Source organism: Psychromonas ossibalaenae ATCC BAA-1528, from assembly GCF_000381745.1.
Lineage (GTDB): Bacteria > Pseudomonadota > Gammaproteobacteria > Enterobacterales > Psychromonadaceae > Psychromonas > Psychromonas ossibalaenae.
In genome coordinates this window covers 1-57,671 of record NZ_KB906978.1, presented here as the reverse complement: position 1 = coordinate 57,671, position 57,671 = coordinate 1, and the positions used below count along the sequence as shown (strand labels likewise).

Here is a 57,671-nt window from a genome sequence, read left to right as displayed (position 1 = left end):
TATCGTACTGCTTATTACTCTGTTATTAAGCAGCGTAAAAAGCGGTAACAATATAACCATTGTTATTGCCACTACACTTGCAGCCGGATCTGCAGCCGCAGGCTGGTGAACTGTGCGATGTTGATATTAAATTTATTTTAGTTCCCTGGAAGAGGGCGCTTCATCTTGTTGAGCACGGCGGTGCAGATGCCGCATTTTCTTCCAGTTATAATACAGAGCGGGCTGTTTATGGCGCTTATCCAATGAAGGACGGAAAACCCGATACCTATAGGGCTATTAGAGGTTACTTTTACCTGTTATTTACTCATAAGGTAAGCGATTTAAAATGGGATGGTAAAGAGATAACCGGGGCGAGTAAAAAAATAGCAGTAGAGCGGGGCTCGGCAGGTGTTGATATCGTGAAAAACCTCGGTTTGAAGCCTATTGAGTTTAATAATGAACATCAGATGCTGCAGATGTTATCCGCCAGGCGGGTGGACGGCATGGCAGCTATTGAAGGTAACGCTAAAGCAGTGATGAATCAGCACCCGCTGCTGGCACGTCAGATTGAAATACTGCAGCCGCCGCTGAAGTCAAAGCACGGTTATCTTATGTTCTCTAAAAAGTTCTATTTTAAGCACGCAGAGTTGACGGAGTGTATCTGGAATGCCGTTGGTAATATACGTGCTTCAGCAGAATATAAGGCACTGGTTAAATCCTACAGCGCTGCAGAATCAAGTGATTAGGATAGCCGAACTGTTGTAATCACGTCCGGCCTTCATATGGCTTAATATTTTTTATACTGACGTGATTCATTCTGGATCCTGTTAACCATCTTGCCGAAAGCTTTGTCTTTGGCGCGTTTTTCTGCAAGGGTAGCGCTGTTTAACGCCTGTTCACGCATCAGCTTTTGATAGCTGTTTAAACGGCGCGCTGTTAATGCCCCTTCTTCAATAGCCTGATGCACAGCACACCCTGGTTCACTGTTGTGGCTGCAGTTGCTAAATCGGCAGCGTTCTGCCAGTTCAGTGATTTCGCTGAAGGTATCACTGACACCTCTCTCACAGCTGCTTAGCTGCAGTTCACGCATGCCAGGCGTATCCAGCAGCAGACCCCCTTGAGGCAGCCATTTTAGTGCTCTGGAAGTGGTGGTGTGACGTCCTTTGCTGTCGTCTTCGCGAACAGCAAAGGTCAGCTGAGCTTCAAAGCCCATCAGGCCGTTAACCAGGGTTGATTTTCCTACACCTGATGAGCCTAGAAATGCCAGTGTTTTCCCTTGACTGCAGTAACCGGCCAATTCCTGATTCTGATCTGGATCTAAAGCATTAACGGCATGCACCATTATTAGCGGATCTAAAGCCTGAACCTGGCTGCGTTTAGTCTCTACATCGTCACATTGATCGGCTTTGCTGAGCACGATCACTGGTTCAACCTGCGCTTCTTTGGCTAAGGCGAGATAGCGCTCTATGCGGCTTAGATTGAAGTCGTGATTGAGCGAGCATACTACCAGCAGGGTATCGACGTTGGCAGCAATCAACTGAGTAGCAATTTTCGATCCCGGCGCTTTACGCTGAAACAGGGACTGACGTTCCAGACTGCGGTGCAGTTTGAGCAGATCATCGAACAATACCCAGTCACCCACACAGAGACGCTCGGCATTGGAGGACTGAATCAGGCTGAACTGTCCCTGTTCGCTGAGCACCACCACGCCGCTGCGGTGCTGTTCAACCACCCGGCCGATACGCAGCTCAGTGAGTTCATCTAAAGTCAGCTGCTGTTGAAAAAATGGGCGCCATCCCAGTTGAGCTAATGACGGTATTGAATTCATAATGCGATTCCTAGGAACGTTATAGATATTGTAAGGGCTGGTCGAAGCTGCTTTACGATATCAAATTTAGTAAGCTTATTTAGCAGTAAAAGCCATTCTTAACATTATATCTCCGCTGTCCGGCCATATTTTTTCATGTTTGAACTTAAAACCATAACGATCATAAAAACGACGGCCTATTGGATTTTCCTTAAAGACGTCAACTTCTAAATCGCCATGCAGTTCTTGAGCTTTATCCATTAATGCTCTGCCGATACCATTTCCATGGTGATTTGGATCAACAAAAAGGCCGCCGACTTCATTATTGATTAAAGCAATAAAGCCGACCATTTTTTGATCAATAACTGCGATCCATGTATCAGCATTAGGGATGTATATAGTAGGGATCTCACGGAGTCCTTGTTCAAAAAAACTCTCTGCCATAAAAGAGTGCGCTATTCTTGAAGCACTCTCCCATATAGTAAGTAAATCTGATAAATCTTGTTTCTGATACTGTCTTATTTCTGCTTTCATGGTTAATTGTTCTCTTTCATTTATACGTTTAACTGGCAGTTAAATACCTTAACTCTGAAGATAGATATTAATGATAGTTCTATAGAATTGATTGAAAAAAAACGACAGTTTTCAGAGCTTATTTGTTAGGGGCTGATTCTAGTTTTGTTCAAAATCGCCATAAATATCAATGACTAAATCGCGCTGCTTGGCATATTCTCCAGGTGTTGAACCAATGGTGCTTTTAAGATAACGAATTAAATGCGGCTGATCACTAAAGCCGAATTCGTAAGCGACATTTAGCCAGTCTATATCCTTTTTTTGATATAAAGACTCCAGCATCGCTTCCAGTTTATTCATGGACTGACACTGTTTTAAGGTAAGTCCGGTGACACGTAAAAAACTTCGTTCTAGAGTTCGTTGTGAGCAGTGCAGTAATTCGCCTAGATTGGAAATAGGTGTGTCCGCTAACAAGGAAAGCGCATTACGGCATAGTCTGCTGTGTTTATCTTGAGGCCTGTTCAGCAGCCAGGGCATTAATAGTTCATCCAGAGTATCACGACAGCTTTCAGGTTGAAGCTCTGCCTTAGCCAGTATCTCTGCCGTACTAAATAACTCGGAGTTAAGCAGGGCATTTATATCAACATCTGTTACCTGATCCACAACGGGCTGCTGCGGTGTGATATTTAATGAATACAGTGCACCGATGTGAAATTTGATGCCTAATATTAAAAACGGCCGGCAATGATCCATTTTAAATGTCTGACAGTGAGGGAATAACCAGTGACTCCCTTTTCCGCTTGCAGACATTGCCGCCTGCTCATATTGATAGCTCTGTTCGGGGGGCGCAATAATCAAATGAGCAGCCGGATCTGGGTTCAATTTAGGATATTGATGACTGTCGCCGCTGTGTTTTTTCTGTATAAACCAGTAGCAGTCAACATACTTGGCTACGTTCGGGTTTTTAGGTGAATGAATCCAGTTTTTCATTTGTAGTCTCTGGTTGTTAATGGCAGATTGGAGTTTCCTTATTTAATACTCTGCTTACAAGTGATAGAAAAATAACAAGACAGCGGCTGCAGGATTGCTCTGCAGCCGCTGTCTTGCGATGTTTTCTTATTAAGTGTACATAGGCACAAGCAGCATAGTACCTAAAACAACAGTGATTAAACCGAACAAGACAGGAACGGAAGTACGTTTGACCACTTCAAAGGGACTTATTTTAGCCATACCTGCTGTTGCGACGATAACCCCGGATACCGGAGAAATAGTACGGCCCAGATTTGATGCCTGGAGCATAGGAATAATAAGGTAAGCCGGACTGAGGCCTAATTTCGTGGCCAGAGTCGGTGCAAGTTCTACAAATGCATAAAACGGCGCGTTACCTGAGCCCGTTGCTATCGCCGCGACAACCGTTATTAATGTCAGTAGAATCATTAATGCAAAACCGCCAGCCCCGGCTGACTCAGCCAGACCTATCAGGTTATCAATTGCGCCGATTGACATTAAGCCCTGTGCAAACACACCGGCTCCGATCAGCAGCATTACCACACCTTTAAAGGCATCAGCCATGCCTTCGTAACACACTTCTAACCCCTCGAGTGTTTCTTTACCGTTAAAGCGTCTGCTGAAGTATTCAACAACTACGCCGATGAAAATAGACAGTACAACAATTGTGTAGATATCTAATTCAAGGCCGGGAATCGTTTTACCATTGAAAACAAAAACGCCGACGATCGGCAGAAACGGCAGAATAGAGTAGTAAGCTGGTGCCGTTATTTTTATATGAGAAACATCCAGTTTCTCCATTGGTGTATTTTCTTTTTTATCTAAATACTTATTCCAGAAGAAGGCTGCCGCCGCCATCACGATAATTGCACTGATTGATACCGGCAGTACCGTTTCCACCGAGAATACATGCAGCGGTATACCCGATTTCTCAGCCGCGATAACCACGTCACCCGATGTGGGAGAAAGTATAATCGCCGCTGGTGAGGCACATACTGCTACGGCTGCCGGGCGTGATATGCCCATCGCGGTCATCATCGGGAATAAAGTCGCCATTAACAGCACACCAAGACCCGTTGCTGAACTCACTGCTAAAGACATTAGGCAGGCAACGATGTAAGCCGCGACTAATAATACATAGGGGGATTTAATAAATGCCAGTGGATGTGAGAATTGTTTCACCACAACATTGTTTGCACCGATATGTGTCATGTAGGTTGCAAAACCGCATAACAGCATGATCTGCATACCTAAGCCGCCGCCGCGGTACTGCAGCATGTATTTTACAAACTCCAGCGTATCTAAGAAGGCGCTACCCGTCGATGCGACATTTTCCGGCAAAACCGTATGCCCCATAAATCCTGTGATGATTAATAAAAGCATACCTGCACTCAGCAGGACTCCTGCCGGTTTATACTCTTTAACGATGAAATAGCCGACGACTATTGTGACCACCAGGCCAATTAATAGTTCTAACATAAAAAAACCTTATTATTATTGGATTTTATATGATGTTGATTTTTCTGTAAGAAATCAATTTAATTGATTCAATATTATGTGATCCGCCAGTAACTTATAACTAGACATTTTGGAGGTCGGATTTTTATGCTGTTTTATCCATCAAATCAAGATGATAAATGCTGTACTTTTCCTTTGTTCTGTTAATAAACTGTTCTTTATCTTTGGCTGATAGACGAAGCCGCTGCTAATATTGTTCCCGTTTCTTTATGCTGTCATCTTAAAGAAGAGATTCTTATCGGTATGAATTTATATTCGGATAACAGGCCGTATTTATATGAGTAGAACAACAGTGTTCGGCAGCAGAGTACAGAAACAATCCCCCTGCCTGAGAAGTACAGTACCTGTTTAGCTGGAGTTTGAATCATTGGCGAGGATCTCCTCGACTGGGATTAGATGAATAAAAAAGCTCAAGCAAAGGCTTTTGATCCTATACTCAACTCAAACGCCTCTTCAATTTAAATTAAAGGAGGGCTGAAATATGTTTTGGGTTAATTCAAGAGTAAGTTCATTGATAGTCATTTTATTTATGACCCTGTTTTTTGCCGCCGCGTCCGCAGCAGATCCGTTTGTTGGAGAGTTTTCTTCCTATGCTGATGACGATAATTATTCTATAACAATTAAAACACCGGTAAACGGCTACTATCATGGAACAATAAGTATTGACGGTGAAAAAATACCGCTGACGGCCAATAAGTCAGGAAAGTTTCTGGTCGGTACGATCAATGATTATGGCGATATATATCAGTTTACCGTTGTATCGCGGGCAGATGGTTCATTTCTTTTCACCGATGAGGATGGAGAATCACTGATATTCAGGCCTCGAGGGCAACCCCGTGCTGGTGCATACGCAAGTCCTGATTCTTCTTCAGAGCAGGGCGCCGCCGTCCCCAAAAGTGATACCGGGGCAGTTTACATAAACCGGAAAAAACTCTCACCTGATAAGCGAAATGCACTGGAGTCTGCATATCAAACCCGCATTCAGAGCGGCCGTTACTGGTATGATAATATTTGTGGAGCCTGGGGGGTAGAAGGCGGACCGACAACAGGATTTATTCTGGCCGGACTGGATCTTCCCGGGCCGATGCCGGCTGATATCTCACAGGGTGGAACAGGTATTTTCATTAACGGTCGTGAGATTCATCCCATGGATCAGCGCGGTCTGCAGCAGCTCTTTGGCGTAACCTATAAAGGTTATTACTGGCTGGATGCTCAGGGAAACCTGGGGCCGATCGGTGGCTATGCCATTGTTAATATTGTTAATGCCATACAAGCAGCACAACAGCAGCAGCCTAGTGGTTCGGTCACTCATGGATACGGTTCGTCCTATGGTTCTCGAGGCACGTTATCCAGCGGGGGAATGTATTCCGGTCGTACCGCAAGCGGCAAGTCAGTATTCTGGTATCCGGGAAAATAGATGGAGAACTCCTCTAATAAAGCTGTAAACAAGGCATGAAACGGAGGTTAATATGTCGCAAAACGAGTTCGAGCGTCCGGAGCACTTTGTTGTTGATATGCAGGGCATGAATGCTGATACGGCTGAATTCATGTGTGATAATCATAAAAAGACAGATGTGCAGACAGTGCTGGCTAAGGCAGTGTTAAACGCTGGTGAGAGTCTTGGTCTTTCGAGGGAAGTTATAGCTGATATTATAGGTAAAGACTTTACGACCCTCTCCTGCTGCGGTATAGATCCTAAATCTAAAGCAGGTGAACTTAGCCTGCTGTTAGTACACTGCTACCGCTCTCTTTACTCGCTAATGGACGGGGATGTAGGAGAGATGCAGCATTTCATGCAGACCGCTGATAAGACCACAAACAGTATACCGAATGAGCAGATAAAAACGGCCGTCGGCCTGATTAGTTTCAGTGCATTATTAGATGCAAAAAGAGGTAATGCTCATGAGCTGTTAATTGATATGTTTGAAGACCTTGAGTTAGCAGCCGTTGAAGAGAGTGAAGATCAGCTTGAAATCGAGGTTGATGAGGATGATATTTAGAGGTGGTGCCTTTCGCTGAATGGAGAAAGGCTTTTCTGCGCTTCAAGCTCCGTGTTAAACGCCGGCAAAAAATGAACCCGTAATAAAAGAATGGTTCAATTTTAACCTGCATCAGAGCTCAGGTACTTATTCTTCCTGCTGTTACACGGCCGCTAATTTCAGACGGCTGTGCTCGGAAATGCTGGCTCCGCTTCGACTAACGGCATTAAGAACTGCCTGTAGAGAGGCGCTGACTATATCATCACACTTGGCGGCTGCGCAGTAGCGCGCACCTTGAATGCTGAGCTGTACATAAGCAATCGCTTCGGCCTGTTCATTTTCAGCGCCCTTTCTGCTCGGTAATGCATGTTCGTTATAGTCGATTAATACAATATCAGTGTCGATTGATGCACTTAACCCTCTGACAAAAGCATCCAGTACACCCTTACCTTGACCATCAATTGTCACCGAACCCTTAATCCCCTGGATCTGTGCCTGTAATATATCTTTATTACCTTGGCGGTTAAGGCTGTAGCTGTCGACAGCAGCTGCTGTCTGTGGTGCTAAATAAGTCTTAGAAAAAATATTGTGAATAACAGCTGATGAAACTTCACTTTCACTATTTTCGGCATGCTCTTGTACATGCGGACTAAAATCAACCTGCATCCAGCGAGGCATCTGAATACCGTAGTCCTGCTCCAGTACATAGGCCACACCACCTTTTCCGGACTGGCTGTTGATACGAATAACCTGCTGATAAGTTCGCCCTAAATCACGCGGGTCGATCGGCAGATAAGCAACCTGCCAGTGTGCCTGCGGATCTTCGATTCGTTGTGCTGCATCAATCGCCATACATTTGTTAATTGCATCCTGGTGACTGCCGGAGAAAGCTGCAAAAACTAATTCACCTGCATAGGCATGACGAGGGTGTACTGCTAATTGTGTGCATCGCTCAACGGTTGCAATAATACGGTCCATATCAGAAAAATTTAGTTTCGGATCAATGCCCTGACTGTATATGTTCATCGCCATGGTGACTATATCCATATTACCGGTACGCTCGCCGTTGCCCAGTAATGTACCTTCGATTCGATCCGCACCGGCTAATACGCCCAGCTCTGCAGCCGCCACGCCGCAGCCGCGATCGTTGTGAGTATGCAGGCTGATAGTCACTGACTGACGATGACTAATATTGTCACACACCCATTCAATCTGGTCGGCATAGACGTTAGGTGTTGATGTTTCAACCGTTGCGGGTAAATTGATAATGACCTTGTTGTCAGGTGTCGGCTGCCAGACGTTAATAACGGCATCACAGACTTCTAGTGCATAATCCATTTCGGTGCCGGTAAAGCTTTCCGGTGAATACTGGAAGAACCACTTTGTATCTGGCTGCGCGGCAGCAAAATTTCGCACCCATTGTGCACCTTGTACGGCGATGGCTTTAATTTCATCGCGGGATTTTTTAAATACCTGCTCACGCTGCACCGTTGAGGTAGAGTTATATAAGTGCATTATGGCTTTTTTCGCACCTTTTAAAGCTTCAAAGCTGCGTGCGATTAACGGCTCGCGTGCCTGCGTTAATACCTGGATAGTGACATCGTCTGGAATTAAATCCTGTTCAATTAACTGACGAACAAAATCAAAGTCAGGTGCCGATGCCGCGGGAAAACCGACTTCAATCTCCTTAAAGCCCACATCAACTAACAGTTTAAACATATCAAGCTTCTGGCTTGGACTCATAGGTTCAATAAGAGCCTGGTTACCATCGCGCAGATCAACACTGCACCACTGAGGTGCCGCTTCAATAATTTGATTAGGCCAGCGTCTGTCTGTTTTCTGGACTGGAGCATAGGCGCGGTATTTTTTATGATTAAAACTAGCGTGGATGTTAGCGATATTAGACACGAGTCATTTCCTTTTAGAGCCTTGGCAGCGGAGATGTTTAGAGGAGTGAATTAGCGAGTTGGTTCACCATTGTAAGGGTATTACCGCCCGTTTCCGGTTAGAAACTTCGCTCGCTATCCATGTGTTAACTATAGAACGAACGGCGTAGAGAGTGGTTGCAAAGTAACTCTAATTTCGAGTTGTTTATGCAACAACTCACTAGTAAATGTGCTATTGTTGGTGAAAATGACCATGTAGGTGAAATAGTATGCAGGAAGTAATCAAATTAGACCGTACTGATAAGAAAATTCTTAAGCTGATGCAGGGGAATGCGCGTATCAGTAATCTGGAGTTAGCTGATAGTGTTGGTTTATCACCAACCCCCTGTTCACGTCGTGTTAAACGTCTGGAGGAGTCAGGATTAATCGATAAACATGTCACTTTATTGAAGCCCGCGGTACTAGGCTTAAAATTGACTGCCATGATTGGTATTTCAATGGACCGTCATACGCCGGATCGTTTTGATAACTTTGAACGTGCGATTGCCGCTTTACCCGAGGTACTGGAATGTTTGATTGTAACCGGACAGACGGCTGATTTTTTATTAAAAGTGGTGGTGCGCGATATGGAACATTACGAGAAGTTTCTACTCGGGCATTTAACCAAGTTAGAAGGGGTTACCGGTGTACATTCCAGTTTTGTATTGAGAGAGGTAGTCAAAAAGACCGAACTGCCGCTGGATTAAGTGATCTGCTGTCGCGGCGGTACGGCCGCACAGTCAGTTTCGCCGTAAAATTGTGTTATATAAGGTGCCTGGACATCTTCTCACTGCCGACAAACTTTATACCAAGCACATTTCTTCGGGCTAAATAACTATCAATGTTCCGGGCTGTATACCCGTTATCATTCAAAATGCATTTATCAGGAGCTCACTCGGACACCAGAACAAGGCGTAATATGAGTGAATGGTTGCTCCCTTGACGATTGTTACAACGCAGTGCTGGTTTTCGAGCGAATTCCCCATAGGGCAAGGGGGTAAGTAAGCATCTTCGTTGTTATAAAACTTCGATTTAACCCGTTAGATCTTCAGTTTCATGCCTAGAATCTGCTCACTTACCGGCTTGCTGATTTTTGCATTTTGGATGGTAACGGGTATAAAGGCATTTAATGATTTCTTTGAGCCATTTTATTTTGGGGTTGTGACTATTGCGTTTGTGCCAGATCATAGTGAAAGGAATGATCAGCTTTTCCTGGAGCTCTTTATCTACAGGAATCGGCAGGCTGACTAAATCCGGATGCATGTGACGGATGTAATGCTGACAATATTGGGGAGCTGTAGCTATCATTTTGTGTCCGGATTGAGCAGCCATAAACAGGGACTGTTCAAAGCTTGCCATGGTCAGGGCTATTTCGCGAGTCTGCCCTCGTTCCATCAGAACTTCATCCAGAGCCCATGTCTCACTCTTTTCCCAGATAATATTAATATGAGGGTATTTAAGAAAAGTATCTATGTTCCATTCTTCCTTCAACGCAGGATGATCCTTGTGCAGGTATACCATAGGTAAATCGGAGAACAACACTTCAAAGTCAATAAAATACGGCAATAAGTCTAGTGACTCTTTAGAGCGGGGATGACTCTCTCGACCGGTAAAACCTATATCCGCTTGTCCGCAAATAATAGAATCTAGCGAGTCGTAATCCCAGTTGCGTACTGTCACTTTCGCATCTGGATATTTCTGGTAAATACGCTGTGTTAGTTCATTAAACATGATCAGCAGCAGCGGTGACTCCATTGCTAAATTGAAGTGAATGCCTTTGGGGGCATCATCACCATGTTTGCTGAGGATCTGGTTGCCTATCTGCAGCCAGTCTGAAAGTTCCTGCTCCATACTTTGGGCAAGGGGTGTCGCCCTGAAACCTTGAGGAGTTTTGACAAACAAAGGATCATCAAACCAGTCTCTAAGCTTGTTGAGTGATTTGCTCACCGTTGAAGGCGTCACATTTAACTTTTTGGCGGTTTTCGATACGCTCAGCTCTTTCAATAAAAGCTGCAGGGTGAATAATAAATTCAGATCAAGGCGTGCTAGCGATTTCTTCATTTAAATTACTACGTATTGGAGAGTTTATTAATTGTATTAGAGCAAGACTAATAATACCACCGACAGCCAATATAATGATCAACATATGCAAAGCGCTAACGCCAAGCAGACCCATCAGCCAAATGTAAAAACCTGAACTGCACACCTGAGCAATTCCAAGTACTGAACTCGCCATGCCGGCGCGAAGAGAGAATGGGCCGAGAGCCTGACTCATAGCTACGCCGAAGCCGATAGAGAATCCGGCGCACAACAATCCAAAACCAGTTAATTTTAATGAGTTACTAAATTCAAACAAATCAGAGAACCCTAATACAGCGGCCGCAAGGGCAAATAATAGCTGTGCAGAAAACATCAATGTTCGCTGCTTAAACAATGACAAAGCAAAGGGTGCTGAAAATGAGGCAAGCATACTTACTAAAGCAGTTAAAGCCATAATCGATGAATACTCTGCTCGACTAAAGTCCATCGTGCCCATAATGAGCATCGGAGAAACGTTGACGTAAGTGAGAATAGTCGTTACACCTATTGCTGTGATAATCAGTCGGCTGATGAAAAATGTTTCAAAAAACGATTCTTGAGGCCTTTCTTTCCCGGCCGTTGAATGCTTATGTTCTTTCTTATTAAATGTTACCGGTTGATGTGGTTTGCTTTCTTTTAAAATGAAAATTGACAATATACAGACCAGCAGCCCCATGCCGGCCATTGTCGTGAATAGACTTGGCCACGGGAATTTAAGCATGATTAAATGGCCGATTACTGGTGCGATAACCGGAATGATGCAGGTAATACCATTAAGCATCGACAGTACTTTTGCACGGCGCTGGTCGTCGAGCGTATCACGTAGAATTGCAAACGCTGTAACGTAGCAGGAGCCGGCTCCAATTCCCTGAATGAATCGAGCAATGAAAAAGGTTTGACTGTTTTCTGCTGAACCACCAAGCAGGGACGCTAACAGAAATATTGCAGCTCCGACAACAGCAATAGGTTTACGACCTATTGCATCAGCAAGTTTACCCGCAAACAGCATAGTAGCCGCCATACCTGCAAGATAGATAGAAAATGCCATGTGGAGTTGAGATTCACTTGCATTCAAATCCAGCGCAATTTGTGGTAAACCGACAAGATATAGGTCGATAGCCGTGGGATAGAGAAGAACAAGTGCAAAGCTGCAGAGAAGATATCGAAACATAAAAACCCCGTTAAAGTGATGCGGGGATACTAGCAGTGAAGCCGTCTATCTGCGAGTTGCTGTTATGACAACAGATATTTCCTTTTACGACATACTGCTGAGTCGTTTCGGGACACGAGCCGACTTAAAGATATGACTAAAAGTACAGCCGGATTTATCGACACAGGTTTCCCCGCTAAGACCGGATAATCCAAGCCGCAGCAGGACTTGCAGCGTTTTTTGATGTTTACCATAGAGGGGCATATTTAACGATAAAAATGAAGAGAAATATATGAAAACTAACTCGCAAAGGGGCATATATGGAACCCCTTCATCAAATAAATAGTTTTTGGTAAAGGGCATTTATCCTTCCTATACTCTCTGTACATACAACTCAGGCTCTATATTAGTATAAATTAAGGAGAGCAGTCATGAGCATCCTTTTTACAATTGGATTTATTGTTACAATTACCTACTACTTAATTCAGTTTGTCCGGCAAGAGGCAGTCGAAGAGTTTTATCAAGAAGCCATTATTGATATTGAAGGCCGCCTGGACTGGGCTCACACCCGCTCATCTTATCCATTCGGCATGAAAGCTCAAATTGATACATCTCACAAACTTTTACATCAAGCTAAAAGTTTATGGCGCGGTAACAAATACCATCAGGCATATCGTGTTGCCCGCCAATCCCAAGAGGCTATTGATAAAGCGCAGAATATCTACATTTCGGCTGCTGTAAAACGTCGACAGGCTGGTGAGAATACAAACATAAAATAAATATGTGCCTCAGAATGCCTCTGCTAGTAAAAGTCCCATGCTCACTTTTTCCCTACTCCGAGCTAGAAGGCTAAGTCGAAAACGCCCCATAGCAGCCCATCCCCCTAGATATATGTGGCCAATATTACTTAGCCACTACAGTCCGCACATAAAAATACGATTGCAGGCGGATCATATTTATCATTCAATCAAAGATTATGGTTGTCTAATCTTTTTTGTAGTTATCTGCCGGGAGGTTCAAGCTCTCAATAGTGATGCCTACTTTTCATCTGGACTTTGGTGTAAGTAAGCCTTTTTAGCCAATTGTTGATTTTGTGTGTTATCTTTCATGTTTACTTTATAGTGTAAGCCTGCTTTCGCCAGCATATGTGCTGCTACGGGAGCGGTGATCAACAAAAACATGCTTATCAATGCTTCTTTAAAGTTTACATGGCCAAGTTGAACGCTGAAAAATATCATCGAAGCGATCAGGATACAGCCGACTCCTAAGGTGCTGGATTTAGCCGGCGCATGCAGGCGGGTAAAATAATCAGGGAATTTTGCTAAGCCGATAGAGCCAACTAGCATAACAATACTGCCCAGCACCAATAAAACACTCACCACCGCTTCTAAAAATACAGTCATCTATCTTCCTTATTCGATAATATCGCCGCGCAATAAATACTTACAAAAGGCCGAAGTACTTACAAAGCCAAGCAGTGCGATCAATAACGCACCTTCGTAGTAACTGGCCGAGCCTTGGTAAAGCCCTAACAAGATGATCAGTGCAATACTGTTAATGTACATGGTATCAACGGCAATAATTCTGTCAGGTGTAGTAGGGCCAATGATCAAGCGCCAGGCATTTAGGGCTAAAGCACAGCAAATGAAGCCGCAGGCAGTCAGTATAGCGTAACTTAACATCCGAAAATCTCCTTCAAAGGCGCTTCATAACGACGTTTGATAAGGTTAATTAACTGCTGCTCGTCTTCAAGATGCAGCACGTGTACATACAGCCATTGCCTGTCATCCGACAATTCTACACTCACTGTACCAGGAGTTAATGATACACTGCTGGTAAAGATGGTGAGTGGCAAAGGCTCATTAATGGCTAACGGCACCGCAATAAAAGCCGGCCTTAAACTACGGTTACTCTGCAGTACGCGCTTCGCTACGTCGTAATTAGACAGCACAATGTCAAAGAGTAAACGAAACGTATACCTCAAAACTGTGAGAGGATTTTTTGCTACCGGTTCTTTCTCACTGAGCGGTGCGACAATCCAGGGGATAACAATGGCAAACACCGCGCCTAACACCATGTGACCACGACTAAAATCATGCAGAATCTGCCACACTAACCATAGCAATATACTGTGGTAAGGAGTGGGGAACCAAATAAACTTACGCACTTTATCCATTATTGGCTACCTCATTAAGTTGCTGCAGGCTTAAACCAGCTTTAAGCTGCTCTGCCGCCAATTGCGCAAAATCGCTCACTGCCCCTCCAAAAATCACCATCAAAGGCAGGATCCCTACCAGTAAGCCAATAGCTAAATATTGAACGGGCTGACCTTGTAAGGCGGTGTTGTTTTCGCCGTTGGTTCGCCAGAACAATGCAGTGCCGGCCCGTGATAAAGCGATTAAAGCAATCAGTCCTGCGCCTAATATTAGCGGCCAGACCCAAACTGCCTGGCTTGCTTTGGTCACTGACTGCAAAATTAAAGCTTTACCTACAAAGCCTGACAGCGGCGGCATACCAATTAAACCTATCGCCAGCAAGATAAAGATAAAGCCCAAAATTCCTGCCTGCGGCATTGTTCTTGTGGTGACAAACCGGTCTTCCGCTTTACCGCGCTGCTGCTGAATAACCCCCGCCAGCAAGAACATAGCGGCACAAGCTACAGTACTATGCAGTAAGTAATAAATACCAGCTGCAGCGGCCTGTACCGTATTCAAGCTGATGGTCACCAGCAGAGTACCTACTGATACAATCACCAAGTTACTACAAAGCACCCGCAAACTTTTGCTAGCCAATACAGAAACAGCGCCAATAGCAATGGTTAATAAAGCTATAGGCCATAACCACGGCAAGGCGATATTAGCCAGCTCACCGGCCTGGTCGCCAAACATAACGCCATGCACCCGCCAAATACTATAAATACCGACTTTGGTCATAATTGCGAATAGCGCGGCCACTGGAGCACTCGTACTCGCGTAAGCTTTTGGCAGCCAGAAATGTAGAGGCAGCATTGCTGCTTTCAGACCAAAAACAGCCAGTAACAATAATGCCCCTGATTTGGTAATCAGTAATTCGTTACTCGAAAGCAGCGGAATTCTATCGGCCATATCGGCGAAGTTAAGTGTGCCTAAAGTGCCGTATAAGGTACCTAACGCAAACAAGAACAGCGACGAGCCAATTAAGTTAAGAAATACATAATGGATGTTAACCTGTATTCGCTGTTTACCTCCACCATGCATCATTAGTGAGTAGGAGGCAATCAGCAGCACCTCGAAAAACACAAATAGATTAAACGCATCGCCAGTTAAAAATGCACCATTAATCCCCATCAACTGGAACATAATCAGCGGGTGAAAAAAGGCGCCGTTTTTATCTTCGCCGGCGCTGGCATACAGTGTGACCGCTAAGCCCAAAACAGCACTTAAGCAGACCATTAACACCGAGAAGGCATCTGCCACTAATATAATACCAAAAGGCGCGGACCAGTCTCCAAGAGCATATACTTGAATACCTTGGTCTTTAATTTTGAACAGCAGTACAAACGCAACAACAACCATTAAAATACTGGCGGCAATGGTCAGTACTCTTTGTCTGGCTAACGAGTTATTTAAGCTTGGGAAAAGCAGAGCAACAGCCACGAAAAACGGTATTAAAACCGGAAAAATAACTAAATGATCAAACAAACCCATTAGGATTTTTCCTCCGCAGCCAGGCGGTCGAAAGGTTCCGTACCGTCTACGTGGTCATTCCCCATGTCTGAGCGTCCGCGCATTGCTAGAATTACCGCAAAGGCAGTCATGGCAAAGCCGATAACAATAGCAGTAAGCACCAGGGCTTGCGGTAAAGGATCTGCGTAATTTTCACTGCCGTTAAGTACCGCTGGTGCACCTATGGTTAATCCGCCGCTGGCAAAAAGAAACAGGTTAACAGCGTAGGACAACAAAGTGAGACCAATTACCAAGGTAAAGGTATGGCCGCGCAGCATTAAAAAGATGCCGCAGGCACTCATGAAGCCGACACACACGGCGTAGACTAGTTCCATTACCTTTCTCCTTCTCTGATTCTTTCTTTAGTGGTTAGCTTGCCTAGGCTGGCTAATATAAGCAGGGTTGCGCCGATTACTGTAAAGTAAACTCCTAGGTCAAATAGCAATGCACTGGTGAGTTCAAATTTACCTATCCAGGGCAGCGATACATATTCAAACCAAGAGGTTAAGAACGGGCGGCCAAACATCCAGCTGCCTAAGCCGGTTAATCCGGCGGTCACTAATCCAATGGCGATCATATAGTGGTATCTAACACTCACACGTTTAACCATCCAGTCAACACCATGTGCAAGGTATTGCTGAATTAAAGCAATTGATGTAATCAAACCGGCAATAAAACCACCGCCTGGTAAGTTATGCCCGCGCATAAAGATATAAGCAGAAATGAGCAGGAACAGCGGCAGCAGGCTTTGCGATACAACCGAGAGTAATACAGGGTATTTATCTGTTGCCCATGGGCGCCCATCATGATCTTTAGTGCGCATCGACAAACGCATGCCGGCAATTAGCTTGTGAATACCTAATGCGGCAATGCCAAGTACCGTAATTTCACCAAAGGTATCAAAACCACGGAAATCGACCAAAATAACGTTAACCACGTTAGTACCGCCGCCGCCTGTTTTAGCATTTGCTAGGAAGAACTCAGAGATACTATCCAAAGGATGGGTCATTAAGGCAAAACAAATACTGCCGATAATACAGCCGATGAAAGAGGCTACCGCCAAGTCGCGAACAAAGTGATTAGGACGACTTTTATCGGTGGGGGTATGTTGAGGGAAGAAATACAGCGCCAGTAATAACAAAATCACCGTTACAATTTCTACCGAGAGCTGGGTAAGGGCTAAGTCGGGTGCCGAGAAGTAAGCAAAGGTTATCGACACAACTAAGCCGACTAACGACAACATTAATAAAGCAATCAGCCGGTAATGGCTCCAAATTACGGTTGCTAGCGAACCTGCTATTAATAAAACAGCAGCTACAATGACTGCGCCGTTTACTGGGGTGCCTGGCAGGCTTCCTCTCGTGGTATCTAGCTCTAACAAGGGAGGAGCTATTAGCAGTAAGGCGAAGAAACACAGAAGAAAAGCATAGCGTTGTAAGGATCCCGTCTCCAATTTTGCAGTTACTTTCTGCGCCCACTTCACGCTGCTCTGAATATAACCTTCAAATTCAACTTTCGCGTCAATATCCGGGAACTTACCTGCAAATTTAAATAAATGTTTACGGTTCAGGTAAATGGCTAAACCACCAACAATCGCCAACCCGCTCATCATCAATGGAATGTTAAATCCATGCCAAAGGGACAAATTATACTCAGGTAGAGGATGATTTAGCACCGCCAATGACGCACTACTGAGCAGTGGACCAATAGTGTAATTAGGAAATATACCGACTAACAAACAAATCGCGACTAATACTTCAACGGGAACACGCATATACCGCGGCGGCTCGTGCGGTGTTTTGGTTAACCCCTTAGGCTCACCGTTAAAGAAAACATCATGAATAAAACGCAGTGAGTAAGCGACTGCAAAAGCACCTGCAATCGTAGCTAATACTGGAATTAACCAAGACATCGCCCCTAAAATGCTTTGATCTAAGGTTTCAGCAAAGAACATTTCTTTAGATAAAAAGCCATTGAGTAAAGGCACACCAGCCATCGACGCCGATGCCACCATCGCTAACGTGGCAGTGATAGGCATGTATTTCCATAAGCCGTTGAGCTTACGCATATCTCGAGAGCCTGATTCATGGTCAATAATACCAGCCGCCATAAATAAAGATGCTTTAAAAACGGCATGGTTCATGATGTGAAACACCGCGGCAATAGCTGCTAATTGGGTATTTAAACCCAGTAATAAGACAATCAAGCCAAGATGACTAATTGTCGAGTAGGCTAACAAGCCTTTTAAATCATGTTTAAATAATGCGGAATAAGCACCCAGTAACAAGGTGAATAAACCAGTTAGCGAGACTACCACAAACCACACTTCCGTACCCGCTAATACCGGGTAAAAACGAGCCAGTAAGAAGATGCCCGCTTTCACCATGGTGGCCGAGTGCAAATAGGCACTTACTGGCGTAGGTGCCGCCATCGCGTGGGGTAACCAAAAATGGAATGGGAATTGTGCGGATTTAGTAAATGCGCCAATTAAAAATAAACCTAAAATAGCTAAGTAATAAGGGTGTTGTTTGACCAGTTCCCCACTATTTAGTACGACGTCTAAATCGTAACTGCCCACGACCTGGCCTAACAATATTATCCCGGCTAATAGCGCTAAACCGCCGGCACCTGTGATGGTAAGCGCCATTCTGGCGCCTTTACGCGCATCACTATTGTGTGACCAAAAACCAATCAGCAAGAACGAGCTGATACTGGTTAATTCCCAGAAAAACCATAGCTGCAGCATGTTGTTTGACATAACAATGCCGAGCATTGCGGTCATAAACATAATTAAGTAGCAGTAAAAACGCCCCATATGGTCTTTTTTAGACAAGTAGTAGCGAGCATATAAAATGACCAGCAAACCAATGCCCAAAATCAGTAAACTGAATAATGCAGACAAGCCGTCAAGGCGAAACGACAGCGCCAAACCTAACTGCGGGATCCACTCAATGCTCCGGCTAAAAGACTGTCCTGCAAATACCGCGGGCAAGTCAAGCAGAATGAAGCAAAGGGCTAAAGCCGGCAGTATCGCGGTCGCCAGCGTACACACACTGCGGCTGAATTTATTGGTTAGTAAGGGAACAAGAATCCCTAACATGGGTAGAAATGGTACCCAAAAATAATGCATTTCAGCAAAACTCCGTTAGCTAATTAGTTGGTGTTTCTGAACAAGAGCAGTAATTAATTGAATAAATATCAATACGTTGATAAGTCTAGTCTACATAAGTTACTGATTAATTCATATATTTGTTTTGTCACTTGAACTTAGCGCTAGTTAGGCGGCTCTTGTTTAATGTTGTTGACGGGGGCCTCTGGTAAACGAGCTGCACAGAATCTATGTAATAATTCTCCTGTATAATTCATTAAAAATCCAAAAACAGCTCCGATAAATAATCCCAAAAATGCTGAAGACCATTGCCCATCGGCAGAAAAGATCGCTGCCGCACCTAAAAAGGTACCCGGTATAAATTTAAGGAGACTAAACTTAGCCTGTATACACATACAAAACGCAAAAACAGCGGTGGCTGCATAACTTGCAAAATCTGTATCAATATAAGTGGAAGCTGCAATAATTAATATTGCCCAGACTGCACCGCTAAAATTGGTTAACCAAACCTGGACAAGTCCTTTTCTGCCTTTATCTGTAGAAGCAAAATAGCTGGTTGCCCCTAAAAAAGCCAGCCAGCTTGCGATATCAAACAGGCCTGTAAACCAGACTAACAAACCGGAAAGGATACCTGTGCTTATGGATAATGCTAAAAGTAAGCTCATAGGAGAGTCCTGAAATTATTTAGATGAGAGGTAGTGAGACAGATCATACGGAGGAGGGGATTGTATGATCTGTTTGGTGCTTATATCTAAAGAGCTGAGAAAAATATCAGCTCTTTAGGTTTTTAGCTTAAATATCTTCAGCACGAATCTGACGGTAAACATCAGGTGTTGCAACGTAAGGCTCACTGCCGACTTTAATCGCTTCAAGCAGGGCATCTGCAGCTTCTTGCCACTGTTCTTCATTACGCGCATGAATAACTGCTAATGGCTTCTGGCTGTCTGCTGTTTCACCTAAACGGATGAACTGATCAAAACCAACGGCATAATCAATCTCATCAGTTGCAACACGACGACCGCCGCCCATGCTGACCACTGCCATACCAATCGCTCTGGTATCCATTGCAGAAACGATGCCGCTGTTACTTGCGTAAACTGGCTTAGCGATAGGTGCTTTTTCTAAATAATCGGCATAGTTTTCAATAAAGTCTTTTGGTCCGCCAAGGCCAGCAACCATTTTACCAAAACATTGTGCCGCGCTGCCGTTATCTAATACAGTCTGCAGTTTTTCACGTGCATCAGCACTGTCTGTTGCTAAGTTGCCTAATACCAGCATTTCAGCACAAAGTGCCATGGTAATTTCAAATAGACGCGGGTTTCTATATTCACCCGTTAAAAACTGTACCGCTTCACGTACTTCTAGCGCATTACCCGCAGAAGAAGCTAATACTTGGTTCATGTCAGTTAGAATTGCAGTGGTTTTTGTGCCTGCACCATTTGCTACACCAACAATTGATTTAGCAAGTTCTTCAGATGCTTCAAAAGTAGGCATAAAGGCGCCTGACCCCACTTTTACATCCATCACTAATGAATCAAGTCCAGCAGCCAGTTTCTTAGAAAGAATCGAAGAAGTGATCAGTGAGATACTGTCAACAGTCGCCGTAATATCACGAATTGCATAAACACGTTTATCAGCAGGTGCGAGGTCGCCTGTCTGGCCGATAATCGCGACACCTGCGTCTTTAGTCACGTCACCAAAAACGTCATTAGTCGGGGTAATGTTATAACCTGGGATCGACTCTAGTTTGTCTAAAGTACCGCCCGTATGACCAAGTCCACGACCAGAAATCATAGGAACAAAACCACCACAAGCAGCAACCATTGGACCTAACATTAAAGAGGTTACATCACCAACACCACCCGTTGAATGCTTATCTACAATCGGACCGCCAAAATTCATATGGTCCCAATTAATCACCATACCAGAATCACGCATCGCACAAGTAAGGGCAATACGCTCAGGCATGGTCATTTCATTGAAGAAAACAGTCATCGCAAAAGCACCAGTCTGACTTTCTGAAATGGTGTCGTTTGCAACTCCCTGAATAAAAAAGTTGATCTCTTCGGCGGTCAGTACTTGACCGTCACGTTTTTTACGAATAATTTCTTGTGGTAAAAACATGCGTATCTCCAAACTCTTCATTGAGTTTTAATTGTAGAATATGTGTTGTTGATTTCCCTCTTCGTTTAAAAAGAGGGTAAACGGGAAATATTGGAATTTCTATCTAAAGCAGCTGCCTAGTAAGCTGCTGAATCCGCTTTTTCAGATGTTAACTCCAACGTGTTAAGCAGGTTAGTAAGCAGGCTTGATGCACCAAAACGATAATGCATGTTATCTGCCCATTCACTGCCTAAAATCTTATCTGCCATGGCTAAGTACTGCGCAGCATCTTCGCTGGTTTTTACGCCGCCAGCAGGTTTAAAACCAACGGTTTTTGCGACATCCATTTCACGAATTACGTTCAGCATAATTTCAGCCGCTTCTGGAGTTGCGTTAACGGCAACTTTACCCGTAGAGGTTTTAATGAAATCTGCGCCTGCTTTAATACAAAGTTCTGAAGCAAGTTTAATTAATGCCGGCTCTTTCAGCTCGCCTGTTTCAATAATCACTTTAAGCAGAGTGTCACCACACGCGGCTTTACACTGTTTAACCAGCTCAAAACCTACTTCCTCATTACCGGCGATTAGTGCGCGGTATGGGAAAACCACATCCACTTCATCTGCACCGTAAGCAATAGCCGCTTTAGTTTCAGCAACTGCGATATCGATATCATCGTTACCGTGAGGAAAGTTAGTAACAGTTGCAATACGTACTTCCGGCGTACCTTGTGCTGCTAGTGTTTTTTTAGCGATAGGGATAAAGCGCGGGTAAATACAGACGGCTGCCGTTGTGCCTGCTGCTGTTTTTGCGTTATGGCAAAGATCAATTACTTTTTGATCCGTGTCATCGTCATTTAGTGTAGTTAAATCCATTAGTTTAAGTGCGCGTAAAGCAGCTGCTTTTAAATCAGACATTAATTGGCTCCTGTATCTACGTTTGTAGATGATAATGTGTATAGAATAAATGATGTGATTAATACTACGCCCGGATAACCAGTCGATATATAGGGTTTTGTAAAAGCATTGTTGCTGTATGGAAAAGGTGGGAGAAAAAAAGAAGCTGAAAGGCTGAAAAACATAAAGGCTCAATTTACTATTTGAGCCTTTTATTCACTGATTAACTGTTTTTAAGCCAAGGGGCCAGCGAGACATCCCAGTAGGGGGGGCATTCAATACTCTCTTTTAAGAAAGAAATCACGGCATTGAGCTTTTCAGGAAGGTGTTTTTTGCGGGGATAAACGGCATATACAGGTAATTCTAAATTAGCTTTCCAGTCAGGCAGTAACTGGACTAGTCTGCCTGTTTCAAGCTCGTCTGATAACAAGTAAGTCGCAATATAGCCGATACCGTGGTCGGCAATAACCGCATCCCTTACGGCTTCAGAAAGGTCAACGCAGTAGTTCCCCGAGACATGAACCGTTAATTTTTCATTATTTTTAATAAACGGCCAGTGGCTATAGTCTCGTGTATTGCTGTGATAAGTAACACAATTATGATTCAGCAAGTCTTTGGGGTGTACGGGCGTCGGGTGTTTTTCAAGGTATTTAGGAGATGCCGCCAGCACAAAGTGACCATCGGCTACCCGCTGTGCAATATAGCCTTCATTTATATTCTCATAAGTGGTAATCCATAAATGAATATCTTCATCTAACATATCAATCTTCCGATCTGTGAGGCTGATCTCAAAATTGATTTCGGGATGTTTTTCCTGCAGTTTGTCTAATACCGGAATGACATGCAGTGTGCCGAAAGAGCGAGGCAGGGCGAGGCGTATGGTGCCCGACATCTGCGCAGTGGCATCCATCATTGCTACTTCAGCATTTTGAATGGTTGAATGTAACTGTGCGCAATATTCTGCATATTCAATACCAGCATCAGTCAATGCCAAGTTGCGAGTGGTTCTTTGTACAAGTTGAACCTTAAGCTCAGATTCTAATAGAGTTAGTTGTTTACTGACATAAGAAGTAGAAACGCATAGTTTTTCAGCTGCTTTGGTGAAACTGCCGCTCATTTTTAAAGTGTGCAAGATAAGCATCTGATTAGCTCTACTTTGCATATTCGATTCCTTAAAGTCTAAAAATACTAAAAATACTAAAAATACTAAAAACACTAAAAATACTAAAAACACTAAAACGGCTATATTACAAAATTAATAAAGTGCACTCTAGCTAAAAAATAGTTTCCACACAGAAATAATCATAATCCCAAGCTGATTATTTATACATTTTTAAATGTAAAGCCTGGTTATGTAATCGTTGAGTGACAGCCGCTGTAAATTGAAGTTTTCTGAGGCGTTTTAGTGATATGTCTTAACCATTATTTTATATTGTAAAAGCAAACCAAATACCTTTGAAATTCAATTTTCTAACCCAGCCGTTACCTGCCGGATTATATTCCACTTAGTTAAACTCAGAGTTATTGATTTTAGCAGAGCTTCACGTTTCGGGGCGAAAGTGTGACCCGACGGAAGCTCTAAATCATCCAGTTTATGCTGTTAAATCTTTCATTAAGTCTTCAAGCACATCAGCCTGCTTATTAAGCTGCTGTACCTCTGAAGCTGACTGAGTGATCATTTCAGCAACTAAACGCGACTGACTGCGAACCTGCTCGACATCGGAGGCGATATTATCAGCAACCGCTCCCTGCTCTTCTGCTGAAGCTGCAATTTCAGTGCTGCGATCCGCAATGTATTGATTCTGCTCTGATATCTGCCTAATGTCAGTGCTTACGGTACCCATATGTTGTTCACTCGATTCAGAATTATTGACGGTTTGATGCATTACCTTCATTAACCCCTGGCTATTGCCCTGCAGTGACTCTATCATTTTCTGGATTTCAACCGTTGCTTCCTGCGTTCTACCCGCTAGTGTACGCACTTCATCGGCGACAACCGCGAAACCACGACCTTGCTCACCAGCACGCGCTGCTTCGATGGCTGCATTTAATGCCAGCAGGTTTGTTTGTTCAGAGATAGAGTTAATGGTCGTCACGACATTATCAATCTGTGCAGCATCGTTATCCAGTTTTTCTACTGCATCGGCAGCTGAGCTGATTTCAGAAGCTAACAGCTTTATCGCATCAAGCGTTTGGTCGACATGCGTCAGACTCTGTGTTGTTGTCTGCGTGGCTTCGCTGGTTTGGCTGGAGGTGCTTTGTGCGTGACTTGCGACTTCACGAATTGAGCTTGCCATCTGCTCGGTTGCACTGGCTAGGGAATCTATGCGTTCCTGCTGCTGGTTAGACAGCGCTTCATTTTCGTTACTGCGTTGACGCAGCTGCGAACTAATTTGCTGGATCAGTGCGATTGCTTCCTGCGTTGCCTTCACCAGCTGTTGTTCACGTTCAGATACACGGTCAATCGTCTGTGCGATTAGATTAAATTCATTTCGGGCCGGCGCATAACCAATACGGGAAACCAGATCGCCATCGGCAAGACGGCGTAATGCATCGTAGATGTTAAACAGTGCTCCGCCCATAAAGGTCATAATGTAATAAAGGGATAGCGATATGAGTAAACATGACACTATGATAATACTGGCATGACCAATATTAAGCGTACTGAGTAAGTTTGGCTGTTCCTGAGTTGTTAAACTGTAGCCGGCATCCGCTATCACAGTTGTATTAACACCCTTTGAGCCAGCCTGAATACTGCTGCCGGCAAGGATGCGTGTAACATCGCTTTCAGTCAGGTTGGACTGTGAAATCAAGTTGGCAATCGTATTCATGTTCTGTTGTAACAGCTGCTCCTGCTGACGCTCTGAAGCATCCATTAATGCTAAGCTGACCATGATGATTGCGAGGAGGGGGGTAAAAAAGAGGAATAAAAAATTTTCTTTTATTTTTACATTTACCAAGTATTTATCAATCCAACGAAACGCAACTTCTTTCATTATTTCCACTTCCTTATTACTGTCGCTATTAATGACTCCAGTTTCAAACGGAGCCTATCCTTTGATAAGGCAATAATAAAGATAAAAACAAAGAGTTCAGTGATAACGGTCGCACTAACTATAGCGCATTGTCCTTAGGCTTTTAAAAAGCAGCCGGGCTCTTACTTCATGTATCTGTTATGGCTGAGTAATATTGGCCATAAATTTGTAGGTTTCTGAGGCGCAATGGAGTACATTGCGAGATGCCGCACGGTAATTTATATGGCTAGCTTCATGGGAGAAAGCGTGTATCTGTGGCAGGGCTGCAACATATCGTAAGCATAACACTAGACTATTCTCTAATTCGTCCGAGTCATGAAATTAAAGCCATATGGCTACAAGCCTACTGCTTCACAGGCTTATTCTTATTCGAAAAAAGTTGTAACTTCCCGTCTTTGTTTAATAAGTACAGATCAAAGTCATTTGCTAAAAACAGGCTGCCACTATAGTAGTTTGCCGCCTCATTTTCAATATCAGCAATTGATGGTGATGAACTCTTATTTCTACAGTATCTGGGACTAAAATGTGTGAGGATTAAGTTATTTATCAAAACTTCTTCGGCAAACTGAGCGATAATCTTAGCTGTACTATGCTGGGGGGCCTTGCCAACTTTCAACGAAATATCTTCAGTATAGGTGGCTTCATGTATAAGCAGATCTGCACAGCTGGCTACATCAGTCAAAAGGTTTGGTGCATCATTATCTCCAGATACAATAATCTTTCTTGGTTTTCTATCTGCTAATATATAGTCAGAAGCATTTATTTTCCTTCCATCAGGAAGCATTTGGTTTATACCTTTGTGAATTTCTCCCCAACATGGACCCGCCTTGATACCGTCTTTCTGCAGTTGGGCTATATCTAATTTGCCTTGGATTTTCTTTTCGCAAAAAACATAAGCGTAGGATGGAACACAATGAGACAGCTCTACGAACTCAACATCGAAATCATTGCCGGCGGTATATTCTTTGCACTCTTCTACACGTATAAAATTGATCTTATAAGATAAACTGGACTTAGAAATTCTTTGCGTATTTTCGACAAAATCTTGTATGAGTGCGGGAGCGATTATGGTGAGGGCAGTGGTTCTTCCCGCCAAAGATGCGCTGGCTAATAACCCGGGCAGTCCATAGCAATGATCTCCATGAACATGGGTGATAAAAATAGATTCAAGCTTATTTAAACTGAGTTTTGTATGCAAAATTTGATGCTGAGTTGCTTCTCCACAATCGATTAAACTCCATAATTTGGAGTTAGCCTTTTTTACTGCTACTGCGGATACATTTCTTGATTTTGTCGGTGTACCTGCTGAGGTTCCTAAAAATATAATTTCCATTGTTTAACCGAATTTTAATTTTTAGCCAGCTTATCATTTTTTGTTTTTTTTAACTGAGAGGTGACTTTATAAAATAGAATCAGGGATAAATTGAATAGTAGCTCTGTTTTATGATCAGCTATTCTCTACATTGCCCGTCGTTTTATTAAGTTTTGCTGTAAAACGTTTATTTTATTCGAATTGATATAATTGCCTTTATACGCAATAAAGACAGTGAGCGTGAAATGATACCTGTAAATAACTGAGACTAATCTAACTGCTGTTTTTGGCCATGGATATTGAAAAATGCGTGCCGTTACCCAATGAACTTTTGACACTTATAGTCCCGTTTAAATTATTCTCTATGAGCTTCTTAACTATGTAGAGCCCTAAACCGCTGCCACCTTGACCACTTCTAGTTGAATAATACTTGTCAAAAATTTTATTGAGTGATGATTCGTCGAGCCCTTTGCCGTCATCTATCACATTTAGAATAACTGCGTCATCTGTTTCGCTGGCAACGAGTTGAATACTGCCGTTTTGCCCTTCTGAAAAGGCATGTATTAAAGCATTACTGATTAAGTTAATTAGTACCTGAGATAAGGCGCCTGTTTCAGCAGTAAACACGATTGGTTTTGCGCATTCAATCTTCAGTGTATGCGCGCTGCGTTTAAACTTGGGAAGTAAAATATGCTTGATATCATTTAAATATGTACTTATTACAAACTCAGTTTTAGTGTGGCTGAATTCTCCGACAACGATCTTTTTAAAGCTGTTAACCAGATCAATAGCGTGACTTAAATTGGAATTAACAATATCAGAAACTTCTCCTGACATTTCAATGAAATCGGTAAGATTTTTTTTGGAAAGACGATTCTCGTCGAGCTGTTTCACCATGGTTAAACGTTGTTCATCTAAGGTACTCATCGCTGTATTCATTATGCCGAGCGGTGTAGCCACTTCATGAGTGAGTTCGCCCACTAACTCTCCAATATGGTTAAATTGTACAGCGGTTTCCAGCTGCTCATCTTTTAGACTGCTCATTTTTTCTAATTCAATATTTTGATCTCTTAAGGTGCTGATAAGTTCGTCACGCAAAGATATAAGTGCCTGCAGCTGCAGATGCGTATTGACACGAGCTAAAATTTCTTCGTGTCGTATTGGTTTTGTTACGTAGTCAACCCCTCCTGCATTAAATGCCTCAACGACATCACTAATGCCGGCTTTGCCTGTTACAAAAATAACCGGAATTTCTTTGACATCATTCAGCGATTTTAAACGTCGGCAGGTTTCGAAGCCGTCAATGCCCGGCATCATGACATCCAGCAGAATAAGGTGCGGTAAAAACAGGTTGGCGATTTTAATTGCCTGCTCACCGTCTACTGCAAAGGCAATTTCAAAGCCCTCTGCTTCTAGTATTTGAGTTAACAGCTCCAGGTTTTCTTGTTTGTCGTCAACAATTAATATTTTACTGCCTTTAATAGTGACGAGATTATTGTTCATATTCAATTTCCTCTAATGCTTTAACAAGGCCTGCCATATCGAAATTATCTATAAACAGGATAAGATAATCAGTATAAATTTTGTTTTGCGGTCTTTGTACAGCAATGTCCGATAAAAGCTGTTTAATATATGATGAACGATTGATTGAGGCTGATAACTTTAAATCATCTAACATTTTTCTGGACAATATAAATTCTGACAAATTAATATCTTCCTGTTTTTTATCAACCTTTTTAGCTGGTGTCTGCTGCTCTTCTTTAACAAAATCGTCAGGAAAAAAAGTTATTAAACTATTGAATACTTCTGAAAATGAAAATGGTTTGGCAATAAAAAGGTCAAAACCAATGGTTAAATAGTGCTGAATTTCATGAGATAAACTAAAAGCGGAAACTGCAATACAGGTTAGCTTGTCGTGATTGAGCTCTTCTCGAATAATTTTTATCGCATCATCACCACGCATGACCGGCATTAGCAGATCCATATAAACAATGTCAAATGTTTGTTTTTTGATTAACTCAACAGCCTGCAGGCCGTCTTCAGCATAGGTGACGTCAATGCCGCAAGAAGTGAGTACGCTCCCTAATAGTTCACGGTTTTCAGCAATATCATCAACACATAACGCGCTGAATTTTCGATTTTTAATTAATCTAATCTGTTCTATTTCAGGAACACTTTGTCGTGCGTTTTCTTCATTACCGCGTTCTAACTCGATGCTGAAGGAAAATGTTGATCCTTTGCCTAGCTCCGACTGCAGTGTTAATTTTCCCCCCATCATTTCAATATGTTTGGTGGAAATAGTCAGCCCTAAACCTGTTCCGCCTTTTTCTTCACCGGCGGCTCCCTGAGAAAAATTGCGAAACAATTTTTTCTGCTCTTCATCAGATATACCCGCGCCTGTGTCGATAATTTCAAACTGGTAAATATTTGCTGACGGTTGATTTAAAACTAATGTAATTGAACCCTGGTCGGTAAATTTGACTGAATTTCCCAGCAGATTAATTAAGATCTGGCGGAGCTTTCCCTCGTCTGCGCGTACATAGACAGATTGATCAGTGTGGTTGATGAAATTCCAGTTAAGCTGTTTTTGTTCACAGCGAAACTGAAACATTTGTCCTATATCTGTTAATAGTGTCACTAGTTCAAAATCGATTAATTTCAGCTGCGCTGCGCCCGCTTCTATTTTTGATATCTCAAGAATATCATTAATAATTCCTAATAGATGCTGACCTGCTTTGGCTATTTTATCCAGGGTTGTTTTCTGCTGACTGGAAATATCCGTACTGCGTGTCAGTATCTGCGTGAACCCTAATATTGCATTCATTGGTGTGCGTATTTCATGGCTCATATTTGAGAGGAAACTACTTTTAGCCTGATTGGCCTGCTCTGCCCGCTCACAAGCTTGTTGAAAATCAAGAGTACGCTGTTTTACCTTCTCTTCTAAACCAGCATTCACATTTTCTAATGATTCTTTTAAGCTGATATTATTAAAAATAATCTCGATATTAGTTCGTAAATTGAACAGCAGCAGCGTTTCTTTCTCTTCAATGGGGTTGTTGTATGTTAACAATAAATAATAATGCTGCTTTTGATCAGTTTTGCCTATATATAAGAGTGCATATTGTCCATCAATAAAGCTGGGGGGATTTTCAATAGCAAAACTATCGCTAAGTTTTTGATGGAGTTGTGGGGAAATACTGCTGGCGTTGTTTTTTTCCATAAAAGATTGACGGCAGCTTAAGTCTTCGCTGTTAAAACAGACAATATTTACTACTGTTGGAGTGCTTTCAAACTTTTGTACTAACGGCAGCATCTGTTCGGTACTTGCTGATATTTCTGCAATTAATTCAGTCGTCGATTTTTCGCTCATTAACTCAGAAGAACATTTAAGCATTTTATCTAATGCTACCCGCAAAGACTCAGAGTTATCTAACTCCTGATAGGAACGTAGAGCAGAAATGATAGTTGTTTTTAATTTTTTACTGGTTAACTCTGTTTTGGTTTTATAGTCATTGATATCGTAGCTCGTCATCATTTCTGATTCAGCAAAGCTCCCTGGCTGTCCGGTGCGTAAAATGATGCGTACTTGTTTGTTTTTTAGATCTTCGCGAATGTACTGGGCAACTTCTAATCCCGCATTTTCTGTTTCCATGACGACATCTAGAAAAACCAGGGCAATGTCTTTTTCCTCCGTGAGCATCAATTTAGCTTCACCACCTGTGTAACAATGTAGAAACTCAAGCCCTCTTCCTTCAAATGTTAAAGATCGTAAAGCAAGTAATGTTACCTGATGAACAGACGGTTCATCATCAACCAGCATTATTCTCCATGGTGGTAATGTGGATTTTTTGTTTTTTGTTTCACTTTCATTTTCATCGCTCAAAGCGAAAATTTCATCGTTTTCTAGCATGTTTGTCATTTCCCTAAAACGTACCATCAAGTTTAGGAGAAGATCATATTTTTTCTAGGTTTATACTCGTTATCATTCCGGATGCAAAAATCACCCTGTGTGAGGTAAACAGCTTCTAGAGGTGAAGGATTTTCTTTTTAAATAAGCAGCATCTGTTCTAAGGCAGTTAGGAGACGAAAGCACCTTATCTACTTTTTCTTAGACGCCTAAAAATACGGAAAAATGTCTTTAAACACGAGTGTATGTTTAAGAAATTTTGGCTGTTTATTTTTCGAACAACGCTTGACTTACAATATAGATTCTATAAAGTGCTCACCAGCAGGAAAGAAAGCCTTTTGTTTACATTCTTCATTCCGTTGTATTATTACTAATACCTCGCTTTGTAGTTTTTAAGTTCCAGTCTGTTTTTACGCTATTCAGGCCTATCAAGGCAATCTAACATTAAAATTTCAGGATAATATAATGTCTAAAGTTCAAGGTACAGTTAAGTGGTTCAACGAATCTAAAGGTTTTGGTTTCATCGAGCAAGAAAATGGTCCAGACGTATTTGCTCACTTCAGCGCTATCGCTAGCGAAGGTTTCAAAACTCTAGCTGAAGGCCAAAAAGTAGAATTTACTGTAAGCCAAGGTCAAAAAGGCCCGAACGCAGAAAATATCGTAGCACTTTAATCTGCTGTGATATTTTAGCTCCTAAACAGAGCTGAATTAAGATTTAATAGAATGGTAAACCTTTGCGGGTTTGCCATTTTTTTTGGCCCGTCAAATTATATCGCAAAGGGCATCGAACGCCTGTCTAATCCCAACTTCGTAAGTCTGCCTTGATTCCTTATGTCTGAACGTTATGTAGTGCCATATTTCTAGAGTCTGATGTTTTCTTTAATATTATTATTTAAAATAATAAAATGCATAGGCATCAAACTATTACCATTTTTTTGAAACCGAATATTAAAAAGAGGTCTGCAGCATTTTATGTAACCGCTCTAAGGCAATCGGACTCGCTTTTAGTGTTATGCGCATACCATCTTCATGATACTGCTCATCTATCACCTGCATTTTACTGTGAATTTCGCCCATAATACCACTTGCTGTATAAGGTATATGAAAACAGGCTGGGCACATTTTCTTTTCCAGGAAATTTTGAATTTCCTGATGCACTAACGCGATATCATTTTTGTCACGCGTACTGATCTGCAGCGCATCAGGGTATTGCTCTAACAGTGTTAACTGCTGCTCTTCGCTTAAACAGTCTACCTTATTCAGCAGTAATAGTTTGTTACTAAAATCGATATTTAACTGCTGCAATACATGGTCAACAACGGTTAATTGAGAGGTAAAGTTTTCGTCCGATGCATCAACCACGTAGAGTAATAAGGTCGCATCTTTTGCTTCTTCTAAGGTTGAATGAAATGATGCGACTAAATCATGAGGCAGCTTTTTGATAAAACCAACGGTGTCTGAGATTAAAATTCGTGGTTGTGTCGGCGGCTGCAGGGTACGTACCGTGGTATCTAAAGTAGCAAATAATTTATCTTCAACTAAAACTTCTGAGTCCGTTAGGGCGCGCATTAAGGATGATTTACCGGCATTGGTATAACCCACTAAGGCCACGCACAACTGCTCGACACGGCCACTGCGTCGACCCTGCATCTCTTTCTGCAATTTTTTCAGTTCACGTTTTAGGTCGGCGATTTTATCGCGAATACGGCGGCGGTTAATCTCAAAGGCACTTTCACCTATCCAGCGGCCTTTCTGGCGTTCGCGATCGCCGCTGTTTTCATCACGTAATCTAGGGGTTAAGTAATTAAGCCGCGCGATCTCGACCTGCAGCTTAGCGGTGCGGGTACGTGCATGTTTACTAAATATTTCGATAATAACGCGGGTACGATCGTAAACTTCTACCCCTAATGACGCTTCAACATTACGTAATTGAGTTGGACTCAGTTCGCAGTCAAATACCACCACATTAGCCTGTTCTTGAGCTTCTGGTATTGCTAATAACTCGCTTAATTCGGCCTGATCAAATTCTTCGGAGTCAAATTCAATCTGCGCTTCATCCTGCAAAGGTGGCTCATACTCACCCGTTAACGCCGCTAACTCTTCTAGTTTGCCAGAGCCTAATACTGACAGCTGTTTGGTCGATCTTTGCCGCTGTGTTTTAGCCGCCAGCACAGAAAAACCTAAGGTATTCACTAAACGGCCTAATTCAGATAATGATTCATCCACTTCCTGCTGGCTAACATCAGGCGTGCGAATAGAAATTAATAAAGCGCGGGTAACAGACTCTTCTGTTGTTGTGATCGGCATATCGGTGCTCATTGCTTAAAGTAATATGAGATGCATCCTACGCGTTTGTGCTTAGCTTATATACGCATTTCGAATATCTATTACCAGCAAGCGGTGCTTTACAGCTGCTTTTATCCACAGTTTATTGGCCGCATGGCGCAACTAGGAAATGTAATGGTAGAGTCATAATTCCTTGCTGCAGGTCAGTGAGCTGCTATGGGGGGCGAGTTGGTTTTCTAAGTCGGAAAGAGGCATAAAGTGCCTTAGATTTTTAGGAGCGACACTAAATAAAAAAGGCTTGATACTGCTTAGGTGTGACGGCTAATCGTTTTTTGAAGTTTCTCTGCAGATGACTTTGGTCTGCAAAACCTAGTAAATGGGAGGTATCTATTAGTGAATGGCCTGATTTAAGCAATCTTTTAGCCTGCTTAATGCGTTCATCTAACTGGTAAGCATGTGGAGATAAACCATAGCTTTGTTTGAAACTGCGTATTAGGTGACAGCGGCTTAAACCTGATTCTTTTGCTAAGTCTTTTAACGAATGATTTATATTTAGCTGATCCGATATAAGTTCTTTTACTTTACGGATATTCACTGAATCATTTTTTTCGGGATTTTTAATTAAAAAATACTGCTGCAGATATTGAATCAGCAGACTTTCTGCTGCGAGCGGATTTGCCTCATTCAGCAGGCTGGTAAATAAAAGTTGAAATTGCTGATAGGATTGTGGAGAGCGGTTTAAAACCTCCGAAAACGGCTGGTAATCTATACTATCAATATTCAGCATTTCGGACTGTAACTGACCAATCCAGTTTGTCTGCACAAACAACATTCGATATGACCAGTCACCGGCCATGGGGTTACATGAATGAATATCCGCAGGATTGATGGTGACAGTATCACCAGCACCAATTCGATTACGTTGATTTAAATTATGATAGTCTGCAATACCTGAATCAATCACACCAAATGAAAACTCATCATGAGAATGCGCGTGATAACAAGCCGTTGATAAAGAAGCTTGACGAATTTCAACAAAAGGCAGCACCTCACTTTTTTTGAAAAATACGGTTTTATCTTGTTTCATTAACTGCCTCTATTATTGAATGAATAGTATTGAAACCACTGTTCCGCTCAACATCAATCCCATCAAAATATTAAAACCTATCTGACGCCTTGTCGTTGATAAAAGACTTCGAATACTATGGCCGGCAGCGGCCCAAGTCGAGACACCAAACAAGCATAGCGTAAAAGAAATGATACAAAAAATTAATAAATAAAGCATAGATTGTGCATGAACTGTGACAAATAAGCTAATCCCCGACATTGAAACTAACCAGGCTTTAGGATTTAAACCTTGTGCTAATGCTCCTTCAATTAATGAGGGGGGCTGTTTTGTCTCTGTCATCTTCTCTGATCTCAGCGGCACCGCTGCTGCAATTTTATAAGACATGTAAAGTAGAAATGCACTGCCTGCATACTGCAGTGTATTACCTATTTCAGGGAACAGGGTTAACCATTGATTTAATCCAAGACCAGCCAGAAGTACTATCAAGGTATAAGCGATGGCTGCGCCAAGTATATGAGGAATAGTTCGTCGAAAACCAAAGTTAGCTCCTGAGCCGGCAGCAATAATATTAACCGGGCCGGGAGATATCGCACCAATCAAAGCAAAAATAAACATAGGCATAATCACTGTTATCATAAACACCTCGTATCAATTAGAAGCCTGACAATATACACAGTGAACAATAGAAGTTATTGAACAAAATTGCTGCTGGAAATCCGTTATTCAAAATTAAATTAAACAACAATGCGGCTCACAGAGGAATTAAAGGTAGATAGACTAGCGTCTTACTTTTGCTTCTAACTCGCTTAGGGTCTTTTCCAGTTAGTTTTATAAATTGAAATGGGCTTATATTCCCAGTATTTTGATCGATGCAATATTTTATAGGGTTAGCTGCTTTTGTTATTTGAGCGTGCTTCGGGATATAACCGTCTTGTAACTTTTGCGCTGATATCTGCTGCTATTATTTGATTTCAGCTTGTCGGTTCTGCCGCCTAACATATCACGGCTCCCGACAGGCCAAACCAGCAAAGGAGATTACTCGTCTAACTCTCTACTTCATTATCTATTGCTTTGATCACTCGGCACGGGTTACCGGCAGCAAGCACGTTAGCTGGAACGTCCTTTGTCACCACAGCGCCTGCACCGATCACCGTGTTATCACCAATGGTGACACCGGGGCAGATAATCGCACCGCCGCCGACCCAGACGTTATTGCCGATTTTAATCGGCAGGCCGAATTCGACTCCTTCTTCAACCCGGCTTTTTACGTCTAGCGGATGACCTGCGGTATAGACCTGCACATTCGGCGCAAACATGACGTTATCACCAATTTCGACGGTGTTGACGTCCAGTACTGTGCAGTTAAAGTTGGCGTAGAAGTTTTCACCGACGATTATATTGCTGCCGTAATCACAGTGAAACGGTGGTTTTAAGCTGGCCTGACCTCTGGCGTTAGGAAGCAGAGTTTTAATTGCCTCTTTCCACTGATCACTGTTGGGCAGTGACTTATTCAGTTTCTGCAGTGTTTTACGGCATTGTGTGCGCTCTTCAAGCAGTTCTTTATCCCGTGCCAGGTAAGGTTTACCCGCCAACATCTTCTCTTTTTCTGTTTTCATTTCGCAGCCTTTGATTTATTTGTAAGTCATACTGGTTTTTCTTGGTTTACACGGTAATTTCAAGTCGATTTCCTTCTGGATCGAGGATCAGGCTTTCGTAATAACCGTCTCCAGTCCAGCGGGGGCCGTCTAGAACCTCATAGCCGTCGGAGATAAATTTTTCTGTTATCTGATTTACCTTATCTTCAGAGCCAACCGAGAATGCTAAATGTGCCATTCCGATAAACTGGCTGTAGACATTCACCGGCAGCATTAATACTGAATCCATGTTCATTAGCTCTATACGCGGTCCGTCCGGCAGAGTTAAAAAATAGGATGAAAAACCCTTAGCTGGATTTTCATATTTTTCATTACTTTTAGCATCGAAATAGTGTTCGTAAAAATACTTCATGGTTTCCAGTTTCTTACACCAAATAGCTACATGTTCAATTTTCATTCCCAGCTCCGCATTTGTTTGTGAATCTCTATCGTAAAGTGATAATAATGAGTTCATATAGAGAATGGCTTCTGCCTCAATTCGGTTTTTTGCTGTGAGTGCCCGTGACGAATAATGCTTCGTTAATGCATTACCCGGCTTAAGATTAAATATATTTTTAACTGCTTGTAACATAAGTATGCCCTCTGTTGTATTTATAGTTAAATTATTACTGTAAATAAGGTATAAAAAAACAGAGGGTGTATTATTGTTTTCTTCCTATTATATCTGTTTTCTCCTGTTTTCACGCTTGATTCTCATGATTGAGCTGAAACACGGAAGTGTTAATTGTAGAAAGGTGCCGGTTTTGATTAAGGATAAGTTACTTCGTTATTACGCTTGGGTAACTAAGCTGGGTATAAAAAAAGAAATACTTATTACTCTGCCAGAAGTGGCGGAGGTTATGTTTACCAGTACAAGGCATTGTCGAACCCTGTTAAAGGAGATGCACAGCCTTGGCTGGTTAGAGTGGGCTCCCAAAGCTGGTCGTAATCAACGCTCCAGGCTCTATCTGAAATACAGTCTGGATACACTGAAAGCAGATCTGGCCCGGGATATGATCTCAACTGGAAAATATGAAAAGGCATTGAGACTTATCGACAACGACCAAACTTTGTTTGGGCGGCTGCTGCAGAGTACCTCAGGAACAAGCCGGCGCGAAGGGCGTCTGCATATTCAATTAACCTACGGTCGTCCTTTTTCAGCATTACTGCCTCATAGCCTGCTGCGGAATAGTGAACGCTTCCTATTGCGGCAGGTATACTGCTGTCTAACTCAGTGTGATGTTAATGGCCATGTTACAGCACAGCTTGCACATCACTGGGATTATAATGAAGAAGACTATTCTTGGCGTTTCTACCTGCGCCCGCAGCTTTCTTTTCATAACGGAAGTGAAATTAATGCTGTGCAGATAGCTGAATTATTTAGTCAGCTAAAAGAATTAGCGGGATACAAGAAAGAGCTGGCGCATCTGACAGCTGTTTCAGTCTTAAACTCTCTTTGTGTGGCTTTTCAGTTAAACCAGCCGGACCCGGGGTTTGCCGGACTCCTTGCTGATATAAGGTATTCTATTCAGCCGGTTTCTCAAATTTTATCATCAACAGTAATAGCCGGGAGCGGCGCATTTCAGGTTCAAGAGTGTTCTGAGAAACGGCTGCGGTTACAGGCATACGATAATTATTACGGCTGTCGTGCGCTCACTGATAGTGTCACTGTTTGGCAGGTACCTTCAGCAGACCCTAGCTCATATGGCAAAGCGGCTATTCAGGCGAATATTGATCTTAGAAAAAGTATTACTTGTTCGAATTACCTCTCGATTAGCGGTGAACATAAGAAAACTGAAAATGGTCAACAGACGAAAATAGAAGACGGCTGTCTGCTTATGCTGATAAACCATCAAGCTGACCTTTCCCTGGCACAGCGTAAATATCTAAGTCAACTTGTTGCTGCTGATAAGCTGATGGCTCAATTAAGCAGATCAAATAATCAGGTCGAGGCTGTTCCTGCTTACAATTTGTTTCCAGGATGGCTAAGAACCATTAATACAACAAAAACAGAACAACCGTTGCCGAGAAAGCTAGCTATTGCAGTATTTCAGCATCAAGCTTTGCTGGAATGCGCCGAAGCGATAATTGCGCTGCTTAAACAAGCGGGTGTTAACTGTCAGGTTAATGTTTATTCTTTCGATGAGTTTCATCAAAAGGCCAGTGTAAACGAGCTTAATGAAGATCTTATCCTGACCAGTCTGAGTTTAGACGATAATTATCCTACCTCTGCATTTCGCTGGCTGCTGTCTAATCCTGTACTGCACCAGAGCTTAACCTCTGACGGAAGCACCTGGCTGCAGACTGAGTTAATCAATATCCGACAGAAAAGCCTTTTGACAAACTATCTGCGTGAACTAGAGCCTCTTGCTACTGCCATGATCAGTGAACACTGGTTATTACCGATGTTTCACCACAGACAGACGCTGCGTTTTGAGGGGATCCTAAAAGGGGTTTCTATGAATGTCTGGGGCTGGCCGGTTATTCAGGATGTCTGGTCTGAAGATTAAATGATTCTGCTTATTTCGGGGGCTGGTTATTAAATTATTCCCTGAAAAATCTAAACTAAAAGGTATGGATGTTTGCTTTTTACACTATAAAAAATTAATGCGACATAAGGAAATATGATGCGCTGCACCACTATTGATTATAAAAAGCGCGTTTGCCGTGCTATGAATTTTATTAGCCAGAATCTAGAGCGAGAGCTGTCTTTGGAAGAAATTGCTGAATCAGCTTCTTTTTCTATGTTTCATTTTCACAGAATTTTCAAGGCTGTTGTTGGTGAAACGGCTGCCGGCTTCACAAGGAGGCTGCGTCTTGAGCTGGCTGCCAACCGTCTTTTATCCAAACAACTTGATGATATCACTACGATAGCAGTGGATTGCGGTTTTTCTAGCTCACAAAACTTCGCTAAGGCATTCCGCCAGCATTTCGGGATGACACCTTCAGAGTATCGTAAAAGCAAGATTGGAAACAGAGACAGCAAAAATGAACACGCATTATCCCTTCAGGCAACATATGATTCAGACACTGTTTTAATGAATTTGTTAAACAATGAAAGGAGAAATACAATGAACGCTGAAATCAAAGAAATGCCGGAATATAATGTTGCCTATATACGCAAGCTTGGTCTTTATAGTAAAGAAACATGCGAACCTGCATTCCGTGAACTGATGCAGTGGGCTGGTCCAAGGAACTATACGGGGCCGGGCAAGGTACTGGCTATCTATTGGGATAATCCTGATGTTACTCCTGTAGAAAAGTGCCGTTTTGATGCATGTATCGTTGTTCCAGAAGGGACTGTTCCAGAAGGACCTATTTTTACCCAGACCATTAACGGCGGCCCCTATGCCGTATGTCATTTTGAGATGAAGCCTGACAGCTTTCAGCAGGCGTGGGAGGATGCATTTATATGGTTTTGCGACAGTGGGTACGAATGTAATGACCAGCCATGTTATGAGCTGTACCACAATACCCCAGAAGAGCACGCTGAAGGTAAGTGTATATTTGATATTTGTATTCCCTTGAAACGCAGTATTTAATTTGTTAGTTGTCTAATCGTTATTGAGGCTCTATTAAATTAAATACAGCCTCAATCAGATTCTGGTTAAAAACAAAGATCTTCCTGCCCCTGCTCAAGCAGATAGTTTTTCAGCAGCTGGTAGCTAAATTTATTGGCATATCTAATAGGCCAGCGTCCACCCGCCTCCAGAGAGCCGCCGTGTTGATGTAGAAGTTTTACAATTTCGCAGTAACCCTGCTCCGCAGCCGATAATAAAGCTGAATCCAGATCCGTTTTAGCGGCAGTTTTATTCTCCAGCAGCTTTTTACATAAGAGTAAATAACCGCAGCCGGCTGCCTGCTCGAGTGAACTGTCAGAACTCAGCTGCCAGTTAAGGATTTCCTGCTCTTCTACGGTGTTAAAAGCAGCAGTTTGAAATTTACTTGCCCCCGCTGCGGTGAGACTGGAGGCGCACCGGATAGACTGCTGTTTATCGAACCCGCCTAATTTATTGTGCAGTGATTTGAGCAGATCAAAGTGCTGGTAGACAGCCAGACGATCGATTAAAGCATCTAAACTATTTTCAGCGCTGCTGTATTCAAGTTCAATATCTGGATGCTGGAAGATCGCTTCGATACTGGTCGGCTGCTTTAGGCGTAATAGCATAAGCACTAACCCTGAGGGTAAAATAACTCTTTCAGCAGGTGTAATATAATGCAGCCAGGGAAGCCCGTCTATTAGCGATAAGGCAACCATAACTGCTCTTAACTTCTCAGTATCAGGCGGAGGTGATTCGATGTAAAGAGCCCGCAATAGTGTCTTGAATTCATCACTCAATCCAAGCTGGCTTTCCAAAGTATCCCCCATAAAGCTGTCTTTCTCGTTAGTTAGTTTTTTCCAGTTGATATTTGCAAGAGAGCCTGTGCATAAGTCTTTTTCAGTGAATAAACCAGATTTCAGCAGTTCCTTCATCAGTTGAGTGTGTTCTATCGTCAGGCAGCGCAGCAGTTCTTCTGCACTTAACTGTGCACGGCGAATATAATCGACAGCCAGGTCGACTCCGGCAAGTGTAAATATAGTGCGGTGCAGCGTATCTCGACTGCAGAAAATAGATGAGCCTAAGTCTGTTATAAATTCAGATTCCAGCAGAGAAAACAATGATTCTCGGTTATCAAGCTGCCAGCACTGTCGACTCGTTAGATTATCAACCATGACAAATTCATCCCAGCTGAAACTGGAAACGAAATCATGATGACCGTCTTCGCAATAATCAACGACCGCTTCCTGCGGATAGCTAACCCGATGCAGGTATATTTGCCCGGGCTGCCAGTGATTAAAAACAAACTCTGCCGTTAACGCTTTGAATAGTCCCTGCGAGTCTACTTCTGGAACCTCAGAGTGAGACAGATGGTAGGCAGTAACAAGGTTTTCTGACATGGCCAGTCCTATGAATTTGATGTAACTTCTAACTTCTATTAAAGCTTAATCCATCAGCACAAGCAATATTCAATTCGCAGAGGATTTCGCTTCTGTTAATGTCGTCGTTGTTTAATACAGCGGCGGTCGCCGCTTCTCAATTTCTTGCCTTCAACAGGATACTTGTGCCTGAAGCTGATATGCTTTTCTTCTTTTGAACAAGCAGGGCGGAACTAAACAGTATGATAAACAGAGAGAATAATCCCCATCGACGCCTTGTGGAGCCTGACGACCTGGTTCGTTTTGCCGATGAGCTGTTAATTGGAGCTATCGGGCCTGGCGTGAGATCCGTGTCGACCGAAGTGCAGGGGGATCGGGTACGCTGGCGCTGTATTTTTGAAAGCTATCAGTCGATGAAGCAGGACAGGCCGCCGCTTGAGGAGATCCAGGGCAGGCTGCAGGGAATATTCTACTGGCACGCAAAGGTCGACGGGGAATACCTGGTTATGTCCAGAGAAGAGGAGATGGCGCATCTTGGGCGTCTATTGTTTCTGCGTCGTGAGGTTTAAATCATGAATAAGTTGTTATCTACACTGGCGACTGTTGCTTTGTTATGGACTGCACCTGCCGGTGCATCGGATCTGGTTTCATTTGAGCCTGCCTGTCGTTCTCATATTATCCATCGTTATGAAGAAGTCAGCCGGGATTACACTTATCTTGAATTTTACCGCAACCCGCAGCCCTGTCGCCTTCAGGGGATTATCGGCGGTGAACATCAGACCTTTATCAATGTGATTGGCTTTACGGGGGACAGGTATTCGGTCTCTTTGATCGAGAAAGAGGACCACCCGAGTTTCTCTATTTCTGGCGATGGAATCAGGGTATCCGCAGCGCCTGAAAGCAATGAAAAGATAGTTGAAATAGAAGTGATGGAAACCTTTTTCAGCATCGCCGTTTATGCTTACCCTTACGGTGAATACCAGATGACCATTAAAAAACTTTAAACTCAATTATCAGCAATGGAGATAAAATGAACATTAAAGCAGTACTATTTGATATGGACGGTCTGATATTTGATACGGAAGGCCTGTACAAAAAAAGCTGGCAGCATGCCGTCAGCGAGCAGGGATTACAGCTGAGCGATGAGTATTATAAAAAGTTTATCGGCGTGCAGGACGCCGGCTGTGAACGTCTGCTGCAGATGAAATTTGCACAGCAGCTTGATATGCCTCGCTTCAGGCTGGCCCGGGACAGGATGCTAGAGGCCGAAATGGACAAGGGTATTGCATATAAAAACGGCTTTAAAGAATTATTTGCCGTGCTTAAAAGCGCACAGCTGAAATGTGCTCTGGTTACCTCCTCAGCTTTGCCAAAGGCTGAACATCACTTTGCCGGCAGCGGTTATATATCTCAGTTTGATGCGCTTATTACTGCAGAAAAAGTGGAAAACGGCAAACCGGCTCCGGACTGTTATTTGATGGCCAGTGAACAGCTTGGTATTGCTGCTGCTGAATGCCTGGTGCTGGAAGACTCCAATAACGGCATGCGGGCAGCGCTGGATGCCGGCTGTTATGCTGTTATGGTTCCAGATCTGCTGCCGCCGGATGCAGATGTTGCCGAGCGGGCAGTAGCTGTGGTCGCCAGTCTAGCGGATGTTGAGCAGTTCCTTTAACAAAGGGGGGGCTTAGTGCTGTAACTCGCTTCTTGGAAATAGGAAAATCCGCTTGAACGAACTCAGTTTAAGCGTTGATCGATCAGCTGATAATAACTGTTGGCTTTCATTCCATAGATAATCTGAATGTGATTCTTATCGACGGGCACAACCTCAATTGCTCCATTTCTTTTCAGCGCTGCTGTGTCAATGATCTCTGCATTCAGCAAGGTTAATCTTAGTCTTGTTGCACAAGCGCCGGCATCAGAGATATTTTCTAGCCCGCCTATAGCCTGCAGAATATCATCTACCTCTTGTGTACCAAGCCTCTAACTCAGTTTTCATACCTGAATGATTACCTTTCACAGAGCTAATATATAATCCGCTTTTTGCTCAATTATTTGCTTTGCTATTTTTTGGCAATCCATTGCATCGAGTTCAATAATGCTATTTTCTATATCAAGCATGGTTAATTGTTCAGGAACAGCAGTGATTTCATTCGTTTTAGTATCAACAGTAACTTGCCCTAAAACAAGCTGGTGTTGACAACTTCAAGACGCTAACCGTCTGAAGTGCGCTTTTCCCTCTTTTGTTGAGAAAGAGCATCTCGCAGTTTTACCATCAACCGCAATGTCACTACAGTCTGTTTTTTCCACAAGAGAGGAAATTCATGCTTGAAAAGCTTGTTCAATTTCATCTGCTTTTAAACGACAAATTACACGAGCAATTGTGTCATGCCGAGGTATCCCTGCTTCAAACGGGCGATACTGGCGAAGCCAATCGAGTTTTATTTGTCCGAAGTTTTCAATATCTTCTCAGCCTTCTGAGTCAGACATAACAGCACTGATTGCCAATAAAAGAATGTCGAGCAAATTATGCTACTTGCAGGAAAAGTTCAATTTATAATGATCTTGCCGTACCCAGATTGTAATCATTACTTACAAACAAGGCCGTCTGGAGGCATAGACTGGAAGGGACCTGTCTATGCTTGTAATAAACGAAAAAATAAAAGAGGTATTGGTGCCGGCGCTCGCAAATAGTTTATGTCAATTCACAATGATACGGCGTTTTAATGTAGTCGTTAATCCTAAGTTATCTATGACTTGATATTCAATCTCAGTAGTATTCGGCTTTTGAGTATCGACCTCTCCTGACACAACGAGCTTATCCGTAATATCACCATAACGTTCACTACTTACTGTTACATTATATAGAGGGTCAAATTCTGCTCCAACGCTGATTGTGATGGCGTTAGCACCATTAATAACAGGATAAGAGCTATAGTCTTTATTTTTTTGAGCTTCATATAATGAACGAGGGTATACATTATCGTTATTTATACCTTCAATATATCGCCATTCATCAATGATATCTTCTGGTGAGTTATTGATTGTAACCTGCTCATTTTTATCGTAGCTTGTTATACCAACATATAACATTTTGGGATGGCGTCGATAACAATCGGTATGCTTTTCAAAGGGACCATTATAGGCACTACTTGTATACCAGCAATAATGATATAACCCATTACCTTCACCTTGGTCATTTCCTTTTGAAACATTCCATAATACATTATATTGACCTGAAGATGCGTTACCACTTTTTCCTCCTGAACTGGCTATTTTTGTATTTGATATATTTTCTACTAAATTAAAAGTTGAGAATCCACTGTGAAAGTCAATGCCAGCACCAATTACTCTATTGTAATCAGAAAGGTTTGAGATGTTGCGAACTACATTGCCAGAAGAATAAGTGTTGAATGAAAGTAAATGATTACGTCCTGCATAATTGTTGACATCTTCAATTAATGAATTAAAAGAGTTATATAGCCCCATGCTATGGTGTCCAATTGTACCATAGACATCAATATCTCTTATTGTTACATTTCGAGAGCGGTTAACACTTATGTCTAATACTGTATTTTCTATGGTAATGTTTTCTGCCCAACAATCTTCAACTGCAGAGAACTGCACTCCACCAGTGTCATACCCACCCTCGGTATATGATCCGTCATGTATACTCTCTATGCGAACATCGCGAATACCACACTCTTTAGTTGTATAGTTATCAATGTATACCGCGGCTCTATTTTTAACGGTAAATGCTCTAGGGACCGGGATATCTATTTCAATAGCGTCATCATGAACAGCTGCGATTTTGCGATTAATCTTAATTGGCTGATAAGCTGGACCGGGTCTATTTAGCTCATCCAGTCCATCACTATAAAGCGGGTATAAAGCTTCTCTCTCAAGATCGAAATCATTATCACTAGGTACTCTAGGTACTTCCCAAGCATGCATTAATATTACTATACTATCCCCCACCACAGGTTCGCTGAGAAAACTCAATGGGATATAAGTGTCTCCTGCTTCTATATCTGATGTTAACCAATTAACTCTAGATGTTGAGTATTCCCCACGAAAATTGACAGTATGAGGGCTGCGTACGCTATCGTGCAGCTCGCTGCTTTTATTCGCTTTCTTCCATTGCTTTATTGTTGTTCCATTAGATCCACTTCCTACTCCTTGAAGTACTATATTACTATGACTAACTTCTATCGCATGTCGAAGGGAAAAATCACTTCCGTCATCATGAATATTTAAATCATATTGACCTTCCTTAAACTGGACAATACCACCACCATTATCTTGAGCTTTATTTATTGCTGCTTGTATAGCAGGTAGGTCATCATTACCATCGTTTGGGTTTGCCCCAAAATCATTGACATTAAAAACGGGAAGGTCGATTTCTTTTGGAATATTGCCCCCATTCTGATAACCAGTTTGACTCCAATCATTGAGCAGGTAAGCACCATCAATAGATAAACCGTCGATATAAGAACGATAAAGAGGGGTATATGTTTTACTATGGATAGGCTTAGGATCAACAGGTGGTTCAGAAGGGCACTCTGCCTCATCCCAGAACCAGGAGTTTGCATTTGGGATTTCCCATATTCCCGGACTGTTTTTGGCTATGAAGCATTCGTCTTGATAAGAAACCATTTCACCATTTTCTACTTTGGTTTGCCCTGGTATAAAGGGAATAACATCACCAGGTTCAGGAGCGGGGAGGGCGTCTGGGCATTCTGTTTCAGTCCAGAACCAGGTAGACTGGGGACTTGGGGTTTCCCATACGCCGGGGTTATTTTGAGCAATATAGCACACCCCCGCATAAGAGGTCATATCACCATTTTCAATTTTGGTTTGTCCAGGCACAAAAGGTGTCACTGAATTGTCGTCTGCAGATGCGCAGCTGCTGACTGATATAGTGACGGCTGAAGAAAGCAAAGCGATTGACACTACTTTTTGGGTAAACGTCATAGTTTATTAGATCCTTGCGTTAAACAACGAAAAGTGTTTATTTTGGCTGTTTAATTAAAATTATATTTATGCATGTATGTAATTACAAAAGCAAAGGTAATGAAAACAAGCGATTAATGGAAATTAAGTCTCCTTATTTAAGCTTATTTAAGAAAAAGATACGGGCGTTGGGGTATCTGAACTGGGCTAACCAACCGCTGTCTTAGCGTTTTTATCAAGGGGGGCAAGTGATAAAGCAGCTGCCTGTGTATTTGTTAGAAAGCGGTAATTTTAGAATGACTGCCTAATTCAGAAGCAGCTGAAAAATGACTAAATTGATATTTACAGATAATTATTTGTTATAACTAATATTTTATAAAAAAATGCCAGTCAGTATAAACTGACTGGCATTTTCAAGTGAAAATATTATTCCTATTACCCTTTACTGCGGATTAAGGCCTAAATTTCTCAAGACTTTCATGAAGTTATCACGACGCTCTTTAACGTTATGAACGTCACCTGTATCACAAGTCAAATCTGGACAGCCGCGGTTAACGATACCAGATACGTCATCAATAAATTGACTACCTTTCATGCCGCCGTCTACATACTTTTTAAGTTCTTCGTAGTAATCCCAGCCTGGGTGTTGGCCGCTTTCATTATCGTAAGCCTGCACTGAATTTACCCAGAAGAACAAGCCTGCAATCCACTTTATTTCTCTATTTTCTTCAGAGCTGCAAATTAGCCCCGGGTTTGAACAGAAATCTAACTGAGCATATAACGGGCTCTCAGGTGGAGCGCCAACGGTAATTCCGTCAATCGTTTTTCCTATAGTATCAGGGTCAACGTGTGAGCGTCCCATGAAGTGGTTAAGCGTACCGAAGTTTTGACGACCTGTGGTTTGAATAACACCACGGCCCCACCAGCCACAGCCTTGAACGCTATCTTGACTACTGCCGTCCCAGATAAAGCTGCCGGCCTTTTGACCTTCATATACTTGACATTCATTACGTTCGTAGACCTGCTTAGAAGTATCTACTGCAGTTGGCACGTCATTACAGTGACCATTGTTCGTCCAGCGCCCAACGTGACCGTTAACAAGCAGGCCCTGCTCATCAAGTACTGCATCCGGGGCTGCAAAAATTGGAGCCGGTGCGCCGTACCATTGAGCATGAGTCAATGCACTTACTTCCATCTTCTCGTCGCGAGGGCAGGAGTAAGGGTGGTCTCTACCTGTTTCTGGATTAAATCCGTAATCAGCATATTTCTGATCTAACTGCCCGCAACTTGCTGTCATCGGGTAGTCTGTTGGTGCGCCGTATTTTACTTCAGCCCAGTTATTCTCGTCACAGGCATTGTAACGAATAGTTTCCTGCATGCTTTGTGCTAAAAATGCAGCAATAGCCACTTTTGCGTATTTAGCATTTGTTTGATCGTCAGCACTTTCATCTATTAACCAGAATGTATCTCCAGCTACACCAATGTTGTGCATAGAGTTTAAGCCGGTTAAAAAATCTGCCCATTTATAGACTGTTGATGGAATCCACCCTGATGTCGGCGTTTCGAAAAGGAAAGCATCGTTATTCATGATTTCTTCTGCATCAGCTAATTCACGGTTCAGTGATTCAATAACAGTTAATGGACCATCGTGTACATTCTCTCCGACATAATACAGCGGTACTTTAGCGCTTTGATAGCGTTTAATTTTATCTGTTAAGTCTACAGTATCAGTGTCGAACAAAATCGCGAATATATTGCTGTGAGCCGCTTTACGTATATTACTCTCACCAGCAGTATTGCCCATAAAGTAAGCGGCAGCTTGTTCCGTTGGCACTGAAGACAACATTGCAGGTGCCTCAACATAGTCTGTAACTTGTTTTACATATTCCAAAGCGTTGTGCCACTGGCCGCTTGATAAGGCGGCAGAATCACTTGACTTAGAGAATGCAATAAAGTCAGCTTTTGTTTTACCTTCATAAAGATCGAAACTGCCAAGCAGGTCTGCCGTTGCTTTAGATGCAGCCTCCCATACAGACCTTTTGCCTGAGTGAGTTCCGTAAGCAAAATTACCAATGCTTAAAGACCACCCGAAAGTCGCTTTAGGAGCAAGCGTAGACATTACTAAGTTATGAGCTTGAACCCAGCCTTGCGCATCGTCGCTTAGTGCATTGATATCGTCGATGTCGATGCGGCTGCCTGTGAAGTCTACAGCTTCAGTTAAGGCTTTTATAACAGCAATGGTGCCCAAAGAGGCGCCTTTATCTTCGGTTATATTATCAAGTACATTGCTGCTGATAATTACCGATGAAGAGCCGGCATTTTCTGCTGTCTCAATCAATTCGACAAAAGCAGTGGTTAATTTTCTGTCATCAGACAGCTCTTCACTATTGAGAGCCTCTAATGTAGCCATATCAGGCGCGTCTGAAGACGGGCCGGCTGCAACAAAATCACTCGGCCAACCGTTGACCTGCAAATCCACGGGATCCATAGGGTTTGGTAACGAAAGAAGCGGAGCTGTACCTGGGTCTGTACCATCACAGTTTAGGTGATGCTGCCAACTATCATCACTACCTGGAACTGAAGTCGTCCAGTACTTTGCAGAATGCGCTATGTTATCATGAACCATGATATCGCCGGTACCTGCATGTGTCTCGTTAGTCCAGTCAGGGTAAACGTTGAACTCATCACATAAGTCCCTCGGTACTTCTGGGTCTGTTGGCGGGGTTCCTGGTTCCAGTGGTACATCTGGTTCACCTGGATTATTTGGTCTTCCAGGATAGTCAGGATCATCAGGATCTGTTATTGGTGTTCCAGGTTTTCCTGGGTCTACTACCACTGGCGGAAGCGGATCAATTTGTGGTTGTGGTCCAGTGCTTGGATCATCAACCGGTGGCGGATCAATTTGTGGTGGTAGTCCAGTGCTTGGACCATCTGGGTCATCAACCGGTGGATTAGAAGGGCACTCTGATGCATCCCAGAACCAGGAGTTTGCACTTGGGGTTTCCCATGCACCCGGGCTGTTTTTAGCTATGAAGCATTCGCCTTTATAAGAAACCATTTCACCATTTTCTACTTTGGTTTGTCCTGGTATAAAGGGAATAACATCACCAGGTTCTTCAGGATCAGGATCAGGGTCTGGTTCTTCAGGGTCAGTATCATCAGGGCAATCTGTTTCAGCCCAGAACCAAGTGGCTTGTGGACTTGGGGTTTCCCATACACCGGGGTTATTTTGAGCAATATAGCACTCACCCGCATAAGAGGTCATATCACCGTTTTCAATTTTGGTTTGTCCAGGCACAAAAGGGGTCACTGAACTGTCGTCTGCCAATGCGCCACTGCTGACTGACATTGCGACGGCTGAAGAAAGCAAAGCGGTTGACACTGCTTTTTTGGCTAAACTAAGTTTAAACTTCATAGTTTATTAGATCCTTGGTTAAACAACGAAAAGTTTTTATTTTGGCTGTTTGATTAAAATTATATTTATGCATATATACATACATGTAATTACAAATGTATTTATGTAATTACAAAGGCAAAGATAATGAAAACAAGCGATTAAAGGAAATTAAGCCTCCTTATTTAATCTTATTTAATAAAATTAAGGAGGTGGGTCTTGCCATTATTCTGAAATATAGTTTTCTTTATCTCTGCTTAGATAAGGATTAACAGACTGAATTATTCAGGCGGAGAAAAACGGATGAAAGCAAGGAATTAACTTCAGTAACCCGCTATTGCAATTACAAAATCAAAACGAGGTTAGCATCCACACGGCAGGAGCATTATAAATTGAGCATGCGTGGGCAAGCATGCTTTCAATGTGGATTTTCAATTTCTTGTATTTTGCGAGGGGGATTATTCGGTAATATTTTTCATATGGTAAGCTGTTATTTAATAATTAAGAAAGAATACCGCAAAGATCATAAATTAAATTCTCTTGGTATAATCATCCTGTACAAGGTCTACATGGACGGTTGAACTGCACGAAATTTAGGCGTTATTGGAACAATGACGAGACTAGCCAAATGATGTATTGCGCTTTATGACAGATATTGCTGTGCTGTTTACCAATGACTAAGGCGACAACTATATCTGGATGAGCAAAGGTCAACAGAAAATTTCAGATTGCTTTCGCAAGTATGCAGGGCACAAATGTTTGTTTGCTCTGCAGTTATCTGTCGGCCTGCAGAAAACTGGACGTTTCTGCAGGCCAGGCACTAGAAATGCGGTCAATACCTCACCTTCTTGCTATCGATGAGGCTGAATAGTTAGATTTTTTTGGGATATGGAAGGTACTCTAAACCAACTTTTTCAAGTTCACTTACACTAGCGGTACATGAAGCCAGCAGTGCTTTATCATAATATTCTTGCTCTATATTGCCGGACTGAAAATCCATAATATTATAAACAGATCCACCGATACCGGCAGGCATGCTTTCACTCCAATAATCAGACAAGACTGGCCAGGCAAACTGAGATGCGATAATGGAATGAGACTGCCAATCAGTAATCGTCGTCCAGCTAGAGACTCCAGCAAACTTAGCATCCGCTAATTCTTGGCACCAGCCCTGATACTGAAGCCAATCGTGTTCAATGCCGCCATTTTCTTTCTGCTGAACTGCAGCGTAGATAATATTTTCTTCAGTTAGTGTCGCACGATATGTTTTTCTTCCTGCACTTAAGGGCGCCTCGATATACCCTAAAGCATCCATTACAGCAATACTGGGTGGTGAGGTAAGTAGTTGATCTGTATTAGAAGGTGAGCTAGCTACTTTTAAACACTCCCCCTGGTTACTTCCTTTTACAGTATCGTTAACAGCGTGATTACACATTTCAATCCAACCTAAAACATCGAAATAAAAATCACTTTCAAAGATCTCTTCTTCATATTCCAATGAAGCAGTGACAGTAGTACTAACCGAGCTATTCAAAGGAAGTGCTCTCGCCGTTACAATACCTTCGTTTATTTTAGTAGAACCTTCGCCGAATTTAGGTTCGGCCTCATTATAGTCCCAAGCCGCCAAATGAGAAACGTTATACTCTCCAATAGACGTGTCTACCATAGCTTTCAGCTTAAATGATTCATACGCTTTAAGTTGTACTGGCTCAATATAGCCCCCTTCTGCTTCAATATATAGGGAGTACAGTGTCGCCGGTTCAACTGATAGAGATTTAGATGTAGTTAAACTGCCGTATTTAGCGTTCAAAGCATCAGACCCATTAGATAAACCTGCAAGTTTGATTTGATTTTTATCTGACAGCGAAGAAATATCAATAATACTGTCTTTTTCTGATGACCATTCAGTATCATTTGTTACATTGACACTCGAACCATCAATATAAACCGCATTGCTTTCACAAACCGTAGACAGTCCTTTGATTATTAAGTCGTTTTCACATTCAATCTTAATTTCGACTATAGATGGTGCCGGCTCAAGCGGTTTTTCTTCATTGTTATCATTACATCCAACTACTGCCAAACACACAGTCGTTAATAATAGTATTTTCTTACACACAAATAATACCTTTAGATTAGAGATATGGACAATACACGCCCAGAAATATTTATAAAAAAACCGAGTATTAAATACTCGGTTTGATAAACACAGTATTACACTATGTTATTTTGCTTCTTCCCATGCAGCTGATTGATCTGGTCTTTCACCTTGAATCCACCATTTAGCTGTGTAAGTTACACCGTTATAAAGCGCTTGATCACCACTGTTATAGACTTTAGATGCACTCCATTCTTTAGTTGATCCATCATCAAAAGCTTCCCATACATCAGCTTTGCCAGGTACGTCGCCCTTTGTCCAGTACTTCGCAGTGAAAGTATCACCAACAGCGAATTTAGTGCTTTGAGTTTGTCGAGAATCTTCTGTAACGTAGGTCACTGAATCTCCTGTGTTGTAGGTTTTTGTTGCGCTCCATTCTTTAGCTTCACCATCATCTTCCTCTAAGCTTTCCCATACATCAGCTTCGCCAGGTACGTCACCTTTTGTCCAGTACTTCGCTTTATAAGGAACACTTTTGTATACAACTGTATCATTAGCGTTATATACAGTCTCAGCATCCCAAGTTGTTTCAACTTCTGTTACCGTGATCGTTTGTGATATTGTATTTTCAACACCAAATACGTCAGTCACTTTTAGCGTTGCTTGATACTCACCAGCTTCATCAGCATCGAATGTTGCCATAACGACTCTAGTATCACTAACAAGTACTTCTTCACCTTCAAATGTTACCTGCCACTCGTGGATTAACTCATCAACCAATTCATCTGTAGATGTAGACCTCATTTCAACCGTTGCACCGGCTTCAGGAGTATCAGTTAATACTTGAAAAGATGAAACCGGGGCCTTATTAAGATCAGCATCACCAATAACCGTTGTTGTAGCGCTCATGGTGTCTGTATTACCAAACTTGTTGGTAACCGTAACATCTGCCGTAACATGATATTCTGGTTTATTGACTAAAGATGAAGTATCTATCACTAATTGGCTTTGTAGGTCAGTGCCGTCGATTATTTCTGCATACTCAGATGAAGTTGTCCACTGGTACTCAAGGTTTTCATCCGCTTTATCTGCTGCGTTTGCAGTAAAGCTAAATTCTTTATCTAAATCAGCAAAGTAATACTTCTCGCTGTAAGTAATATCTGAAATTTCAGGAACAGATTCATTGACTTTCAGCGTATAATCTAAGGTATCTGATACGTTGTCACCTTCATTTAATTCTACAGTCAACTTGAAGGTAATGTTCAAATGTGCAGCCGGTTCTTCAGCAACATCAATACTAAAGGTTGTATCTAAATTATTACCATCTTTAATCGCTACAACGTTCTTGTCTATGCCATCAGCACTAACTACAGTCCATGTTGTCGATTTTATATCAGCTGGTTCGATACCTGAAACTTTAGCTGCTAGGTCATAATTACCTTCAAGCACAAAAACGCCTTGTTGATCAGAGATGATAATCATTGGACGCTGGTCATCGAAAGTTAACTCTGAACATTCAGCTTCAGTGATATTAACACCACAACTAGCAATAATATTTGTCATATCAAAAGCTTGCTTATCAACTTCATAACCAAGGCCTTCACGTGCAGCATTTAGCATCAGGCCTTCATCCGGGTCACCCATCCAGTTAAAAATACCACCTAAGTTATGCTTAAGTACATATTGTGCTTTTGTATATACCGTTCGAGGTGTATCAAGTGATAGGAATAAGTTATTGCTGTCATTATACAAAAAGTCTGCATTAGCGAGTTTATCTGTATAAAGCTTGTAGCCGTTTTTACCCGCTAATTTTGTATTTTCATCAACATCTAAATAGTTAGCTACTACGTCATTAATTTGAGACGATGCAGATTCAAATGTACCTGCTGTACGAGGGTTTGGTGTAAATGAACCTAATAATGGGCTAGGTTGAACCTCACCAGTCGCAATGGCATTACGTGTATAGTTAGCGTAACCAAGTTGAATGTTTTGTGATGGTATTCCTAAATCATGAATCATATATTGGATAGCATGATCCGCTGACCACTTACCCTCTGCTGATGAATATAGGTTAGTATGATGGTTCAGTGTAGCATCCCATTGGCCAAAGAAATCGTAGGTCATTAGGTGAATCGTATCTACACCTGCATCGACTAAATTATCAAGTTTAGCCGCGTCAATTTTATCGTGTGGTGCACCAGATGCGATAGCAATTTTTACATCAGAACGGTCGATCTTATTTAGTGCTTGACGTAATTCTGCAACGAACTCTGCATAGTTGCGCGCGTCGTTGATCGGATCAAATACATTTAACTCCGCGCCTTTAATACCTGGATATTCCCAGTCAATGTCAAGCTGGCCAATAAACGGATAGGCTTTAACAAATCCAATTAAACTATCTAGGAAAATTTGACGATTTTTAGGTTGAACTGCCTGAGATGCGACATTAGATAAAGACCATCCAAAAATACTAATACCAATACGAGTGCCTTTTTCTTCGTGCAATGACTTCATCACGCCGAGCATACCGTTAGGGTTTGGGTCTAACCAATCAGCTTCATTATAAGTCTGATCAAGAAATGGTTTATGAAGATCTGCATAAAAATCTGTTGAAGTTAATTCATACTTCTTCAATCCAAATTTATTACATGCCATTTTTATACCTTGGATACCGCTCGGTACGGTTGGGTCGCCGAGTTCAGTACCACATAAACCAAAAAATGAAAGTAATACAACATCATTTTTTGCTAACTCTTCTAAGTTAGGTTCAAAACCTTGCGTGTATTGTGTCCAGTTAGACAGGTATGCACTGACCTTAGGAAGGTCTTCATTTTTCTTATAACTATTTGAGTATTTTGCATAGTTAGTAGAGTTTATTTTAAATAGAGAGTTGCCTGTATTGGACTGGGAATTGCCTGTAATAGACTCCGCCATTGCAAACTGAGCAGTCCCTAGTGTAGACATAACGAAAGCAGATACTATCGCTAGTTTATGTTTCTTATTTAGCATATATATTCTCTTTTTTATTGATTAAAATCACATACATCACGTAATGTATGTGGCGATAAAATTAATAAAAAAACGTAATTAAAGGAAATTAATCCCCCTTAATTACGCTTATTTAAGGGGGATAAGAAACGCAATAATGGAGTCAGGCCTGGATGCGGGTAAGCTTAATTAAAAGTGATCCCCCCAGAGCTGCTGGAGGGACTCGCATAGGTTTAACCGTGACAACGGTAGGTATCTTCTTTGCTCGACCAAGAGTAATTAAAAATAAGTAAGCCTCCTGCTCTGCTGGAGGACTATCTAGCTTAAGTTATTGGGTTCAGAAAAGGTAAAAGAGCCATATAAATAGCCCGCAATGAAAAAGAATTTCACAGGGCAGGGTTTCTGGGTAAGAGATTATCACGTTTCAATCGTGGTCCGGGATGAAGAAGTAATCAGAAATTATATCAGGCACCAGGAATAAGAGGATTTCAGAATAAATCAGCTAAATTTGCGGTAATGCCACAGCACCTCTAGGTGATATGCAAATTAATCCGCTTTGAGCTGCTCATAAAAATCAAGCCTCCGGCTTTGCCGGAGGTAGTTGACTAATGACTCTCTCTTATAGTTATGTTGCCTCAAGATACTTTCAAGCATTATCCCGGATGCCAGAGCAAGGCAAGCTGCACTCATCTTCGTTGTTATAAAACATTAATGTAGAGTGACTATGTTAATGTTTTATGCTTAGACGATAAACGCAGTTTGGCTTGTTGATTTTGTGTCTTGAAGTATCACAGGCTGAGAATAATATCGGCAGAAGCTAAGCCAGCCGATTTAACCAAGTTATTATTATAACCTTTCCCAGGCGGCACTCCACCAATGAACTGAATCTGTACCTGGCGCATTGTGTGGTTGACCACACCAACCAACCTGTAAACATTCATACGCGGCACCATCAACACCAATTACACGATCACCGGTTTGATACGGGTAGTTGTCTTGATAAAGTGGATATTCTCCGCCTGGTGGTGTTCCACTGTCGTCTTCAGTCAACTTAACATTAAACACCTGCCTCTCGGTAAACTGCTGTTCTGAACCATCATCAAACTTACCAAACACTTCGATAATGTATGTTTCAGCATTGAGGTTAGAAGCTGCCAATTCAATAGCCGCAGAACCATTAACTAGGTTCTCTTTAGATGCCAATACTTCACCACTCAGCTTAAGCTCCGCAAACAGCGTCACTTCACCCGTTGTTGTGACGTTAAACGGAATAGATACTGCTCCTGCTTCTAATGCATAAGATTTTTCAATCCCAGAAACAGAGATCGTTGGTGCTACGATTGGTGGCTGCTCACCATCACATTCAGCATTACCAATCTTCTCCCATGGGCCCCACTGCTCAGCACCTGGGGCATCATTTTGTGTCCACCACTTCGCACTCCACAGGCCATTTTGGTAAGTCGCCTGATCACCCGCGGTGTAAACTTGCTCGCCAGACCATTCATTTACACACTGCTCACCATCATCAGCAAGTACCTTTATTGAACTCGCACTTTCTGTCTTCAGACCGTGTTTATTTTCCACTGTTAGGAATACATTCACCATATCTTCACGGTCGACAACAGGGGCTGTGAACTCAATAATTGCACCACCACTGGTCACATTAAATGGAATATCATCTGATACACTCCAATCATATTCGACGGTACTTAGATCACTATCTTCAACGATGGCTTGAATTTTCACACCTTGTTGACCAGATTGAATATGGGTTGGAGCATTCATCAATACCACTGGAGCTGCAGGTGCATCATCAACCATAGCAGAAATCAATACTTGATCTTTATCTGTTTTGCCATCAGAGTCGGCAACTGTCAATTCAAATGAAAATTGTGTATTCGTTTCAATAGGTGGAATAGTAACCGTCGCATATTTACTATGCTGGTTAACGATTTTTAGCTGCATCTGACCAGAGAACTGTTTCCATTCATAAGAAGCAATATCCCCTTTCGACAGCTCCGCCGAAAGAGTTACTTCAGTACCTTCCGTTGCATTGACTTGTTGATCAACACCTGCGTTTGCTTGCAACGGGATCACTGGTGGTGGATTGCCGCCATCATCAATCACTTTTACATCAAAGTGTTTTTCCACACATTTAACGTAGTCACCTTCAACAAATGCGGAGTGACCCAGTTGATAACTGACTAAGTGACATTGATTTTTACCTACCCAGCTTTGCTCCCAAAATAGATTAATGGCACCGGCACCATCTTTATCAAATGCTTTCATATCTTTACAGCCAAGCGGCTCTAGTGAAGCACTATCTACATCAAGATAGTTTGCATACTCTTTAAAGTAGCCTATTCGGTTCACAGACTGTGGCTTTTCAGCCCCTTGACCACACTCAATACCACCGTTGATGATTTGAGTCGTTGCACCAAAACTACGAGTCAGATTATTTTGATTATCGTTTTCATTAGGCTGCCATGTCCCATCTATTACATGCAGCATACTCGGTTTAGGCGGCTGAGGGTAAATAAAGAAGAAAATAGAGCTTGCTAAGTTTAACCAAGTATCTGCAACTAACTCTGGGCTATTCAGCAATGTTTCCACATCACCGTAGATAGACTGTGAGAAAGGGCCGTAGTTATAGTTGTAGCTTAACTGTTTGGCTCCACGCCCGAAATAGCTCTTATTTGTACCATCGGCAAACTTGCCGCATGGATAAGCTTCACCCGCCCATCCTGTGCATTGTGTATAAGCATTTCGAGTTTCTTCGGTGTAGGTCATTTCACGTAGATGGTATAAACCTTGACGCCATCTAGGGTTTTCAGAGTGAATATTATTTCCCCCTGTTTCCTGAGTAAAGTGAGCAAATACCGTGGCTAACGACTCTCGACAGATGCTTTCACTATTCTGGCCACCAGTATAGGTATCACAAAATGCAGGGTACTTTCCGACCGCTTTTAAAAAGTTTTCATAGCTATAAGCTGCATTTCTTTCTGGAAATAGAAACTCCCAGTCTTGCGTGGAAATAATGCTTTCAACACGTTTAACGTTTTCAGGGTTAGAATCATCACCGCTCGTGATCTGTTCAACAATCCTGTTGTCCCGAGTTTCTACTGAATTACGAGAAACTTGAAAATAATCATTCTGTTTTGCAATTTCAGTATCCTTATCAGCCATAGCCTGACTGAGTGGCAATTCTACTGTTGCAAAACTACTTGTACTAAATAATACGATAGTCAAAGCACTTAATTTAAAGTGACCTTTCATGCTTACTCCTTATAAAGATATACAATTACTGCGCCATACGCGATTTTACAAAGTGAGGTAAAATATTGAAAAAGGTATATTTCAACCTTATTTCATTGTCATTAAATAATAACAAGACCATTAAAATCAAATGGTTAAAGAACGGTATCATTTTAATATATTGTTGAACAGACAATGCTAAAGGGAAAAATAATGAACTATTATTGATCACACTTTTCGGCCAGATTGACTCATTTATAAAGAAACCAAAGAAAGAAATGGTCCCCAAAAATAGGACACGATCTTAAGTGATTAATCTGTTTTAATAATTAGCATCGCTGCTAAGGAAGATAAAATTTTATCAGAGTTAGTGGAGATGCAATTTAATTGACTGGTACAGCCGTAAAATACTGCCTTCAAAACTGTCTAATACGATGGATAGTCAGTTTTGTTTAAGTGTGTTAGATGAAGCAGCACAGCGCTATGGTAAGCCTGAAATATTCAACTCAGATTAAGGTAGTCAATTTATTAGCAATGAATTCACCGCCAAATTAAAAGCGCACGCTATCCGGATTCGTATGGACGAAAAAGACTGCTGGGTAGACAATGTGATGATCGAACGATTTTGGTGGAGCTGGAAATATGAAGCGGTATATTTAAAGGCTTACGAAACACCACAGGAAGCAAAACTTGAAATTAGGTAAACGTCCGGCCAACCACACGTTCAATTTCATATCCAACTTGATTACAGTCCTCTAAAACATATTGAGGAGATTGGAATGAAACTGACAGCTAAAGATAAATGGACAAAATTAATTACAGAGCAGCAAGAAAGCGGCTTAACCGTTGCTCAATTTTGTCGTGATAACAGCCTTAACAGCAAGTCTTTTTATAACTGGCGGATCAAAATAACCACGCTTTCAGAAGCGCTGTCTTTTGTTAAAGTTCAATCCGCTTCAGCACCTGTTCCGATTTCAAAAAATTCGATTCAACTGCATTTTTCAAATACCTCCTTATCATTACCAGGCACTGTTTCACCAGTCTGGGTAGCCGCCTTG

At 42.2% G+C, this 57,671-nt stretch carries 47 protein-coding genes and 3 pseudogenes (1 of these 50 running past the window's edge); 15 read left to right on the top strand and 35 right to left on the bottom strand.

Features of this window, described 5'->3' with window-relative positions:
• On the top strand, nucleotides 1–109 hold the 3' portion of the coding sequence (locus G327_RS27035; RefSeq protein ID WP_019614241.1) for a hypothetical protein. Its footprint begins 38 nt before the window's first position; 109 of the gene's 147 nt are visible here — the last part of the coding sequence; its start codon lies off the left edge, out of view; its stop codon occupies nucleotides 107–109.
• A complete protein-coding gene (locus G327_RS0108005) occupies nucleotides 66–725 on the top strand; it encodes a substrate-binding periplasmic protein (protein ID WP_169337227.1) in 660 nt (219 codons plus the stop codon). Before G327_RS27035 ends, G327_RS0108005 begins: the two co-directional genes overlap by 44 nt.
• Nucleotides 726–766: 41 nt before the next feature.
• Here G327_RS0108005 and rsgA read toward each other — a convergent pair whose 3' ends face one another.
• The 4 genes from rsgA to dcuC form a co-directional block, all read right to left on the bottom strand.
• On the bottom strand, nucleotides 767–1,807 hold the full coding sequence (gene rsgA / locus G327_RS0108000) for a ribosome small subunit-dependent GTPase A (protein WP_019614239.1): 1,041 nt from the start codon (nucleotides 1,805–1,807) through the stop codon (nucleotides 767–769).
• Nucleotides 1,808–1,882: 75 nt separating this feature from the next.
• Entirely contained in the window at nucleotides 1,883–2,320 is a 438-nt protein-coding gene (locus G327_RS0107995; protein ID WP_019614238.1) for a GNAT family N-acetyltransferase, read from the bottom strand.
• Between the two features lie 138 nt (nucleotides 2,321–2,458).
• Nucleotides 2,459–3,289, bottom strand: a complete 831-nt coding sequence (locus G327_RS0107990) for a helix-turn-helix domain-containing protein (protein WP_019614237.1) — start codon at nucleotides 3,287–3,289, stop codon at nucleotides 2,459–2,461.
• A 129-nt stretch (nucleotides 3,290–3,418) separates the two neighbouring features.
• On the bottom strand, nucleotides 3,419–4,786 hold the full coding sequence (dcuC, locus tag G327_RS0107985) for an anaerobic C4-dicarboxylate transporter DcuC (protein WP_019614236.1): 1,368 nt from the start codon (nucleotides 4,784–4,786) through the stop codon (nucleotides 3,419–3,421).
• Nucleotides 4,787–5,306: 520 nt separating this feature from the next.
• Here dcuC and G327_RS0107980 point away from each other — a divergent pair.
• Nucleotides 5,307–6,242: a hypothetical protein gene (locus G327_RS0107980; RefSeq protein ID WP_019614235.1), complete on the top strand. Its 936-nt coding sequence runs from the start codon at nucleotides 5,307–5,309 to the stop codon at nucleotides 6,240–6,242.
• A 52-nt stretch (nucleotides 6,243–6,294) separates the two neighbouring features.
• Nucleotides 6,295–6,825 (top strand): hypothetical protein, encoded by a 531-nt coding sequence (locus G327_RS24220; RefSeq protein ID WP_019614234.1) that lies wholly within the window; start codon nucleotides 6,295–6,297, stop codon nucleotides 6,823–6,825.
• A gap of 141 nt (nucleotides 6,826–6,966) precedes the next feature.
• Here the strand turns inward: G327_RS24220 and leuA are convergent, their stop codons facing one another.
• On the bottom strand, nucleotides 6,967–8,712 hold the full coding sequence (leuA, locus tag G327_RS0107970) for a 2-isopropylmalate synthase (RefSeq protein WP_019614233.1): 1,746 nt from the start codon (nucleotides 8,710–8,712) through the stop codon (nucleotides 6,967–6,969).
• 247 nt (nucleotides 8,713–8,959) lie between these two features.
• Between leuA and G327_RS0107965 the strand changes: the two genes are divergently transcribed.
• Complete coding sequence (locus tag G327_RS0107965; RefSeq protein WP_019614232.1) at nucleotides 8,960–9,436, top strand: Lrp/AsnC family transcriptional regulator; 477 nt, start codon at nucleotides 8,960–8,962, stop codon at nucleotides 9,434–9,436.
• A gap of 364 nt (nucleotides 9,437–9,800) precedes the next feature.
• Here the strand turns inward: G327_RS0107965 and yidZ are convergent, their stop codons facing one another.
• The 3 genes from yidZ to G327_RS0107950 all read right to left on the bottom strand — a co-directional run bounded on the left by yidZ (nucleotide 9,801) and on the right by G327_RS0107950 (nucleotide 12,321).
• Complete coding sequence (gene yidZ, locus G327_RS0107960; RefSeq protein WP_019614231.1) at nucleotides 9,801–10,790, bottom strand: HTH-type transcriptional regulator YidZ; 990 nt, start codon at nucleotides 10,788–10,790, stop codon at nucleotides 9,801–9,803.
• On the bottom strand, nucleotides 10,765–11,979 hold the full coding sequence (locus G327_RS0107955; RefSeq protein ID WP_026339257.1) for an MFS transporter: 1,215 nt from the start codon (nucleotides 11,977–11,979) through the stop codon (nucleotides 10,765–10,767). The genes yidZ and G327_RS0107955 overlap by 26 nt, the downstream gene beginning before the upstream one ends.
• Before the next feature lie 84 nt (nucleotides 11,980–12,063).
• Nucleotides 12,064–12,321 carry a hypothetical protein gene (locus tag G327_RS0107950; protein ID WP_019614229.1) on the bottom strand — a complete coding sequence of 86 codons (258 nt, stop codon included), beginning with the start codon at nucleotides 12,319–12,321 and terminating at the stop codon, nucleotides 12,064–12,066.
• Between the two features lie 68 nt (nucleotides 12,322–12,389).
• Between G327_RS0107950 and G327_RS0107945 the strand changes: the two genes are divergently transcribed.
• Nucleotides 12,390–12,737 (top strand): hypothetical protein, encoded by a 348-nt coding sequence (locus tag G327_RS0107945; protein ID WP_019614228.1) that lies wholly within the window; start codon nucleotides 12,390–12,392, stop codon nucleotides 12,735–12,737.
• Nucleotides 12,738–12,995: 258 nt separating this feature from the next.
• On the opposite strand, the gene G327_RS0107940 is transcribed toward G327_RS0107945, so the two are convergent.
• The 14 genes from G327_RS0107940 to G327_RS25990 form a co-directional block, all read right to left on the bottom strand.
• The gene (locus G327_RS0107940) at nucleotides 12,996–13,361 is read right to left on the bottom strand and encodes a Na+/H+ antiporter subunit G (protein WP_019614227.1); all 366 of its coding nucleotides are present in this window, start codon (nucleotides 13,359–13,361) and stop codon (nucleotides 12,996–12,998) included.
• A gap of 9 nt (nucleotides 13,362–13,370) precedes the next feature.
• A complete protein-coding gene (locus G327_RS0107935; RefSeq protein ID WP_019614226.1) occupies nucleotides 13,371–13,640 on the bottom strand; it encodes a K+/H+ antiporter subunit F in 270 nt (89 codons plus the stop codon).
• Nucleotides 13,634–14,134, bottom strand: a complete 501-nt coding sequence (locus G327_RS0107930) for a Na+/H+ antiporter subunit E (protein WP_019614225.1) — start codon at nucleotides 14,132–14,134, stop codon at nucleotides 13,634–13,636. Before G327_RS0107930 ends, G327_RS0107935 begins: the two co-directional genes overlap by 7 nt.
• Nucleotides 14,127–15,644, bottom strand: coding sequence for a monovalent cation/H+ antiporter subunit D (locus G327_RS0107925; protein ID WP_019614224.1), 1,518 nt, complete (start codon nucleotides 15,642–15,644; stop codon nucleotides 14,127–14,129). The genes G327_RS0107930 and G327_RS0107925 overlap by 8 nt, the downstream gene beginning before the upstream one ends.
• The gene (locus tag G327_RS0107920; protein WP_019614223.1) at nucleotides 15,644–15,997 is read right to left on the bottom strand and encodes a Na+/H+ antiporter subunit C; all 354 of its coding nucleotides are present in this window, start codon (nucleotides 15,995–15,997) and stop codon (nucleotides 15,644–15,646) included. The genes G327_RS0107925 and G327_RS0107920 overlap by 1 nt, the downstream gene beginning before the upstream one ends.
• On the bottom strand, nucleotides 15,997–18,792 hold the full coding sequence (locus tag G327_RS0107915; protein WP_019614222.1) for a monovalent cation/H+ antiporter subunit A: 2,796 nt from the start codon (nucleotides 18,790–18,792) through the stop codon (nucleotides 15,997–15,999). The genes G327_RS0107920 and G327_RS0107915 overlap by 1 nt, the downstream gene beginning before the upstream one ends.
• Before the next feature lie 143 nt (nucleotides 18,793–18,935).
• Nucleotides 18,936–19,436 (bottom strand): DUF1097 domain-containing protein, encoded by a 501-nt coding sequence (locus G327_RS24215; RefSeq protein ID WP_019614221.1) that lies wholly within the window; start codon nucleotides 19,434–19,436, stop codon nucleotides 18,936–18,938.
• Between the two features lie 127 nt (nucleotides 19,437–19,563).
• Entirely contained in the window at nucleotides 19,564–20,895 is a 1,332-nt protein-coding gene (gene deoA, locus G327_RS0107905) for a thymidine phosphorylase (RefSeq protein ID WP_019614220.1), read from the bottom strand.
• Nucleotides 20,896–21,011: 116 nt separating this feature from the next.
• Nucleotides 21,012–21,788 carry a deoxyribose-phosphate aldolase gene (gene deoC, locus G327_RS0107900; protein WP_019614219.1) on the bottom strand — a complete coding sequence of 259 codons (777 nt, stop codon included), beginning with the start codon at nucleotides 21,786–21,788 and terminating at the stop codon, nucleotides 21,012–21,014.
• 202 nt (nucleotides 21,789–21,990) lie between these two features.
• Nucleotides 21,991–22,929, bottom strand: a complete 939-nt coding sequence (locus tag G327_RS0107895; protein ID WP_019614218.1) for a LysR family transcriptional regulator — start codon at nucleotides 22,927–22,929, stop codon at nucleotides 21,991–21,993.
• A gap of 430 nt (nucleotides 22,930–23,359) precedes the next feature.
• Nucleotides 23,360–24,763, bottom strand: coding sequence for a methyl-accepting chemotaxis protein (locus tag G327_RS0107890; RefSeq protein WP_019614217.1), 1,404 nt, complete (start codon nucleotides 24,761–24,763; stop codon nucleotides 23,360–23,362).
• Nucleotides 24,764–25,145: 382 nt separating this feature from the next.
• Nucleotides 25,146–26,135 (bottom strand): ribonuclease Z, encoded by a 990-nt coding sequence (locus tag G327_RS24210; RefSeq protein WP_019614216.1) that lies wholly within the window; start codon nucleotides 26,133–26,135, stop codon nucleotides 25,146–25,148.
• Between the two features lie 252 nt (nucleotides 26,136–26,387).
• Nucleotides 26,388–27,617 (bottom strand): hybrid sensor histidine kinase/response regulator, encoded by a 1,230-nt coding sequence (locus G327_RS0107880; RefSeq protein ID WP_019614215.1) that lies wholly within the window; start codon nucleotides 27,615–27,617, stop codon nucleotides 26,388–26,390.
• On the bottom strand, nucleotides 27,607–30,024 hold the full coding sequence (locus G327_RS25990; protein ID WP_019614214.1) for a response regulator: 2,418 nt from the start codon (nucleotides 30,022–30,024) through the stop codon (nucleotides 27,607–27,609). Before G327_RS25990 ends, G327_RS0107880 begins: the two co-directional genes overlap by 11 nt.
• A gap of 462 nt (nucleotides 30,025–30,486) precedes the next feature.
• On the opposite strand from G327_RS25990, the gene cspE reads away from it, so the two are divergent.
• Entirely contained in the window at nucleotides 30,487–30,693 is a 207-nt protein-coding gene (cspE, locus tag G327_RS0107870) for a transcription antiterminator/RNA stability regulator CspE (RefSeq protein ID WP_019614213.1), read from the top strand.
• A 276-nt stretch (nucleotides 30,694–30,969) separates the two neighbouring features.
• Here the strand turns inward: cspE and hflX are convergent, their stop codons facing one another.
• The 5 genes from hflX to G327_RS0107845 form a co-directional block, all read right to left on the bottom strand.
• A complete protein-coding gene (gene hflX, locus G327_RS0107865) occupies nucleotides 30,970–32,328 on the bottom strand; it encodes a GTPase HflX (RefSeq protein ID WP_026339255.1) in 1,359 nt (452 codons plus the stop codon).
• Between the two features lie 262 nt (nucleotides 32,329–32,590).
• Nucleotides 32,591–33,394, bottom strand: a complete 804-nt coding sequence (locus G327_RS0107860; RefSeq protein WP_019614211.1) for an AraC family transcriptional regulator — start codon at nucleotides 33,392–33,394, stop codon at nucleotides 32,591–32,593.
• Between the two features lie 12 nt (nucleotides 33,395–33,406).
• On the bottom strand, nucleotides 33,407–34,012 hold the full coding sequence (locus tag G327_RS0107855) for a LysE family translocator (RefSeq protein WP_019614210.1): 606 nt from the start codon (nucleotides 34,010–34,012) through the stop codon (nucleotides 33,407–33,409).
• Between the two features lie 407 nt (nucleotides 34,013–34,419).
• Nucleotides 34,420–34,992, bottom strand: coding sequence for a sugar O-acetyltransferase (locus G327_RS0107850; RefSeq protein WP_019614209.1), 573 nt, complete (start codon nucleotides 34,990–34,992; stop codon nucleotides 34,420–34,422).
• A 46-nt stretch (nucleotides 34,993–35,038) separates the two neighbouring features.
• Nucleotides 35,039–35,602, bottom strand: a complete 564-nt coding sequence (locus G327_RS0107845; protein WP_019614208.1) for a VOC family protein — start codon at nucleotides 35,600–35,602, stop codon at nucleotides 35,039–35,041.
• Nucleotides 35,603–35,765: 163 nt separating this feature from the next.
• Between G327_RS0107845 and G327_RS0107840 the strand changes: the two genes are divergently transcribed.
• Both G327_RS0107840 and G327_RS0107835 read left to right on the top strand, forming a co-directional pair.
• Entirely contained in the window at nucleotides 35,766–37,520 is a 1,755-nt protein-coding gene (locus G327_RS0107840) for an SgrR family transcriptional regulator (RefSeq protein ID WP_245542681.1), read from the top strand.
• Between the two features lie 117 nt (nucleotides 37,521–37,637).
• Nucleotides 37,638–38,552, top strand: coding sequence for an AraC family transcriptional regulator (locus tag G327_RS0107835; protein WP_019614206.1), 915 nt, complete (start codon nucleotides 37,638–37,640; stop codon nucleotides 38,550–38,552).
• Nucleotides 38,553–38,617: 65 nt separating this feature from the next.
• Here G327_RS0107835 and G327_RS0107830 read toward each other — a convergent pair whose 3' ends face one another.
• Nucleotides 38,618–39,949, bottom strand: coding sequence for an ankyrin repeat domain-containing protein (locus tag G327_RS0107830; RefSeq protein WP_019614205.1), 1,332 nt, complete (start codon nucleotides 39,947–39,949; stop codon nucleotides 38,618–38,620).
• A 221-nt stretch (nucleotides 39,950–40,170) separates the two neighbouring features.
• Here G327_RS0107830 and G327_RS0107825 point away from each other — a divergent pair, with 221 nt between their 5' ends.
• Genes G327_RS0107825 through G327_RS0107815 form a run of 3 tightly spaced genes read left to right on the top strand, consistent with a single transcriptional unit; the run spans nucleotide 40,171 to nucleotide 41,600 of the window.
• Nucleotides 40,171–40,497, top strand: a complete 327-nt coding sequence (locus G327_RS0107825; RefSeq protein WP_019614204.1) for a MafI2 family immunity protein — start codon at nucleotides 40,171–40,173, stop codon at nucleotides 40,495–40,497.
• 3 nt (nucleotides 40,498–40,500) lie between these two features.
• The gene (locus tag G327_RS0107820) at nucleotides 40,501–40,932 is read left to right on the top strand and encodes a hypothetical protein (protein WP_019614203.1); all 432 of its coding nucleotides are present in this window, start codon (nucleotides 40,501–40,503) and stop codon (nucleotides 40,930–40,932) included.
• A 26-nt stretch (nucleotides 40,933–40,958) separates the two neighbouring features.
• Nucleotides 40,959–41,600: an HAD family hydrolase gene (locus tag G327_RS0107815; protein ID WP_019614202.1), complete on the top strand. Its 642-nt coding sequence runs from the start codon at nucleotides 40,959–40,961 to the stop codon at nucleotides 41,598–41,600.
• Between the two features lie 62 nt (nucleotides 41,601–41,662).
• Here G327_RS0107815 and G327_RS26460 read toward each other — a convergent pair whose 3' ends face one another.
• The 6 genes and pseudogenes from G327_RS26460 to G327_RS0107785 form a co-directional block, all read right to left on the bottom strand.
• Nucleotides 41,663–41,878, bottom strand: a complete 216-nt coding sequence (locus tag G327_RS26460) for a PTS sugar transporter subunit IIB (RefSeq protein ID WP_281167224.1) — start codon at nucleotides 41,876–41,878, stop codon at nucleotides 41,663–41,665.
• Nucleotides 41,879–41,897: 19 nt separating this feature from the next.
• Nucleotides 41,898–42,457, bottom strand: a pseudogene (locus G327_RS26455) (ISAs1 family transposase); the annotation flags it as partial.
• A gap of 168 nt (nucleotides 42,458–42,625) precedes the next feature.
• The gene (locus G327_RS0107800) at nucleotides 42,626–44,899 is read right to left on the bottom strand and encodes an immunoglobulin-like domain-containing protein (protein WP_019614198.1); all 2,274 of its coding nucleotides are present in this window, start codon (nucleotides 44,897–44,899) and stop codon (nucleotides 42,626–42,628) included.
• Between the two features lie 421 nt (nucleotides 44,900–45,320).
• The gene (locus G327_RS24195; protein ID WP_019614197.1) at nucleotides 45,321–48,293 is read right to left on the bottom strand and encodes a cellulose-binding domain-containing protein; all 2,973 of its coding nucleotides are present in this window, start codon (nucleotides 48,291–48,293) and stop codon (nucleotides 45,321–45,323) included.
• Between the two features lie 850 nt (nucleotides 48,294–49,143).
• Nucleotides 49,144–50,391 carry an Lcl C-terminal domain-containing protein gene (locus tag G327_RS0107790; RefSeq protein ID WP_019614196.1) on the bottom strand — a complete coding sequence of 416 codons (1,248 nt, stop codon included), beginning with the start codon at nucleotides 50,389–50,391 and terminating at the stop codon, nucleotides 49,144–49,146.
• Nucleotides 50,392–50,496: 105 nt separating this feature from the next.
• Nucleotides 50,497–53,379 (bottom strand): glycosyl hydrolase family 18 protein, encoded by a 2,883-nt coding sequence (locus tag G327_RS0107785; RefSeq protein ID WP_019614195.1) that lies wholly within the window; start codon nucleotides 53,377–53,379, stop codon nucleotides 50,497–50,499.
• A 358-nt stretch (nucleotides 53,380–53,737) separates the two neighbouring features.
• Here G327_RS0107785 and G327_RS27635 point away from each other — a divergent pair.
• Nucleotides 53,738–53,839: pseudogene (locus tag G327_RS27635) on the top strand (IS200/IS605 family transposase); the annotation flags it as partial.
• Between the two features lie 365 nt (nucleotides 53,840–54,204).
• Here the strand turns inward: G327_RS27635 and G327_RS25985 are convergent.
• Complete coding sequence (locus G327_RS25985; protein ID WP_019614194.1) at nucleotides 54,205–56,634, bottom strand: glycoside hydrolase family 19 protein; 2,430 nt, start codon at nucleotides 56,632–56,634, stop codon at nucleotides 54,205–54,207.
• Between the two features lie 362 nt (nucleotides 56,635–56,996).
• Here G327_RS25985 and G327_RS27330 point away from each other — a divergent pair.
• Both G327_RS27330 and tnpA read left to right on the top strand, forming a co-directional pair.
• Nucleotides 56,997–57,311: pseudogene (locus G327_RS27330) on the top strand (DDE-type integrase/transposase/recombinase); the annotation flags it as partial.
• Nucleotides 57,312–57,392: 81 nt separating this feature from the next.
• The coding region (tnpA, locus tag G327_RS24185; protein WP_019612704.1) for an IS66 family insertion sequence element accessory protein TnpA at nucleotides 57,393–57,671 on the top strand (279 nt) is incomplete at its 3' end.

Bases quoted from the DNA above. Each gene is read 5' to 3' on its own strand.
- rsgA (WP_019614239.1), bottom strand. From the start codon at position 1,807: ATGAATTCAATACCGTCATTAGCTCAACTGGGATGGCGCCCATTTTTT.
- G327_RS0107995 (WP_019614238.1), bottom strand. From the start codon at position 2,320: ATGAAAGCAGAAATAAGACAGTATCAGAAACAAGATTTATCAGATTTA.
- G327_RS0107990 (WP_019614237.1), bottom strand. From the start codon at position 3,289: ATGAAAAACTGGATTCATTCACCTAAAAACCCGAACGTAGCCAAGTAT.
- dcuC (WP_019614236.1), bottom strand. From the start codon at position 4,786: ATGTTAGAACTATTAATTGGCCTGGTGGTCACAATAGTCGTCGGCTAT.
- G327_RS0107980 (WP_019614235.1), top strand. From the start codon at position 5,307: ATGTTTTGGGTTAATTCAAGAGTAAGTTCATTGATAGTCATTTTATTT.
- G327_RS24220 (WP_019614234.1), top strand. From the start codon at position 6,295: ATGTCGCAAAACGAGTTCGAGCGTCCGGAGCACTTTGTTGTTGATATG.
- G327_RS0107965 (WP_019614232.1), top strand. From the start codon at position 8,960: ATGCAGGAAGTAATCAAATTAGACCGTACTGATAAGAAAATTCTTAAG.
- yidZ (WP_019614231.1), bottom strand. From the start codon at position 10,790: ATGAAGAAATCGCTAGCACGCCTTGATCTGAATTTATTATTCACCCTG.
- G327_RS0107955 (WP_026339257.1), bottom strand. From the start codon at position 11,979: ATGTTTCGATATCTTCTCTGCAGCTTTGCACTTGTTCTTCTCTATCCC.
- G327_RS0107950 (WP_019614229.1), bottom strand. From the start codon at position 12,321: ATGCCCTTTACCAAAAACTATTTATTTGATGAAGGGGTTCCATATATG.
- G327_RS0107945 (WP_019614228.1), top strand. From the start codon at position 12,390: ATGAGCATCCTTTTTACAATTGGATTTATTGTTACAATTACCTACTAC.
- G327_RS0107940 (WP_019614227.1), bottom strand. From the start codon at position 13,361: ATGACTGTATTTTTAGAAGCGGTGGTGAGTGTTTTATTGGTGCTGGGC.
- G327_RS0107935 (WP_019614226.1), bottom strand. From the start codon at position 13,640: ATGTTAAGTTACGCTATACTGACTGCCTGCGGCTTCATTTGCTGTGCT.
- G327_RS0107930 (WP_019614225.1), bottom strand. From the start codon at position 14,134: ATGGATAAAGTGCGTAAGTTTATTTGGTTCCCCACTCCTTACCACAGT.
- G327_RS0107925 (WP_019614224.1), bottom strand. From the start codon at position 15,644: ATGGGTTTGTTTGATCATTTAGTTATTTTTCCGGTTTTAATACCGTTT.
- G327_RS0107920 (WP_019614223.1), bottom strand. From the start codon at position 15,997: ATGGAACTAGTCTACGCCGTGTGTGTCGGCTTCATGAGTGCCTGCGGC.
- G327_RS0107915 (WP_019614222.1), bottom strand. From the start codon at position 18,792: ATGCATTATTTTTGGGTACCATTTCTACCCATGTTAGGGATTCTTGTT.
- G327_RS24215 (WP_019614221.1), bottom strand. From the start codon at position 19,436: ATGAGCTTACTTTTAGCATTATCCATAAGCACAGGTATCCTTTCCGGT.
- deoA (WP_019614220.1), bottom strand. From the start codon at position 20,895: ATGTTTTTACCACAAGAAATTATTCGTAAAAAACGTGACGGTCAAGTA.
- deoC (WP_019614219.1), bottom strand. From the start codon at position 21,788: ATGTCTGATTTAAAAGCAGCTGCTTTACGCGCACTTAAACTAATGGAT.
- G327_RS0107895 (WP_019614218.1), bottom strand. From the start codon at position 22,929: ATGCAAAGTAGAGCTAATCAGATGCTTATCTTGCACACTTTAAAAATG.
- G327_RS0107890 (WP_019614217.1), bottom strand. From the start codon at position 24,763: ATGAAAGAAGTTGCGTTTCGTTGGATTGATAAATACTTGGTAAATGTA.
- G327_RS24210 (WP_019614216.1), bottom strand. From the start codon at position 26,135: ATGGAAATTATATTTTTAGGAACCTCAGCAGGTACACCGACAAAATCA.
- G327_RS0107880 (WP_019614215.1), bottom strand. From the start codon at position 27,617: ATGAACAATAATCTCGTCACTATTAAAGGCAGTAAAATATTAATTGTT.
- G327_RS25990 (WP_019614214.1), bottom strand. From the start codon at position 30,024: ATGCTAGAAAACGATGAAATTTTCGCTTTGAGCGATGAAAATGAAAGT.
- cspE (WP_019614213.1), top strand. From the start codon at position 30,487: ATGTCTAAAGTTCAAGGTACAGTTAAGTGGTTCAACGAATCTAAAGGT.
- hflX (WP_026339255.1), bottom strand. From the start codon at position 32,328: ATGCCGATCACAACAACAGAAGAGTCTGTTACCCGCGCTTTATTAATT.
- G327_RS0107860 (WP_019614211.1), bottom strand. From the start codon at position 33,394: ATGAAACAAGATAAAACCGTATTTTTCAAAAAAAGTGAGGTGCTGCCT.
- G327_RS0107855 (WP_019614210.1), bottom strand. From the start codon at position 34,012: ATGATAACAGTGATTATGCCTATGTTTATTTTTGCTTTGATTGGTGCG.
- G327_RS0107850 (WP_019614209.1), bottom strand. From the start codon at position 34,992: ATGAAAACAGAAAAAGAGAAGATGTTGGCGGGTAAACCTTACCTGGCA.
- G327_RS0107845 (WP_019614208.1), bottom strand. From the start codon at position 35,602: ATGTTACAAGCAGTTAAAAATATATTTAATCTTAAGCCGGGTAATGCA.
- G327_RS0107835 (WP_019614206.1), top strand. From the start codon at position 37,638: ATGCGCTGCACCACTATTGATTATAAAAAGCGCGTTTGCCGTGCTATG.
- G327_RS0107830 (WP_019614205.1), bottom strand. From the start codon at position 39,949: ATGTCAGAAAACCTTGTTACTGCCTACCATCTGTCTCACTCTGAGGTT.
- G327_RS0107825 (WP_019614204.1), top strand. From the start codon at position 40,171: ATGATAAACAGAGAGAATAATCCCCATCGACGCCTTGTGGAGCCTGAC.
- G327_RS0107820 (WP_019614203.1), top strand. From the start codon at position 40,501: ATGAATAAGTTGTTATCTACACTGGCGACTGTTGCTTTGTTATGGACT.
- G327_RS0107815 (WP_019614202.1), top strand. From the start codon at position 40,959: ATGAACATTAAAGCAGTACTATTTGATATGGACGGTCTGATATTTGAT.
- G327_RS0107800 (WP_019614198.1), bottom strand. From the start codon at position 44,899: ATGACGTTTACCCAAAAAGTAGTGTCAATCGCTTTGCTTTCTTCAGCC.
- G327_RS24195 (WP_019614197.1), bottom strand. From the start codon at position 48,293: ATGAAGTTTAAACTTAGTTTAGCCAAAAAAGCAGTGTCAACCGCTTTG.
- G327_RS0107785 (WP_019614195.1), bottom strand. From the start codon at position 53,379: ATGCTAAATAAGAAACATAAACTAGCGATAGTATCTGCTTTCGTTATG.
- G327_RS25985 (WP_019614194.1), bottom strand. From the start codon at position 56,634: ATGAAAGGTCACTTTAAATTAAGTGCTTTGACTATCGTATTATTTAGT.